52 protein-coding genes (1 of these 52 cut by a window edge) are annotated in these 55,573 nt (G+C 74.4%); 29 read left to right on the top strand and 23 right to left on the bottom strand.

Features of this window, described 5'->3' with window-relative positions; translation table 11 throughout:
* Nucleotides 1-160: 160 nt before the first annotated feature.
* The 4 genes from ACFPZN_RS36635 to ACFPZN_RS36650 are packed head-to-tail and all read right to left on the bottom strand — an operon-like array spanning nt 161 to nt 5,317.
* Nucleotides 161-1,156, bottom strand: coding sequence for a glycosyltransferase (locus tag ACFPZN_RS36635; RefSeq protein ID WP_378287050.1), 996 nt, complete (start codon nt 1,154-1,156; stop codon nt 161-163).
* Entirely contained in the window at nt 1,153-2,151 is a 999-nt protein-coding gene (locus ACFPZN_RS36640; protein WP_378287051.1) for a glycosyltransferase family 9 protein, read from the bottom strand. The genes ACFPZN_RS36635 and ACFPZN_RS36640 overlap by 4 nt, the downstream gene beginning before the upstream one ends.
* Complete coding sequence (locus tag ACFPZN_RS36645) at nt 2,148-3,677, bottom strand: HAD-IIIA family hydrolase (RefSeq protein WP_378287052.1); 1,530 nt, start codon at nt 3,675-3,677, stop codon at nt 2,148-2,150. The genes ACFPZN_RS36640 and ACFPZN_RS36645 overlap by 4 nt, the downstream gene beginning before the upstream one ends.
* Nucleotides 3,674-5,317 (bottom strand): carbamoyltransferase family protein, encoded by a 1,644-nt coding sequence (locus tag ACFPZN_RS36650; RefSeq protein ID WP_378287053.1) that lies wholly within the window; start codon nt 5,315-5,317, stop codon nt 3,674-3,676. The genes ACFPZN_RS36645 and ACFPZN_RS36650 overlap by 4 nt, the downstream gene beginning before the upstream one ends.
* Before the next feature lie 340 nt (nt 5,318-5,657).
* On the opposite strand from ACFPZN_RS36650, the gene ACFPZN_RS36655 reads away from it, so the two are divergent.
* Both ACFPZN_RS36655 and ACFPZN_RS36660 read left to right on the top strand, forming a co-directional pair.
* Nucleotides 5,658-6,545: a glycosyltransferase family 2 protein gene (locus tag ACFPZN_RS36655; protein ID WP_378287054.1), complete on the top strand. Its 888-nt coding sequence runs from the start codon at nt 5,658-5,660 to the stop codon at nt 6,543-6,545.
* A 23-nt stretch (nt 6,546-6,568) separates the two neighbouring features.
* Nucleotides 6,569-7,396, top strand: a complete 828-nt coding sequence (locus ACFPZN_RS36660) for a glycosyltransferase family 2 protein (protein ID WP_378287055.1) — start codon at nt 6,569-6,571, stop codon at nt 7,394-7,396.
* Here ACFPZN_RS36660 and ACFPZN_RS36665 read toward each other — a convergent pair whose 3' ends face one another.
* From ACFPZN_RS36665 to ACFPZN_RS36680, 4 genes are all read right to left on the bottom strand, one after another.
* The gene (locus tag ACFPZN_RS36665; protein ID WP_378287056.1) at nt 7,397-7,915 is read right to left on the bottom strand and encodes an NUDIX hydrolase; all 519 of its coding nucleotides are present in this window, start codon (nt 7,913-7,915) and stop codon (nt 7,397-7,399) included. It lies immediately after the preceding gene.
* Nucleotides 7,912-8,352 carry an SRPBCC family protein gene (locus ACFPZN_RS36670; protein ID WP_378287057.1) on the bottom strand — a complete coding sequence of 147 codons (441 nt, stop codon included), beginning with the start codon at nt 8,350-8,352 and terminating at the stop codon, nt 7,912-7,914. The genes ACFPZN_RS36665 and ACFPZN_RS36670 overlap by 4 nt, the downstream gene beginning before the upstream one ends.
* 24 nt (nt 8,353-8,376) lie before the next feature.
* Nucleotides 8,377-9,327, bottom strand: a complete 951-nt coding sequence (locus tag ACFPZN_RS36675; RefSeq protein ID WP_378287058.1) for an FkbM family methyltransferase — start codon at nt 9,325-9,327, stop codon at nt 8,377-8,379.
* 211 nt (nt 9,328-9,538) lie between these two features.
* Nucleotides 9,539-12,157, bottom strand: a complete 2,619-nt coding sequence (locus ACFPZN_RS36680) for a M14 family zinc carboxypeptidase (protein ID WP_378287059.1) — start codon at nt 12,155-12,157, stop codon at nt 9,539-9,541.
* A 220-nt stretch (nt 12,158-12,377) separates the two neighbouring features.
* On the opposite strand from ACFPZN_RS36680, the gene ACFPZN_RS36685 reads away from it, so the two are divergent.
* Nucleotides 12,378-12,539: a DUF6766 family protein gene (locus tag ACFPZN_RS36685; protein WP_378287060.1), complete on the top strand. Its 162-nt coding sequence runs from the start codon at nt 12,378-12,380 to the stop codon at nt 12,537-12,539.
* Between the two features lie 110 nt (nt 12,540-12,649).
* The gene (locus tag ACFPZN_RS36690; protein WP_378287061.1) at nt 12,650-13,456 is read left to right on the top strand and encodes an SAM-dependent methyltransferase; all 807 of its coding nucleotides are present in this window, start codon (nt 12,650-12,652) and stop codon (nt 13,454-13,456) included.
* A gap of 10 nt (nt 13,457-13,466) precedes the next feature.
* On the opposite strand, the gene ACFPZN_RS36695 is transcribed toward ACFPZN_RS36690, so the two are convergent.
* From ACFPZN_RS36695 to pdxR, 3 genes are all read right to left on the bottom strand, one after another.
* Nucleotides 13,467-13,604, bottom strand: coding sequence for a hypothetical protein (locus ACFPZN_RS36695; protein WP_378287062.1), 138 nt, complete (start codon nt 13,602-13,604; stop codon nt 13,467-13,469).
* Nucleotides 13,605-13,791: 187 nt separating this feature from the next.
* Nucleotides 13,792-14,913: a biotin synthase BioB gene (gene bioB / locus ACFPZN_RS36700; protein WP_378287064.1), complete on the bottom strand. Its 1,122-nt coding sequence runs from the start codon at nt 14,911-14,913 to the stop codon at nt 13,792-13,794.
* A 96-nt stretch (nt 14,914-15,009) separates the two neighbouring features.
* Nucleotides 15,010-16,449, bottom strand: a complete 1,440-nt coding sequence (gene pdxR / locus ACFPZN_RS36705; protein ID WP_378287065.1) for a MocR-like pyridoxine biosynthesis transcription factor PdxR — start codon at nt 16,447-16,449, stop codon at nt 15,010-15,012.
* Between the two features lie 98 nt (nt 16,450-16,547).
* On the opposite strand from pdxR, the gene ACFPZN_RS36710 reads away from it, so the two are divergent.
* Both ACFPZN_RS36710 and ACFPZN_RS36715 read left to right on the top strand, forming a co-directional pair.
* Nucleotides 16,548-17,312 (top strand): metallophosphoesterase, encoded by a 765-nt coding sequence (locus tag ACFPZN_RS36710; RefSeq protein WP_378287067.1) that lies wholly within the window; start codon nt 16,548-16,550, stop codon nt 17,310-17,312.
* Nucleotides 17,313-17,367: 55 nt separating this feature from the next.
* Nucleotides 17,368-17,859, top strand: coding sequence for a VOC family protein (locus tag ACFPZN_RS36715; protein WP_378287069.1), 492 nt, complete (start codon nt 17,368-17,370; stop codon nt 17,857-17,859).
* A gap of 28 nt (nt 17,860-17,887) precedes the next feature.
* On the opposite strand, the gene ACFPZN_RS36720 is transcribed toward ACFPZN_RS36715, so the two are convergent.
* Nucleotides 17,888-18,475 (bottom strand): TetR/AcrR family transcriptional regulator, encoded by a 588-nt coding sequence (locus ACFPZN_RS36720; protein ID WP_378287071.1) that lies wholly within the window; start codon nt 18,473-18,475, stop codon nt 17,888-17,890.
* Nucleotides 18,476-18,563: 88 nt separating this feature from the next.
* Here ACFPZN_RS36720 and ACFPZN_RS36725 point away from each other — a divergent pair, with 88 nt between their 5' ends.
* On the top strand, nt 18,564-18,992 hold the full coding sequence (locus tag ACFPZN_RS36725) for a DUF3291 domain-containing protein (RefSeq protein ID WP_378287073.1): 429 nt from the start codon (nt 18,564-18,566) through the stop codon (nt 18,990-18,992).
* 85 nt (nt 18,993-19,077) lie between these two features.
* Here the strand turns inward: ACFPZN_RS36725 and ACFPZN_RS36730 are convergent, their stop codons facing one another.
* The gene (locus tag ACFPZN_RS36730) at nt 19,078-19,494 is read right to left on the bottom strand and encodes a hypothetical protein (RefSeq protein WP_378287075.1); all 417 of its coding nucleotides are present in this window, start codon (nt 19,492-19,494) and stop codon (nt 19,078-19,080) included.
* Between the two features lie 240 nt (nt 19,495-19,734).
* On the opposite strand from ACFPZN_RS36730, the gene fusA reads away from it, so the two are divergent.
* Together fusA and ACFPZN_RS36740 are read left to right on the top strand one after the other, a co-directional pair.
* On the top strand, nt 19,735-21,858 hold the full coding sequence (gene fusA / locus ACFPZN_RS36735) for an elongation factor G (protein ID WP_378287077.1): 2,124 nt from the start codon (nt 19,735-19,737) through the stop codon (nt 21,856-21,858).
* 161 nt (nt 21,859-22,019) lie between these two features.
* Nucleotides 22,020-24,572, top strand: a complete 2,553-nt coding sequence (locus ACFPZN_RS36740; protein ID WP_378287079.1) for a SpoIIE family protein phosphatase — start codon at nt 22,020-22,022, stop codon at nt 24,570-24,572.
* Between the two features lie 17 nt (nt 24,573-24,589).
* On the opposite strand, the gene ACFPZN_RS36745 is transcribed toward ACFPZN_RS36740, so the two are convergent.
* Nucleotides 24,590-25,465, bottom strand: a complete 876-nt coding sequence (locus ACFPZN_RS36745) for a helix-turn-helix domain-containing protein (RefSeq protein WP_378287081.1) — start codon at nt 25,463-25,465, stop codon at nt 24,590-24,592.
* 207 nt (nt 25,466-25,672) lie between these two features.
* Nucleotides 25,673-25,924 carry a DUF397 domain-containing protein gene (locus tag ACFPZN_RS36750; protein ID WP_378287082.1) on the bottom strand — a complete coding sequence of 84 codons (252 nt, stop codon included), beginning with the start codon at nt 25,922-25,924 and terminating at the stop codon, nt 25,673-25,675.
* Nucleotides 25,925-26,214: 290 nt separating this feature from the next.
* Here ACFPZN_RS36750 and ACFPZN_RS36755 point away from each other — a divergent pair, with 290 nt between their 5' ends.
* Nucleotides 26,215-26,823, top strand: coding sequence for an ATP-binding protein (locus ACFPZN_RS36755; RefSeq protein ID WP_378287084.1), 609 nt, complete (start codon nt 26,215-26,217; stop codon nt 26,821-26,823).
* Between the two features lie 60 nt (nt 26,824-26,883).
* Nucleotides 26,884-27,288, top strand: a complete 405-nt coding sequence (locus ACFPZN_RS36760; RefSeq protein WP_378287085.1) for a hypothetical protein — start codon at nt 26,884-26,886, stop codon at nt 27,286-27,288.
* Nucleotides 27,289-27,297: 9 nt separating this feature from the next.
* Here ACFPZN_RS36760 and ACFPZN_RS36765 read toward each other — a convergent pair whose 3' ends face one another.
* Nucleotides 27,298-28,392: an esterase-like activity of phytase family protein gene (locus ACFPZN_RS36765; protein ID WP_378287087.1), complete on the bottom strand. Its 1,095-nt coding sequence runs from the start codon at nt 28,390-28,392 to the stop codon at nt 27,298-27,300.
* A gap of 168 nt (nt 28,393-28,560) precedes the next feature.
* Between ACFPZN_RS36765 and ACFPZN_RS36770 the strand changes: the two genes are divergently transcribed.
* Together ACFPZN_RS36770 and ACFPZN_RS36775 are read left to right on the top strand one after the other, a co-directional pair.
* Nucleotides 28,561-28,857: a helix-turn-helix transcriptional regulator gene (locus ACFPZN_RS36770; RefSeq protein ID WP_378287089.1), complete on the top strand. Its 297-nt coding sequence runs from the start codon at nt 28,561-28,563 to the stop codon at nt 28,855-28,857.
* The gene (locus tag ACFPZN_RS36775) at nt 28,854-29,447 is read left to right on the top strand and encodes a hypothetical protein (protein ID WP_378287091.1); all 594 of its coding nucleotides are present in this window, start codon (nt 28,854-28,856) and stop codon (nt 29,445-29,447) included. Before ACFPZN_RS36770 ends, ACFPZN_RS36775 begins: the two co-directional genes overlap by 4 nt.
* Before the next feature lie 83 nt (nt 29,448-29,530).
* Here ACFPZN_RS36775 and ACFPZN_RS36780 read toward each other — a convergent pair whose 3' ends face one another.
* The 5 genes from ACFPZN_RS36780 to ACFPZN_RS36800 form a co-directional block, all read right to left on the bottom strand.
* Nucleotides 29,531-30,322 (bottom strand): ABC transporter permease, encoded by a 792-nt coding sequence (locus ACFPZN_RS36780; protein WP_378287092.1) that lies wholly within the window; start codon nt 30,320-30,322, stop codon nt 29,531-29,533.
* Nucleotides 30,319-31,281: an ATP-binding cassette domain-containing protein gene (locus tag ACFPZN_RS36785; RefSeq protein ID WP_378287093.1), complete on the bottom strand. Its 963-nt coding sequence runs from the start codon at nt 31,279-31,281 to the stop codon at nt 30,319-30,321. Before ACFPZN_RS36785 ends, ACFPZN_RS36780 begins: the two co-directional genes overlap by 4 nt.
* Before the next feature lie 65 nt (nt 31,282-31,346).
* Complete coding sequence (locus tag ACFPZN_RS36790; protein ID WP_378287095.1) at nt 31,347-32,189, bottom strand: DUF4097 family beta strand repeat-containing protein; 843 nt, start codon at nt 32,187-32,189, stop codon at nt 31,347-31,349.
* A gap of 62 nt (nt 32,190-32,251) precedes the next feature.
* Nucleotides 32,252-32,800: a hypothetical protein gene (locus ACFPZN_RS36795; protein WP_378287097.1), complete on the bottom strand. Its 549-nt coding sequence runs from the start codon at nt 32,798-32,800 to the stop codon at nt 32,252-32,254.
* A gap of 152 nt (nt 32,801-32,952) precedes the next feature.
* Nucleotides 32,953-34,911 (bottom strand): hypothetical protein, encoded by a 1,959-nt coding sequence (locus ACFPZN_RS36800; protein ID WP_378287099.1) that lies wholly within the window; start codon nt 34,909-34,911, stop codon nt 32,953-32,955.
* A 92-nt stretch (nt 34,912-35,003) separates the two neighbouring features.
* Here ACFPZN_RS36800 and ACFPZN_RS36805 point away from each other — a divergent pair, with 92 nt between their 5' ends.
* The 10 genes from ACFPZN_RS36805 to ACFPZN_RS36850 all read left to right on the top strand — a co-directional run bounded on the left by ACFPZN_RS36805 (nt 35,004) and on the right by ACFPZN_RS36850 (nt 47,879).
* Nucleotides 35,004-35,843 (top strand): transporter substrate-binding domain-containing protein, encoded by an 840-nt coding sequence (locus ACFPZN_RS36805; protein ID WP_378287101.1) that lies wholly within the window; start codon nt 35,004-35,006, stop codon nt 35,841-35,843.
* A 111-nt stretch (nt 35,844-35,954) separates the two neighbouring features.
* A complete protein-coding gene (locus ACFPZN_RS36810; RefSeq protein WP_378287102.1) occupies nt 35,955-37,082 on the top strand; it encodes a hypothetical protein in 1,128 nt (375 codons plus the stop codon).
* Between the two features lie 191 nt (nt 37,083-37,273).
* Nucleotides 37,274-38,266, top strand: a complete 993-nt coding sequence (locus tag ACFPZN_RS36815) for a DNA polymerase domain-containing protein (protein ID WP_378287103.1) — start codon at nt 37,274-37,276, stop codon at nt 38,264-38,266.
* Nucleotides 38,267-38,417: 151 nt separating this feature from the next.
* Nucleotides 38,418-39,179, top strand: coding sequence for a DeoR/GlpR family DNA-binding transcription regulator (locus ACFPZN_RS36820; RefSeq protein WP_378287104.1), 762 nt, complete (start codon nt 38,418-38,420; stop codon nt 39,177-39,179).
* Complete coding sequence (locus tag ACFPZN_RS36825; protein ID WP_378287105.1) at nt 39,176-40,543, top strand: 6-phospho-beta-glucosidase; 1,368 nt, start codon at nt 39,176-39,178, stop codon at nt 40,541-40,543. The genes ACFPZN_RS36820 and ACFPZN_RS36825 overlap by 4 nt, the downstream gene beginning before the upstream one ends.
* 173 nt (nt 40,544-40,716) lie before the next feature.
* A complete protein-coding gene (locus ACFPZN_RS36830; protein ID WP_378287106.1) occupies nt 40,717-41,940 on the top strand; it encodes a carbohydrate kinase family protein in 1,224 nt (407 codons plus the stop codon).
* Between the two features lie 30 nt (nt 41,941-41,970).
* Complete coding sequence (locus ACFPZN_RS36835; protein ID WP_378287107.1) at nt 41,971-43,329, top strand: extracellular solute-binding protein; 1,359 nt, start codon at nt 41,971-41,973, stop codon at nt 43,327-43,329.
* A gap of 41 nt (nt 43,330-43,370) precedes the next feature.
* The gene (locus ACFPZN_RS36840) at nt 43,371-44,342 is read left to right on the top strand and encodes a carbohydrate ABC transporter permease (RefSeq protein ID WP_378287108.1); all 972 of its coding nucleotides are present in this window, start codon (nt 43,371-43,373) and stop codon (nt 44,340-44,342) included.
* Nucleotides 44,339-45,130, top strand: a complete 792-nt coding sequence (locus ACFPZN_RS36845; protein WP_378287110.1) for a carbohydrate ABC transporter permease — start codon at nt 44,339-44,341, stop codon at nt 45,128-45,130. The genes ACFPZN_RS36840 and ACFPZN_RS36845 overlap by 4 nt, the downstream gene beginning before the upstream one ends.
* 64 nt (nt 45,131-45,194) lie before the next feature.
* A complete protein-coding gene (locus ACFPZN_RS36850) occupies nt 45,195-47,879 on the top strand; it encodes a sugar-binding protein (protein WP_378287112.1) in 2,685 nt (894 codons plus the stop codon).
* 57 nt (nt 47,880-47,936) lie between these two features.
* Here ACFPZN_RS36850 and ACFPZN_RS36855 read toward each other — a convergent pair whose 3' ends face one another.
* Nucleotides 47,937-48,617 carry a GntR family transcriptional regulator gene (locus ACFPZN_RS36855; RefSeq protein ID WP_378287124.1) on the bottom strand — a complete coding sequence of 227 codons (681 nt, stop codon included), beginning with the start codon at nt 48,615-48,617 and terminating at the stop codon, nt 47,937-47,939.
* A 253-nt stretch (nt 48,618-48,870) separates the two neighbouring features.
* Here ACFPZN_RS36855 and ACFPZN_RS36860 point away from each other — a divergent pair, with 253 nt between their 5' ends.
* From ACFPZN_RS36860 to iolD, 6 genes are read left to right on the top strand one after another with little or no spacing between them, the layout of a single operon-like run.
* The gene (locus ACFPZN_RS36860; protein ID WP_378287113.1) at nt 48,871-49,869 is read left to right on the top strand and encodes a Gfo/Idh/MocA family protein; all 999 of its coding nucleotides are present in this window, start codon (nt 48,871-48,873) and stop codon (nt 49,867-49,869) included.
* On the top strand, nt 49,866-50,747 hold the full coding sequence (locus tag ACFPZN_RS36865) for a TIM barrel protein (RefSeq protein WP_378287115.1): 882 nt from the start codon (nt 49,866-49,868) through the stop codon (nt 50,745-50,747). The genes ACFPZN_RS36860 and ACFPZN_RS36865 overlap by 4 nt, the downstream gene beginning before the upstream one ends.
* Before the next feature lie 17 nt (nt 50,748-50,764).
* Nucleotides 50,765-51,691 (top strand): 5-dehydro-2-deoxygluconokinase, encoded by a 927-nt coding sequence (gene iolC, locus ACFPZN_RS36870; protein ID WP_378287125.1) that lies wholly within the window; start codon nt 50,765-50,767, stop codon nt 51,689-51,691.
* Complete coding sequence (locus ACFPZN_RS36875) at nt 51,688-52,596, top strand: Cgl0159 family (beta/alpha)8-fold protein (protein WP_378287116.1); 909 nt, start codon at nt 51,688-51,690, stop codon at nt 52,594-52,596. The genes iolC and ACFPZN_RS36875 overlap by 4 nt, the downstream gene beginning before the upstream one ends.
* Before the next feature lie 2 nt (nt 52,597-52,598).
* Complete coding sequence (iolB, locus tag ACFPZN_RS36880; protein WP_378287117.1) at nt 52,599-53,465, top strand: 5-deoxy-glucuronate isomerase; 867 nt, start codon at nt 52,599-52,601, stop codon at nt 53,463-53,465.
* Nucleotides 53,462-55,291, top strand: coding sequence for a 3D-(3,5/4)-trihydroxycyclohexane-1,2-dione acylhydrolase (decyclizing) (iolD, locus tag ACFPZN_RS36885; protein ID WP_378287118.1), 1,830 nt, complete (start codon nt 53,462-53,464; stop codon nt 55,289-55,291). The genes iolB and iolD overlap by 4 nt, the downstream gene beginning before the upstream one ends.
* 74 nt (nt 55,292-55,365) lie before the next feature.
* On the opposite strand, the gene ACFPZN_RS36890 is transcribed toward iolD, so the two are convergent.
* Nucleotides 55,366-55,573: the 3' end of a PQQ-dependent sugar dehydrogenase gene (locus ACFPZN_RS36890; RefSeq protein ID WP_378287119.1), read on the bottom strand. 2,867 nt of this gene lie beyond the right edge of the window; the window shows 208 of its 3,075 coding nt (coding positions 2,868-3,075); its start codon lies beyond the right edge, outside the window; the stop codon is at nt 55,366-55,368.

Genomic DNA, 55,573 nt, shown 5'->3' on the forward strand with positions numbered 1-55,573 from the left:
GATCGCGCGCGAGCTCGGGCTCGTGTGCACGGCGGCCGGACCGGCCGTCGCTGCGCGGGGACGCTCCGGGTTGCCGGGGCGGACGAACCGCGAACCTCAACCTGTTCTCCTCTCCTGAGGCCATGGGTTGGAATCCCTCTCGTTTACGAGGGGGAGGAGGTCAACCGGTCACCTCCGTGAGCAGGTGCCGCCAGTCCCGCAGGAAGCGCGGCAGCCCGTAGCGGTCGACGGCGAAGGCCCGCGCCGCCTTGCCCATCTGGCGGGCGTGCGGGGCGTCCGCGGTGAGGGCCCGCGCCGCCTCGGCGAGCGTGTCGACGCGGGTCGACAGCACCCCCGCTTCGGGCGGCACGGCCTCGACGGCCTCGGTCGTGGCCAGGGCCACCACGGGCAGGCCGAGCATCATCGCCTCGATCAGTGCGAGACCGAGGGACGTCCAGCGGTAGGGGTGGAGGTAGACGCGGCGGCGGGCGAGCTCGCCGTGCATCCGCGCCTGGGGCAGGTCCTCGTAGGTCCACAGCGACTCGGGCGGGATGCGGAGCCGGCGCGGCACGTCCCGCACGTTCATCCCGAACAGGTCGAGCGGGACGGCGCGGGCCAGCCGGGGGAGCAGGTCGGTGCCGGCCAGCCGGCCGCGGCGCAGTGGGTCGTTGATGACGACCGCGGCGCGCGGCCAGTCGCCGCGGAACCGGTGGCCGGGGTCGACCACGCCGTGCTCGATCACGGTGGTGGGCGCGCGGCCGCAGTTCCAGAAGAGCCGGTTGAAATGGGTGACGTGGACGACGGGGATGTCGGAGCGGTCGTGCAGGAAGTGCCTGCTGTCGGGGACGACCTCCTCCGGCAGGCTCGCGTCGGACGGGGTGCGGCGGGGCGTGTCGTGCTCGACGTAGACGGCGGGCAGGTCGCGGCCGGGGCTGCGGCCGAGCCAGCGCTCGCACAGCTCGATCTCGCGCGGCCGCTGCAGCACGACCACGTCCACGCGCTCGTCGCGGAGGCGGTCGCAGGGGACCTCGACGGCCCGGTCCGGCCAGGCGAAGGTGGCGGGGCGCCCCCGGCCGTCGGGCCCGCGGCCGGGCGTGACGGGGACGAGCGTGGTGTGCGGCCCGTGCACGAACGAGGTGGCCCAGGATCCGTGGACGTGCCAGAGCAGAACCCTCATCCCGCGATCACCTCCTCGACGGCCTCGACGACGCGTTCCGCGGCGACCGAGGCCAGGCAGGGGTGGCCGGGCACGGGGCACACGCGGGCGCGGGTGCCCTTGCACGGCGCGTCCTGGTCGCCCAGCAGCACGGTGCGGACGCCGTACGGCGCCCACCGCGCGGCGGGCACGGTCGGCGCGAACAGCGACACGACCGGGGTGCCGACGGCGGCGGCCAGGTGCGCGGGGCCGGTGTTGCCCGCCACGACCGCGCGGGCCTCGGCGAGCACCCCGGCCAGCTCGGCGAGGGAGGTCCGCCCGCCCAGGTCGAGGCCGGCGTCCCCGGCGACGCGCGCGGTCAGCTCCTTCTCGTCGCGGTGCCCGGTGACCACGACGCGGTGCCCGGCGGCGTGCAGCAGCCGCACCGCCTCGGCGCAGCGCTCCGGCGGCCAGGCGCGGGCGGGCACGGAGGTGCCGGGGTGCACGACGACGTGCCCGGGGCCGCCGGTGAACGGCCACGCCTCGGGCAGCGGCCGGCGGACCCGCGGCCGGGTGCCGTCGGCGGCCGGGAAGCCCGCGCCGGCGGCCAGCGCCAGCATCCGCTCGGCCTCGGGCACGTCGGTGTCGGGACGGTGCCGCAGGTCCAGCAGCGAGCCCGGGTAGTCCTCGCTGATCCCGCCGATCCACGGGATCCCCGCCAGCCGGAACTGGAGCGCCAGCGGCAGCGGCGACTGGTGGAAGGAGGTGAAGATCAGCGCGAGGTCGAACCGGCCCGCGCGGACGGTCCGCACCAGGGCGCCGAGCGCGGCGCCGTCCACCGGGCCGGGCTCGGGGTCGATCCACGGCGCGCACCACTCCAGCACGCGGTCCACGCCGGGCAGCAGGTCGGCGGCGGCGCGGCCGCGCGGCCCGCACAGCAGGACGACCTCGTCGGCCCGCGCCGCGACCGCGCGGATCGCCGGGCCGGCCAGCAGGACGTCCCCCAGGTTGTCGAGCCGGGCGACCAGCGCCCTCACCGCCGGCCCTCCTCGCCGAGGACCAGGTCGACGGCGCTGCCGAGGTCGGGGGCCACCTCCCGGGCCCGGACGAGCTCCTCCAGCCGGGTCCGCGCGGTCGGGACGAGGATGCCGCGGGCCCCCGCCGCCGCGGCCGCCTCGATGTCCCCGCCGATGTCGCCGATGACGACGCAGTCGGAGGGGCGGGCGCCCAGCCGCCGCGCGGCGCGCTCCACCAGCCCCGGCCGGGGCTTGCGGCAGGAGCAGCCGTCGGACCGGTCGTGCGGGCAGATCTCCCACACGTCGATGCGGCCGAGCAGTTCCTCCACGCGCGCGTTGACGCGCAGCACGTCCTGCGCGGTGATGCGGCCCTTGCCCACGCCCGACTGGTTGGAGACCACGCCGATGCGCACGCCGCGGCGGCGCAGCCGGGCCAGCGCGCCCGCCGCGCCCGGCATCGGCTCGACGAACTCGGGGTCGCCGTTGTACGGCACGTCGTGGATGAGCGTGTCGTCGCGGTCGAACAGCACCACGCGGCGGCGCGGCCAGGACCCGGCGCCGCGGTGCCGCAGCAGCCCGCGCATGCGGTGCCGGACGGCGGCCGGCGGGATGACCGGGCTGGTCACGAGCATCGTCGCGACCTCGCGGGGCGTGTGCGGACCGGGCCGGATGCGGGCGGCGGCGAACTCGGCGGTCAGCGCGGCCCAGACGGCGCCGGAGAGGGCGGCCGTCCGGCCTGCCCCGGCGGCGAGCGCGGCGAGGGCGAGCAGGCCCGAGCCGGTGGTCAGCGCGTGCAGGCGGAGGCGTCCCCGCCCCTCGCCGGCGCCGACGCGCCAGTCGCGGCCGTGCACGCGGCGCATGAGCACGTCGTCGGCGTTGCCCGCCTGGGCCCGTACGGAGGCCCAGAAGCCGGCGGGGCGCACCGGGTGCGTCACCCGCCGCCGGCCGCGCACCAGCCGGTGCCCGGCCTCCCTGACCCGCAGGGCCAGGTCGGCGTCCTCGCGGTAGGCGCGGCGGTAGCGTTCGTCGAAGCCGCCGCGGTCGGCCAGGACCGAGTGGCGGTAGGCCATGTCGGCGGTGATCCAGGACGCGGTCTCCAGCCCCGCGGTGGTGCGCTCCCAGTCGGTCGGGCGGCGTCCCTCCGGGAGCGGCACCTGCACGCGGCCCTGGCAGCCGCCGACCTCGGACGGCGCCGCCGCCAGGTCGGCGGCGAGGTCGGAGCCCCAGCCGGGGGAGGGGACGACGTCGTCGTCCAGGAAGACCACCCATTCGGTGGCGGCGGTGCGCCAGCCCGCGTTCCGCGCTCCGGCGGGGCCGCGCCCGCCGGAGCGGATCACCCGTACGGTCTCCCCGGCGGAGGCGGGGAGCGAGAGCGGGGCGCCCGGCTCGGGCCGGTCGTCCACGATGACGATCGCCTCAGGCAGGTGGTCGGCGGTCGCGCCGATCAGCGCGTCGAGGAGCGTCCGGAGGCTGGGCCGCCCCAAGGTCGGGACGACGACCGTGTAGGACGGCGCCGGCGGCTTCACACCGCGCGCGCCGCCGGTCACGCGAACACCTCGGAACGGCGCACGAGGCAGGGGCCGATCGCCAGCAGGTCGACCGGCGCGGACCCGAAGCACTCCAGCGCGTCGCGCGGGTCGTCGACCATCGGCCGGCCGGCGGTGTTGAGGCTGGTGTTGATCAGCACCGGCAGCCCGGTGCGGGCCTGGAACGCCTCCAGCAGCGCGGCGGCCAGCGGTTCGTCTTCGGGCGCCACGGTCTGGATCCGCGCGGTGCCGTCCACGTGCACGGCGGCCGGTATGCGCTCGCGCCACCCCGGCTTCACCCGGTGCACGAACAGCATGTACGGGCTGGGCAGCGGCCCCTCGAAGATCTCGGCGGCGTGCCGGAGCGCGACCATCGGCGCGATCGGCCGGAACTGCTCGCGGCCCTTGACCGCGTTCAGCCGCTCCAGGTTGCCGGGGTTGCCCGGGTGGGCGAGCAGGGACCGGTGCCCGAGCGCGCGCGGGCCGAACTCGCTGCGGCCCTGGAACCAGGCGACGATCTGGTCGCGGGCCAGCGCGTCGGCGACGGCCCCGGCGAGGTCGGCGGGCCGCTCGTAGGGCACCCGGGCGGTGTCCAGCCGCGCGGCCAGCTCCTCGTCGGACCAGCCGCGGCCCAGGTCGGCGCCGGGCATCGGCTCGATCCGCTCACCGGCCTCCCGGGCCAGGTGCAGCGCGGCGCCCAGCGCGGTGCCCGCGTCGCCCGCCGCGGGCTGCACCCAGATCTCCTCGTACGGGCCGTCCTCCGCGAGCCGCGAGTTGGCCACGCAGTTGAGCGCCACCCCGCCGGCCAGCGTCAGCCGCGTGGAGCCGCCGCGGCGGTGCGTCCAGAACGCCAGCTCCAGCAGGACCTCCTCCAGCCGCGCCTGCACGCTCGCGGCCAGGTCGGCCTGCTCGGCCGTCCAGCGCTCGCCGTCGGCGGCGGAGCGGGCCTTGGCCAGCGCGCCCCAGTCGATCGGCGCGACCGCGAACCCGCCGTCGCCGGTGGCGCGCACCCGGTCGCGCAGCTCGTCGAGGAAGCGCGGCTCGCCGTAGGAGGCCAGCGCCATGACCTTGTACTCGTCGCTGGACCGCAGGAAGCCCAGGTGCTCGGTCAGCTCCTCGTACATCAGGCCGAGCGAGTGGGGCAGCCGCTGGGCGGCGAAGGCGGTGAAGGCTCCGCCCTCGTACGTCCCGGCCAGGTGGGAGTGGGCCTCGCCGCGGCCGTCCAGGACCAGCACGTCGCCGCGGCCGGGCTCCGGCGCGGCCAGCGCGGCCGACGCGGCGTGCGCCAGATGGTGCGGGACGAACCGCACGATCCCGGGGTCGAGCCCCGGCAGCGCGGTCGCCAGGAAGTGCGGGGCGCGCCGCGCGTAGCGGGTGCGCAGGTCCTCCCAGCCCGCGTCGTGGCCCTCCAGCCCCGGCTCGGCGAGCCGCGGATCGTAGGAGTAGGCGACGGCGTCCAGGTCGCCCGGCTCCAGCCCGGCCTCCTCCAGGCACCACCGCGCGGCCAGCTCGGGCGCTTCCCAGGCGGCGAAGGGGACGGGGCGCTTGCCGTGCTTGCGCCGGCTGAACCGCTCCTCTTCGGCGGCGGCGACCACCCGCCCGTCCACCACCAGCGCGGCGGAGGGGTCGTGGAAGATCGCGTTGATCCCGAGAAGGCGCATGGGCTGGCTCCGTTCCGGCATGAGGTCATGCGTGGGAAGGGGCACGGCGGCTGGTCAGCCGCAATGGCTTTTGCGCTGGCGCCGTGCCCGCCGCGGGCGCGCCCGCGGCGGAGAGAGATGCAACGGATACCCCCGGCGAAAAGGGCATCGGATTCGCGTGGTGTTGTCGCCTGACGGTGATGACGGGCGTTTGGCAGGAGCGCCTGATCACCTATGCGTCATTCACTTCTCCCCTCACCTGGGAGAAGCGCTGCAAACGAGAGACGCGAGAGAAGTGTTGTGATCTGAGTCACAGCACGGGTCGGGTGGGGGCGGCCGGGCCCACGGGTAGGGCGCGGCTATGCGCAGCACCTTCGTAGTGATCACCCGCGACCGGCGCCGCACGCTGCTGCGCACCCTGGCCCGGCTGCTCGACCTGCCCGGACCGCCGCCGGTCATCGTGGTCGACAACGCCTCGCGGGACGGCACCGCCGCCGCCGTGGCCGCCCGCCACCCGCAGGTCACCCTGCTCCGCGCCGACACCAACCTGGGCGCGGTCGGCCGCAACCTCGCCGTCGACCACGTCCGCACCCCCTACGTGGGCTTCTGCGACGACGACACCTGGTGGGACCCCGGCGCGCCCGGCCGCGCGGCCGACCTGCTCGACGCCCACCCCCGCCTGGCCGCCGTGACCGGCCGGATCCTGGTCGAGCCGGGCGGCCGCGAGGACCCGATCGTCCCCGAGCTGCGCGACTCGCCCCTGCCGCGCCCCGCGGGGCTGCCCGGACCCGCCCTCGGCTCCTTCCTCGCCGGCGCCTCCATGCTCCGCGCCGAGGCGTTCCGGGAGGCCGGCGGCTTCTCCGCCAGGCTCCGGCTCGGCGGCGAGGAGGAACTGCTCGCCGCCGACCTGCTGACCCTCGGCTGGCAGCTGTGCTACGCCGACGACGTGATCGTCCACCACGAGCCGTCCAGGATCCGCGACCCGCACCGGCGCCGCCGCGACGGCATCCGCAACACGCTGTGGACCACCTGGCTGCGCCGGCCGCTGCCCAGCGCGCTGCGCCGCACCGGCGCCCTGCTGCGCGACCTGCCCCGCGACCGGGTCACCGCGTCAGCGCTCGCGCGCGCCGCCGCGGGCATCCCGTGGGTGGTCCGCGAGCGCCGCCCCGTGCCGCCCGGCGTCGAGGCGCGGCTGCGGACCCTGGACGGCCCGCAGCGGCGCTCCCGCGCCCGCCGGTACGTCAGCTGAGAGGACCGCCGAAGGGACCCGCAATGAGCGATGTCACGATCGTCGTCGCGACCCGCGACCGGGCCGCCGAGCTGCGCCGCAGCCTGGCCCGGCACACCGCCCCGGTGATCGTGGTCGACAACGCCTCCGCCGACGGGACCGCCGAGGTCGCCCGCCGCGCCGGGGCCCGCGTCCTCCGGCTGCCCGACAACCGCGGCGCCGCCGCCCGCAACCTGGGCGTGCGGGAGGCCCCCACCCGGTACGTCGCCTTCGCCGACGACGACTCCTGGTGGGCGCCCGGCGCCCTGGAGCACGCCGCCGCCGTCCTGGACGCCCACCCCGGCACCGCGCTGGTGGCCGCGCGGGTCCTGGTCGGCGAGCGCGAGCACCTCGAACCCGTCTCCGAGCACATGGCCCGCTCCCCGCTGGGCATGCCCGACGGCCTCCCCGGCCGGGCCATCCTCGGCTTCCTGGCCTGCTCGGCCGTCGTCCGCCGGGACGCCTTCCTGGGCGTCGGCGGCTTCTCCGGCACGCTGCACTTCGCCGGGGAGGAGGAACTGCTGGCGCTCGACCTGGCCGCCGCCGGATGGGGGCTGGCGTACCTGCCGGAGCTGGTCGTCCACCACCATCCCTCGCCCGACCGCCCCGGCGCGTCCCACCGGCGCCGCCGGGAGGCCCGCAACCGGCTGCTGACCGCCTGGCTCCGCCGCCCGCTCGCCACGTGCGCCCGGACGGCGCTGGCGTCGCTGGCCACCGCGGAGGGGCGCGGCGGACTGGCCGACGCCGCCCGGATGTGGCCGCAGGTCGCCCGCGCCCGCCGCCGTCTGCCACCCGACGTCGAACGCGCCCGCGCCTCCCTCGACCGCTACTAGCTAGTGGTGCCAGGGGAGGGTCACCGGTTCGGCCGGGACGTTCCCGGCCAGCAGCGCCTTGAGGAGCGGGGCCAGCTCCAGGGGGTAGACCACCTCATCGGTGGTCTCCAGCTCCTCCAGCGTCCACCAGCGGTGGGCGCTGACGTTGGCCCGCTCGACCGGCTGGAAACCGGCCGTGTCGATCTCGATCTCGGGCGCGGCGGCGCGGTACACGAAGAAGTCGTCGCGGAAGATCCCGCGCGCCCAGCCGAAGTCGGCGTAGCCGGAGGCGACCGCGACCGGGCCGGTGAAGTCGCCGGGCTCGGCGACCAGGCCCGTCTCCTCGCGCAGCTCGCGCGCGGCGGTCTCGGTGAGCGTCTCGCCGTCGTCCACGCCGCCGCCCGGGGTGATCCAGCAGTACCCCCGCTCGGGATGGTCGGCGGCGAGCGGCCACCGGAACATCAGGAACCGGTCGCGCCCGTCCAGGAGCAGGACGCGGGCCGTCCGCCGCCGGTAGCCGTCGCCGGAACGGCGCCTCACGCCCGTAGCTCGGCGTCGAGCTTGGCCAGCTGCTCGTCGTAGATCCGCTGGAGGCCGCGCGGCGCGAAGGCGCGCTCGAAGAACCCGCCGACGCCGCCCGCGCCGTTCCAGGTCGTCTCGACCCGCACCCTGGCGCCCGCCCCGGCCGGGGAGACCGTCCAGGTGGTGACCATGGAGGAGTTGGCGTCCCGTTCGACCAGCGTGTTCTCGCCGGGGACGGTGACCGACACCAGGCAGTCGCGCACCCGCTTGCTGGTCGCGGCCAGCTTCCAGTGCACCGTGGTGCCCTCGCCCTGGCCGCCCTCGCGGACCTCGTACTCGCTGAAGTGCCCGGTCAGCACCTTCGAGCGGGTGCCGGTGTAGTCGCCGAGCGCCGCGAACACCTTCTCCGCGTCCGCGCCGACGGTCTTCTCTGCGGTAGCCGTGACCTGACCCATGCGGACATCCTTCCAGAAAGCCCCTCAGCCGAGGGGCTCCCGCCCGGGCGGGAGCAGGATCACGTCGCGGGACCCGTACCGGGGGAGGGGCGCGTCGGCGTCCAGCTCCTCGTCGGTGATCGGGTGCAGCCCGCGCTCGCCGATCGCGTGCACCGTGTACCCGGCGTCGCGCAGCTCCCGGAGGATGCGACGCAGCCGGTGCGCCTCTTTGAGCACCTCCACGACGATGGTCGGGCGGGCCTCCAGCAGCCAGGGCCGCACCGATTCGAGGACGTTCGCCTCGTACCCCTCGATGTCGAGCTTGACCAGGTCGACGCCCTCCACCAGCGCGCTCATCGCCACCGTCGGGACGGTCACCGCCGCGGACGCGGGACGTCCGGCGATGCCCTCGGTGCCGGTGGCCAGGTACGCGCCGGTCGGGGCGGCGTAGCGCTCCTGGTCGGGCAGGGCCAGCTCCATCGTGGCGGGCGCGCCGTCGCCGACCACGGCGGCCTGGACGACGGTGACGCCGGCGAGGCCGTTCAGCTCGACGTTGCGGCCGACGATCTCCGCCGACTCCGGGTTGGCCTCCACGGCCGTGTACGGCACGCCCGGGGCCGCCCGCGCGCCCTGGACGGTGTAGTAGCCGATGTTCGCGCCGACCTCCAGGATCCGGGTGGCCCGCCCGCACAGCACGCGCCACCAGTGGGTCTCGGCGCCCTCGTAGCCGCCCTCGCCGTACCAGAACAGCAGCTGCACCAGCCGGGAGCGGGCCGCCGCCAGCCGCACCTCGCGGTTGTCGGGCAGCGGGAACTCGGTGAGCGGCGACAGCGGGCGGTGCCGCAGGATTCCGGCGAGGGATTTCCAGAAACGGTGACCGGACGCCGCGTTGCGGTCGCGGACGGCGACGGCGACGCGCATGGGGACGGCGGTTAACAGGCGGGCGAGCGCGATTCTCGCCCATACCCGCAGCCGCACCGAGAGTGGCAGTGCCATGAAATGGTCCTCGCGTCGAAGATTTGATGTGGGACCTTCACAGTTTTTGCGCTGGTTGGCAAATGACGGCAGGCCGGATTATCGTCCGTTGCCATTCTCGGGTGCGGTGATTGTGGCGCGTTGATAAAAGGAGCGTTCCCGCCGTGGAAAGGACGGCGCCCCGGGCCGCCGGAGAGGACGGCGGCCCGGGGCGCCTCGCGGGACGGTCCGGTCAGCCCCGCCGGGACGGCTCGGACGGCCCCTGGTAGATGGAGTTGACCACGATCGGCCAGGTGGCCCTCGGCCAGGAGCGGAAGGTGATCTCGCTGCCCGCGAGGGTGGCGCTCCCCTCGCCCACCTCGAAGCTCACGACGTTGGCCAGGCCGCCGAGCGCCTCGGTGCCGCGCCCGTACCCGCTGGCGAGCAGGTCGCCCTCGGGGTAGGCGGAGGCCACCTCCGCGTCCCCCGTGACCCGGTACGCCGCGTCGCGGTTGAACCAGACCGGCCACTCCTTGGGCATCCCCCACGCCGCCGGGACGTCCGGCTTGTACGAGGCGCGCAGCAGCGCCCCCGGCACGTTGAACTTCGCCGTGTCGGTGGGCGTGGCGTTCTCGACCGGCAGGTCCAGCAGCTGCCGCGCCGTCTCCGACCCGCTGCCGACCGCCACCAGGTTGCCGCCGCCCTTGACGAAGTCGCCCAGGGCCTTCCAGCCCTCCTCGCCGACGCCGCGCGCCCACGCGAACTGCGGCGGGTTCTTCGCCGGGTCGAGGCCCTTGACGATGGTGTCCTTGGACACCCCGTCGGCCAGCACGACGGTGTCGTAGCGGCCGTCCAGGTCGGCGTAGTCGTCGGCGCCCACGACCTTGTAGTCGATCCCGTACTGGTCGAGCATCCACGTCATCCAGCCGCCGGGCATGTTGTTCGCGCCGCGGATCAGGCCGACGCGGGTGCCGGGCTTGAGCGTGAAGCCGTCCACCTTCGGCATCGCGTCGGCGCCGTGCACCGGGAGGCCGGTGGCGGCGGAGACGTCCTGGAGGGTCTGGCGGGCGGCGGGGGTCGGCGGGACGACCACCGTGCCGGGCGCGAACGTCCGGCCCGCCGCCTCGAACTCCTCGCCCGCGCGGAAGACGGGCACGTTCGCCTTCTGCAGCCGCGACAGCACGTGCGCGACGCCGTACGACTCGGGCGCCACCAGGTAGGCGCCGCGCGGCGCGGCCGGCATCCGCGCCGGCTGCGGCACGACCCGCTGCACCCGCTGCAGCGGCGCGGAGAACGCCTTCTCCACCGGGACGGCGTCCACGCCCAGCAGCAGCGCCGCGTTGTCGGTCGTCTCGCTGTACGGCATGATCAGCGGGCAGTCCGCGCACTTGCGGGCCGCCTGCTCCGGGTACACGTCCTTCTGCAGCAGCTGGTGGATCCAGCGGCCCAGCGGCTGCCGGGTCCGCAGCACGTACGACCCCGCCGGATGGTTCTTGCCGCCCGCCGTGAACGCCGTCCGGGCCTGGTCGATCTCCACCCGGCCGAACTCCAGCAGCTTCATCAGCTCGTACACCGCGAACGGGTCGCGCTGCCCGGCCGGGACGACGTACGCCTCCGGGGTGCCCGGCTCGACGTCCGGGAGCGCCGCGTTGTTGCGGGTGACCTGGTAGAGGTTGTTGTACAGCCAGGACTCGGGGTTCTTGGCGACGTTCTCGATGCCCGCGTACGCGGCGGTCTTGGCGTAGGCGACGATCTGCTCCAGCGTCCAGGTGTTCTGGTCGTAGGGCTGCAGCATCCGGATCGTCTTGTTGCGCGGGCCCAGCGGCTTTCCGTCGGCGCTGGTGAACGGGTACGCCAGGTCGCGGGCGGAGGCGATCTCGGTGAGGAACAGCGAGGTGCCCAGGAACGTCGAGTAGCCCATCACGTCGGCGTTCCAGAAGATGCCGTAGGCGTCGTCGGAGCCGACGCCCTTCTTGTTCTCGGCGGTCAGCGCGCGCGCCGCCACCTGGCCCTGGGTGTTGGCCGACTGGATGGTGATGGGGTCGACGCCGTTGCCGAGCGGCTCGTCGTACGGCGGCGTCCACAGCCGCGGCCCGCCGGTCCCGGCCTGGTGCATGTAGTGCCCGGCGACGGGCCGGTAGGTCTGCTCCAGCCGTACCCGCGTACGGGTCTCACGCTGGGAGAACATGAACCAGTCGCGGTTGTTGTCGTGCCCGACGTACTTGTGGTACAGGTCCGGGTACACGCGGTTGTACGCGGTGCCCGCCGTCTTGTTGAAGTGGTCGACGACCAGGTGCTGGCCGTCGGGGTTCCCCGACGGGATCACCATCAGCACGGCGTTCTTCAGCACGGTGTCGGTGTAGTCCGACTTCTCCGTCGCGAACCGGTGCACGATGTCCACCAGCGCCTGCGTGTTGCCGACCTCGGTCGAGTGCAGGGTGCCCTCGATCAAATAGACGGGCTTGCTGCGCTCGGAGAGCCGCCGCGCCTCCTGCTCGGAGACGCCCGGGTCGGCCAGCCGCCGGTTGTCGCGGACGATGCGGTCGAGGTCGCGCAGGTTCTCCGGCGCGCTGACGAAGATGACGGGGTACTCGTTGCCGAGCGTGGTCGTGTCCGCGATCGAGTACTCGACCCGGTCGGACCGGTCGGCCACCAGGCGGAAGTACTGCTTGATCCTGTCGAACCCGGCGAGCCTGCCGGTGGTTCCCATGGCGAAGCCGAAGTAGTCCTTCGGCGCTGGAATGGTCTTGCCTTGCGCGGTGAGCGTGACCGCGCTGCCTGTACCGAGCGCGTCGGAGCGCAGGGGCGCTGCGACGAGGGCGGCGGAGGTCAGCACGGCGGCCAGCACGCGGGCGGTTCGCCGCGGCAGCATCCGGTCTCCAGTCGGTGCGGGGGTTTCAGGGGGGTTCAGGGGATGAAGGGGGAGTCTTGGACGTGAGGGGACGGGGACCGCCGGCCGGTCGGCTGAGCCCAGGGTGAATCGTGTTCAACGATCAGTCAATGTCTTGATCGTTTACGGTTCCCCTGGTAAGGGCCGCGCTCCCGGGCATGTCCCCGCCGCCATCGCGCGGGTAGAGCGGCCGCATGGCGCCTTGGAGGGCGCGGTCGCCGGGGCCGCGTGCGACCGGCAGATCCTGCGGCTCGGCCTGGCGGTCGCGTCGATGGCGGCGTTCTCGATCTACCTCCGGCAGCGGGGATCGCCGCAGTCCAAACCGGTCGGAACGGCCCACGGCGCGACCGGCGTCGAGGGCTGAACCGGTCCCGCGCGGGACCGTTCCCGGGTGTGCCGCGCGTTCCGAGTTGTGGCGGAACCGTTAAGGTCGTCTGACGATCGCGTGACACGCGGCGAGTACGGAGGTGCGCCATGGCCACGGGGGAGTGGTCGCCGACGGGCGTCGATCTGACGACGCCGAACACGGCCCGTATCTACGACTACCTGCTGGGCGGCAAGGACAACTACGACGCCGACCGGCGGGTGGGCGACGAGCTCATCGAGATCATCCCGGAGGCCCGGGCGGCGGCCCGGCAGAACCACCTGTTCATCGGGCGGGCGGTGCGGTACCTGGTCAAGGAGGGCGTCCGCCAGTTCGTCGACATCGGCACCAAGCTGCCGGCCGCCGGCAACGTGCACGAGGTCGCGGCCGCGATCGCCCCGGACGCCCGGGTGGTGTTCGCCGACGACGACCCCGTCACGCTGACGCACGCGCGGGCGCTGCTGACCGGGACCGGCAGCACGCTGGTCGCCCGCACCGACCCGCGCCGCCCCGACGCCGTGATCGACGACCCGGAGGTGCGGCGGCTGATCGACTTCGACCGGCCGGTCGCCGTCGTCCTGGACCGCGTCCTGCACTTCATCGAGGACGTCGAGGAGGCCGTGGCGGTCGTCGCCCGGCTGCACGCCGCGCTGCCGTCCGGCAGCCACCTGGTCTTCACCGTCATCACCGACGAGCCCGCGCCCGAGGCGAGCGACGACGTCAGCCGGGTGTTCCGGCCGACCAGCGGGTTCTTCTGGAGCCGGCGGCGCGCCGAGGTCGAGCGCATGGTCGCGCCGTTCGCCCTGGTGGACCCGGGGCTGACCTACACCCCGCTGTGGCGTCCCGACCCGGCCGAGGACGAGGTCGCCGTCCCCGAGCACACCTACACGCTGGCGGGCGTCGGCCGCCGCGACTGACCGGACGCCTCTAGGGGCCGCAGTACGACGTCGCGCACGAGGGCGCGTGCACGGCCTGCGACACCCTGGCGTTGGCCGCGCCGACGATCCCGGCGCCGATGGTGAGCATGATGACGGTCGCGAGCAACAGCAGTCCCTTGTGAGACACGTTCTCCTCCTGAGGGTCGCTCAGGCTGGGGGGAGCACGGCCACGTCGCCGTCCGTCGGGAGATCACAGGCTCCGCCCGCGCGCGGCCGGTGTCAATTCGCGCGGCGTCCGGGCGCGGGCCGCGGTCGTCTGACCAGCGCCGCCCGCCGCGCCCGGAATCCGGGTCGGGTGATGTCGCCGATGCCGCTCAGGTGTTGGGCGGCAGGTCGGTCCCGGCTCCGCGGCGGCGGAGCGCGACCGACGCGGCTGGCGCGGCCGGGACGGGCTGCGGCTCCGCCGGTGCCTGCGGGGCCGCGCCGGGCTCGCGGCGGTGCGGGGGGAGGGTGGGGACGTCGGGCGCCTCCACCTCGAAGCCCGCGTCGGCGATCATGTCCAGGTCGGCCTTGCCCGGCTGCCCCTCGCTGGTGAGGTAGTCGCCCAGGAAGATGGCGTTGACGATGTGCAGCGCCAAGGGCTGCAGCGTGCGCAGATGGATCTCCCGCCCGCCGGCGAGCCGGACCTCGACGTCGGGGCAGACGAACCGGACCATCGCCAGGATCCGCAGGCAGCGCTGCGGGGTCAGCGCCCACCGCTCGCCGAGCGGGGTGCCCTCGAAGGGGATCAGGAAGTTCACCGGGACCGACTCCACGTCCAGCTCGCGCAGCGCGAACGCGACGTCCACCAGGTCCTCGTCGCTCTCGCCCATGCCCGCGATCAGCCCGGAGCAGGCCGACAGTCCCGCGTCCCGCGACCTGCGCACGGTGTCGGCCCGGTCGTCGAAGCCGTGGGTGGTGCAGATGTCGCCGTACTTCGACTCGGAGGTGTTGAGGTTGTGGTTGTAGGCGTGCGCCCCGGCCTCGCGCAGCCGCTCGCCCTGCCCGTCGCGCAGGAAGCCCAGGCACGCGCAGATCTCGACGTCGGCGCCGCGCTCCCGGATGGCGGCGATCGTGCCGGCGACCCGCTCGACGTCGCCGTCGGTGGGACCGCGCCCGCTGGCGACCAGGCACACCCGCTTGGCCCCGGCGGCGACGCCGGCCACCGCGGCGTCGGCGGCGGCGTCCGGCTTCAGCCAGGTGTAGGTCAGGATCTCCGCCTTGGACCCGAGCCGCTGCGAGCAGTACGAGCAGTCCTCCGGGCACAGGCCCGACTTCAGGTTGACGAGGTAGTTCAGCTTGACGCGGCGGCCGAACCAGGCGCGCCGCACCCGTCCGGCGGCGGCCACCACGTCGAGCAGTTCGTCGTCGGAGGTCGCCAGCACGGCCAGCGCCTCGTCCCGCGTCGGAAGCTCGCACCGCAGGCCCTTGCCCGCGAGGGTCTCCAGGAGGTTCATGGTCCGATCCTCGCCGCGCGCGTTCCCGCCCGCCAAGGACCACGCCCCACAAAGCCGGGCGAGCGCGCTTTGTACGGCACCGTCCGCGCGGGCGACTCAGGGGCGGCGGGGCGCGAGGGCCTCGCACAGCGCGTCGACGGCGGCCGGATAGGCCGACTCCGGAGGGGTGCTGTAACCGACGATGAGGCCCTGCGGATTCGGGCCGGGACGCTGCCAGAACTCCGCGAGCGGCTGGACGGCAAGCCCGAGGGCCCGCGCGCGGCGCAGCACCTCGGCCTCGTCCGGGCCCGTCTCCGGAAGGGTCACCAGGGCGTGCAGGCCGGCGGCGACGCCGTGGACGCGGACGTGCGGGGCCCGCTCGCGCAGCCGTTCCACCAGCAGGTCCCGGCGGCGCCGGTAGCGCAGCCGCCCGGCGCGCACGTGCCGGTCGTAGGCATGGCTCTCGATCATGTCGGCGAGGACGAGCTGCGCCAGCGACTGGGTGTGCGCGTCGGCCAGGTACTTGGCCTCGGTGAACGGCTCGACCAGCCGCTCGGGCAGGACCGCCCAGCCCAGCCGCAGCCCCGGCCCCAGCGTCTTGGACGCGGTCCCGACGTAGACGACCTGCTCGGGGGCGGTGCCCTGGGCGGCCCCGACCGGGCGGCGGTCGTAGCGGAACTCGCCGTCGTAGTCGTCCTCGACGACCGTGCCCCCGGTGGCGCGGGCCCACGCGGTGGCGGCGTGGCGGCGGCTCGGGTGCAGGGTGGCTCCGGCCGGGTACTGGTGCGCCGGGGTGAGGACGACCGCGCCCGCGTGCGCGTAGGCGTCGCCGGTGAGGAGCTGCGTGCGGGCGCCCAGGTCGTCGGCGGGCAGCGGCACGATCTCCAGCCCCGCGCGGCGGACCAGTGCCCGGTGGTAAGGGTGGCCCGGGTCCTCCATCGCGAACGCGGTCGTCCCCGCGTCGGCGAGCACCCGGGCGAGCAGGCCGAGCGCCTGGGTGTACCCGGAGGTGACCACGATCCGCTCCGGGGCGGCGTCCACGCCCCGGGCCCGTCCCAGGTACCCGGCGAGCGCGGCGCGCAGCTCGGGCCGCCCGCGCGGGTCGGCCAGCGCGTGCGCGTCGGGCGGCGCGGTGGTCAGGACCCGCCGGGTGGAACGCAGCCAGGCCGCGGCCGGGAAGGCGGTGAGGTCCGGCCGGCCGGGACGCAGGTCGTGACGGGGGGCGTCCGGCCCATCGAGGGCGGGTGGGACGGCCAGGGCGGCGGAGCCGGGCCGCCCGGCGGCGGGCCGCCGGATCTGGGCGACCCGCGTGCGCGCTCCCGGGCGGCTGGTCAGGTAGCCCTCGGCCGCGAGCTGGTCGTAGGCGGCGCTGACGGTTCCGCGGGCCACCCCGAGCTGGACCGCCAGCGCCCGCGTCGATGGCAGCGCGGCGCCGGGAGCGAGCCGTCCGGACCGGATCGCCGAGCGCAGGGCGCGCTCCAGCCCGGCCCGGCGGCCCGCCGAGACGTCGAGGTCGAGATGGAGGTCCACGCCCGAACCGGCCCACTCTTTCGGCATGGAACCGGATCTTAATTCCGGTCCGGTTCCTCCCTAGCGTGCGAAGGGACGGGCCGGCGCCGCCCGCGCCCCCGCCGAGACGCCCAGGGAGTCCCCCGATGTTCATCTTCGCCCAGATCAGCGACCTGCACCTCGACGGCGGCGAGCACCGCGCCGAACGTGCCGAGCGCGCCGAGCGCGTCATGTCCCATCTCAACGCCCTCCCGGTCGCCCTGGACGCGATCCTGGTCACCGGCGACATCGCCGACCACGGCACGGAGGAGGAGTACGAGCAGGCCCGTAAAGTGCTGTCCTCCCCGTACCCGCTGCTCACCTGCCCCGGCAACCACGACGCGCGCGGCCCGTACACGCGGATCCTGCTCGGCGACGGGACGGAGGGGCCGGGCGCCGCCGACCCCCCGCCGGTCAACCGGGTGCACCGGGCCGCGGGTGCCGTCTTCGCGCTGTGCGACTCGACGATCCCCGGGCACGACCACGGGTTCCTCACCGACGAGACGCTCGCCTGGCTGGACGGGGAACTGGCCGCCGAGCCCGACGTCCCGGCTTTCGTGTGCTTTCACCACGCTCCGGTGCCGCTGCACGCGCCGTACGTCGACGGGATCCGCCAGTTCGGCGAGGAGCGCCTGGCCGCCGTCCTGGCCAGGCATCCGCAGGTGGCGGCGGTGCTGTGCGGGCACGCGCACACCGCGGCGGCCGCCACCTTCGCGGGGCGGCCGCTGCTGGTCGCGCCGGGCGTCGCCTCCCGCCTGGTCTTCCCGTGGCGGCACGGCGACCTCGTCGACCACGGGGCGCCGCCGTCGGTGGCGCTCCACGTCCTCGGCGAGGACCGGCGGCTGGTCACGCACTACCGCGCCGTCGTCTGACCGCCCGGACCTTGTGCGGATATCGTTGGGAATTCAACCATATGGGGGTGGCATCATGATCGATCTCGCCGCCGTCGAGGCGGAGCGCGAGCGGCTCAGGCGCGCGTACCTGGCCGCGCGGGACGACCGGCCGGCCAGCTCGGCCCGCGGCCTGCACCACCTGGCCCTGCTGTCCTCGGACGTGGAGCGGACGATCCGGTTCTACCAAGGGGTGCTGGAGTTCCCGCTGACCGAGATCTTCGAGAACCGCGACTACCGGGGCTCCAACCACTTCTTCTTCGACATCGGCAACGGCAACCTGCTGGCGTTCTTCGACCTCCCCGGGCTGGACCTCGGGCCGTACGCGGAGGTGCTCGGCGGGCTGCACCACGTGGCGATCTCGGTGGAGCCCGCCCGGTGGGAGCGGCTGCGCGGCAGGCTGGACGAGGCGGGCGTCCCGTACCAGGTCGAGAGCGAGGTCTCGCTGTATTTCCGCGACCCCGACGGCGCCCGGCTGGAACTGCTGGCCGACCCGCTCGGGGAGATGTACGGCGAGCACGTCGGCTGAACCGGTCCGGGGCCGCCGCCCGGCGGGGTCAGCGGTCGAAGAGCGCGTGGAGCACCTCGCGGGCGGCGGCCTCGGGGGAGTCGCCGAGCGACTTCCGCAGGTTGCCGCTCAGCCACAGCGCCGCGAAACCGTGCACGACCGACCACGCGCCGATCGAGGTGGCCTCGTCCCGGGACGGGCCGGCGGACAGCGTGCGCGCCCCGCGGTCCAGGATCCCGGAGGCGACCGCCCGTGCCGCCTCGACCTCCGGGTCGTCCGCGCGGTACAGCTCGGGCCGGAACATCACCTCGAAATAGCCCGGATGCCCGGTGGCGAACCGCACGTAGCGCACCCCGACCTCCAGGAAGTCGTCGCCGGCCCCTGAGAGGGCCTCGGCGAACCGCGCGTACCCCTCGGCGGCGATCGCGGTCAGCAGCCCGGCCTTGTCGCCGAAGTGGTGCGCGGGCGCGGCGTGCGACACCCCGGCGCGCCGGGCCAGCTCGCGCAGGCTCCAGGCGTCGGTGCCGGACTCGGCGATGGCCTCGACGGCCGCGTCGATGATGACGCGCCGCAGGTTGCCGTGGTGGTAGCTGCGCGAACCGATCGTCCTCCCCCTTCGTCCGCCGTGCGACGCCACCGTACCGGCGGACCCAATCTTTCCATTGACAAGTTTCGCCTCCGCGGGGCAGTCTTGTCAATGACAAGATTCTCGAGAGGGGAGCCCCATGCCGACCCTGCCCTGGTCCGAACCGCGGACACCGCCGCCCGAGACCGCGACGCTGGTCATGGCGTCCCGGCTGGAGGTGCGCTCGCTGCGCCACGTCCCGGGCTTCCTCGCCGCCTCGCTGGTGCTGTGGCGCCAGGCCCGCGGCGCGCCCGGCGCCGTCGGCGTCGGGCTCCGCGCCTGGCCGCTGCGGCGCACCTTCTGGACGGTCTCCGCCTGGGAGGACGAGGCCGCGATCCGCGCGTACGCGGGCACCGAGCCGCACAGGTCGACCATGCGCCGCAAGCGCGCCGTGATGCGCGAGTCCGACTTCGTGTTCTGGAACGTCCCGGCCGGCGACCTGCCCGTCTCCTGGGAGGAGGTCGAACGCCGCATCGCCGCGCACCGCGAGCAGGGCGGCACCTCTGCCCGGAGCGACGCCGCGGCGTGACCGGCACGGCCGTCCATGACGAGCGTGAAGCCCTCCCCGCGCACGCGGGGAGGGCTTCACGAGGCGCCCGAAGGGCCGGACCGGCTCAGGAGCGGCGCTGGGCGGTGTACTGCACCGCCGCGAAACCCGCCACCGCCACGGCCTGCAGGATCGCCCACACCGAACCGGCCGTGCTCAGCGACAGCCAGCCCGTCACCACCGCCACCACGCTCAGCACCGTCCACAGCAGGTTCGTCTCGACCACCGCGGACACCGCCACGCGGTTCGGCACGCGGGGCATGGACACCGTCCACACGGCCGCCGCGTAGAGCAGCAGGAACACGCCCAGCGTCCGCCCCGTCCCGGCCCCGAGGCCGAGCAGGTCCTCCAGCGGGCCCGCCAGCGCGAGGTAGACCAGGCCGTTGACGCCGGTCACCACGGCGTCCAGCCGCAGCGCGAGCCGCAGCAGCCGGCGGCCGTCGGCCAGGATCCCGGTGCCGTTCAGGGAACGCGTCGTGGTCATCAGAGCCTCCTCATCGGGGGTCGACACTCCGTCGATGACCCCGACGCTAGAGGGCGCGGCGCACGCCGACGATTACCCCGGAGGTAGCCGCGGACGGCGAAAACCCGTCGCGTTCGCACGGTCCGTCCGATTACTGTCCTGATCATCGCGAGAAGTACGCCGATCGCGCGCCCGCCGCGGGCGGGCGCCGGTCACACCTGCCGGCGGCAGCCATCGATCCAGCCGAGAAGGGACAGCACGATGGTGACCACCACGCTCGACCTCGCCCGGGTCCGCAACATCGGGATCATGGCCCACATCGACGCCGGCAAGACCACCACGACCGAGCGGATCCTGTTCTACACCGGCGTCTCGCACCGCATCGGCGAGGTCCACGACGGCGCCACCCAGATGGACTACCTCAAGCAGGAGCGCGACCGCGGCATCACCATCACCTCCGCGGCCACGACCTGCCACTGGGCGCTGGACGGCGCCGGCCACACCGTCAACATCATCGACACCCCCGGGCACGTCGACTTCACCGTCGAGGTGGAGCGCTGCCTGCGGGTGCTCGACGGCGCCGTGACGGTGTTCGACGGCGTCGCCGGGGTGGAGCCGCAGTCGGAGACGGTGTGGCGCCAGGCCGACCGCTACGGCGTGCCGCGGATCTGCTTCGTCAACAAGCTCGACCGCGCGGGCGCCGACTTCCACCGCTGCGTCGAGATGATCGTCGAGCGGCTGGGCGCGGTCCCGCTGGTGACGCAGCTGCCGATCGGCGCCGAGTCCGCCTTCACCGGCGTGGTCGACCTGGTCGCCATGAAGGCCCTGCTCTGGTCCGCCGAGGCGGAACTGGGCGAGGCCTACGACGTGGCGGCGATACCGGACGACCTCGCCGCGGATGCCCGGCGATGGCGGAGCACGCTCATCGACACGCTGGCCGAGCACGACGACGAGATCATGGAGCTGTACCTGGAGGGCGCCGAGCCCTCCCCGGAACGGCTGCACGCCGCGATCCGCCGTCTCACGCTCTCCTCCGGCGCGTCCGGCGGCACCACGATCACCCCCGTGCTGTGCGGCACCGCGTTCAAGAACAAGGGCGTGCAGCCCCTGCTGGACGCGGTGGTGCGCTACCTGCCGTCCCCGCTCGACGTCGAGGCCGTCGAGGGCCTGGCCGCCGACGGGACGGGCGCGGCGGTGCGCCGCCGGCCCTCCGACGGTGAGCCGCTGTCCGCGCTGGCGTTCAAGATCATGAGCGATCCGCACCTGGGCCGGCTCACCTACGTCCGGATCTACTCCGGACGGCTGGAGTCGGGCGCCTCCGCGCTCAACCCGGTCAAGGGCGGCAAGGAGCGGATCGGCAAGATCTACCGCGTGCACGCGAACAAGCGGGAGGAGATCCCCTCGGCGGGCGCCGGCGACATCGTCGCGGTCATGGGCCTGAAACGGACCACGACCGGCGAGACGCTGTGCGACCCCGCCGCGCCCGTCGTCCTGGAGTCGATGGACTTCCCGGAGCCGGTCATCGAGGTCGCCATCGAGCCCAGGACCCGGGGGGACCAGGAGAAGCTGGGCGTGGCGATCCAGCGCCTGGCCGAGGAGGACCCCTCGTTCCGGGTGCGCGCGGACGCCGAGACCGGCCAGACCGTCATCGGCGGCATGGGCGAGCTCCATCTCGAGGTGCTCATCGACCGGATGAAGGAGGACCACAAGGTCGAGGCGAGCGTGGGCCGTCCCCGGGTCGCCTACCGGGAGACGATCCGGCGGGCCGTGGAGAAGGTCGACTTCCTGTACCGCAAGCAGCACGGCGGCAAGGGCCACTACGCGAAGGTCCGGATCTCGGTCGAGCCGATCGAGGCCGGCGGCCCCGCGTACGAGTTCGTCAACCGGGTCACCGGCGGCCGCGTCCCGAAGGACTACATCCCCTCCGTGGACGCGGGCTGCCAGGAGGCCATGCAGGCCGGCGTGCTGGCCGGGTACGAGATGACGGGCGTGCGGGTCGTCCTGCTGGACGGCGACTTCCACGTCGTCGACTCCTCGGAGTTCGCGTTCCGGATCGCCGGGGCGATGGCGTTCAAGGAGGCCGTGCGGCAGGCGTCGCCCGTGCTGCTGGAGCCGGTGATGGCGGTCGAGGTCACCACGCCGGAGGAGTACATGGGCGAGGTCATCGGGGACGTCAACGCCCGCCGCGGCCACGTCCGGGCCATGCGCGAGCGGTCCGGCGCGCGGGTCGTCGAGGCGCTGGTGCCGCTGTCGGAGATGTTCGGCTACGTCGGGGACCTGCGCGGCGCGACCAAGGGCCGCGCCGCGTACTCGATGCAGTTCGACTCCTACGGCGAGGTGCCGCGCGCCGTCGCCGAGAAGGTCATCGGGTCCGAGCGCCCGTGATCTGACACCGCCGGGCGCCGGCCGCCGCCCACGCGGCGGGGGCCGGGGCTCCGCCGCGCAATTCCGCCAATCCGCTTCGTGATCATTTGATTACTGGTAGACACTAGGCGACGAAAAGGCGGCCTTGGCTGAGGCCTGTGGCGGGTACCGGCGGAGGCGACATGGCCCACGGGGGTGCAGGCGGTCCGGGTTCGCGGCCGTGGGCGGGGTCGCCCGCGCTGCTCGCACGCGCCGAGCGCTTCCTGGTCAGCCGGCTGGGATGCGGGCCGGAGGAGGCCCGGCAGTACCTGCGCGGCCTCGTCGGCTCCGGCCCGCCCGCGGAGGCCGGCCGCGGCACCGGGCCGCACGACCCGGTGGCGCCGGAGGAGGGGCCGGGAGACGGGCAGGGAGACCCGGAGGGGCAGGCCGGGCCCGGAGCGGGCGGCGGGGCGGGCCCCGCCGGTGCGGCGGGACGGCCCGGCACGACCGCGGAGGGGCGTCCCATCGTCTCCGCGCGACGGCCCGGCGACGTCAGCGTGATGCTCGCCGCGATGACCGACGGCGCGGCGGGCACCGGCGTGCCGGGCGACTCCGGCGCCGCGGGCGGGCCCGTGGACCCAAGACGCCATGCCGAGGCGGACGTCACCGCAAGCCCCGGCGCGTCCCAGTCCCCTCCCCCCACGCCTCCGCCGGCCGGGCCCGGATCGCCTCCGCCCGCGCCGGGCCGGCCCGCGCCGGTCTCCCAGCGCGGCCTGGGCGACTCCGACTACCTGCGCCTCTCCGAGGAGCTGAGCGCCGCCCGCACGCCGGGGGAGCTGGCCCGCCTGCTGCAGCGAAGGCTCCGGCCGTTCGGCGCCCGCGCGATCCTGCTGGCGGTGCTCGACGGCGACGGCCTGCTCCGCATGAGCGGGGTCGCGGGCGAGGGCGGCGAGCCCGTCGACGACTGGGCGCGCGCCCCGCTGCGCTACGCGCTCCCGCTGATCCGGATGTGCCCCTCCGACCGGCTGCTGTGGCTCGACGACGAGACCGGCGACCGGATGCTCATCTGGGCCTCCACCGTCGGCGGCCTGCGGCCCGGCGCGGCCTGCGACGGGCGCGCGTGCGTCGTCTGCGTCGTCTGGCCCGGTACGGGCCCGCCCGCCGGGGATCCCGGCCGGGCCCGCGCCGAGGCGCTCACCGTGTGCGGGGGGCGGCGGCTGCGCGACCTGGCCGCGCTGAGCGCGCCCGTCGACGACCTCAGCGGCCCCTGGCTCGACTCCATCCTCGACGCGATCCCGATCCCCGCGGCGCTGCTGTTCCCCATCCGCGACCGCGACGGCCGCGTCGCCGAGTTCTACGTCGACCGCTGCAACTCCCACGCCACCGGGCTGATGGGCCGCACGCCCGAGCAGATCACCGGCGGCAGGCTGCTGGAGGCCTTCCCCGGGCTGGCCCTGTCCGGCATGTTCGACGCCTACGTCCGGGTCCTGGAGACCGGCGTCCCGCTGTCGCAGGAGCCGTTCACCTACGAGGAGCCCTTCCACGGCGTGCTGTACCCGGCGGTGCTGAGCCTGCGCGCGCAGCGGGTGGGCGGCGGCCTGCTGGTCAGCTGGCAGTTCCACGACGAGCAGGCGCGGATCGCGGCCCGGATGGGCGACGCCGAGCGGCTGATGAACCTGGGCTGGGCCGAGTGGAACCTGGTCACCGGGGAGATCGCGTGGTCCCGGCGGATCTACGACATCTTCGACCTCGACCCGCGGCGCGGCCCGCTCGCCCTCGACCGGATGGCCGCGCACGTGTACGAGGACGACCTGCCCGCGGTCGTGCGCGCGGTGGCGGCGCTGTCGGAGCGGCGGGCGGCGGCCACGTTCGAGTTCCGCACCCGCCGGGCCGCCGGCGCCCCCCGCCACGTGAACGTGACGGCCGAGCCGGTGGTGGACGCCCTCGGCCACCTGATCGCCCTGCGCGGCGTGGTGCAGGACGTCACCGCCCGCCGCCGGATCGAGGCGGCGCTGAAGACCTCGCGCGGCGAGCTGGAACGGCACCGCCGCCGGGTCGCCGAGGAGTTGCAGCGCGAGCTGCTGCCCGAGTGGAGCCCCGACCTGCCCGGCCTGCGCGTCGCCGTCCGCTACCAGCCCGCCGAGGACAGCGCCCAGGTCGGCGGCGACTGGTACGAGGCGACGACGCTGCCCGACGGCCGGGTGCTGATCGCGATCGGCGACGCCAGCGGGCACGGCCTGCAGGCGGCGGCGCGGATGGCGCAGCTGCGCAACGCGCTGCTGGGCATGGCCTTCACCGGCGCCGATCCGGCCCGCATGCTGGAATGCCTCAACCTGGTGGCCCTGCACGGGCGGGACGAGTACGCGATCGCCACCGCGATCGTCGCCCACTTCGACCCCGGGGAGCGCACGCTGACCTGGGCCCGGGCGGGCCATCCGGCGCCGATCCTGGCCGGCGAGGCGGGGGCGCGGCAGCTCGACAACGCCCATGGCGCCGCGCTGGGCGTGACCCCGGAGGCCGGCTACCGGTCCACCACCACGCGGCTGCGGCCCGGCGACAGCGTCGTCCTCTACACCGACGGGCTGGTCGAGCGGCACACCGAACGGGGCGACGACCGGTTCCGGCTGCTGCTGGACGTGGCCGGGCAGTGCGCCGGCGCCGATCCCGACCACCAGCTGCGGTCCCTGCTGTCGGCGCTCGACACCGACCCCCAGGACGACACCTGCGTCATCGTCCTGCACGCGAAAGGCGGATGACCCGCGCGGGGGGACGGTCAGGTGTCGGCGAGGATGCCCGCGAGGATGTCGCGGGTGGCGTCGCGCGGCGCGGCCTGCACGCTGAGCTCGTTCATGATCTGCGTGTAGTTCTCGACGTCGGGCCGCTTGTCGAGGTAGAGGGCGCTGCTGACCTGCTCGATGTAGACCAGGTCGGCGATCTCGGGCTGGGCGAAGCGCAGCAGGGTGAAGGCGCCCCCGGCGGCCGGATGGCCCCCGGCCTGGAACGGCACGACCTGCAGCGTGAGGTTGGGCAGGTCGCTGAGCGCGATGAGGTGCTCCAGCTGGGCGCGCATCACCCGGCGGCCGCCCAGCGGGCGGCGCAGCGCCGCCTCGTCGATCACCGACCACAGCCGCGGGCTCTCCCGCTGGAGGAGCTGCTGCCGCCGCATCCGCAGCGCCACCCGCCGCTCGATCTGCTCCTGCTCCTTGGCGGAGTGGCGCAGCCCGACGACCGCGCGGGCGTAGTCCTCGGTCTGCATCAGCCCGTGCACGAACTGCACCTCGTAGGTGCGCAGGACCGACGCGGCCTCCTCCAGGCCGATGTAGAGCTCCAGCCAGGGCGGGATGACGTCGTGGTACTGCTGCCACCAGCCGGGCGCGCTGGCGCGGCGGGCCAGCGACAGCAGGCTCTCGCGGTCCTCGTCGGCGGAGATGCCGAACAGCGTCAGCAGGTCGGCCACGTCGCGCTGCTTGAATCCGCTGCGGCCCAGCTCCAGGCGGCTGATCTTGGACTCGGTGGCGCGGATCGCGCGGGCGGCGTCACCGCGGCTGACCCCGCCCTGCTCGCGCAGCCGGCGCAGTTGCGCGCCGAGCAGGATCCGCAGTGCGGTCGGGCCGCCGAGCTCGGTCTTCGACGCCGCCAGTCCGTTCATGCCAGCACCCAGCCTCACCGATGATCGCCGCGAGATCCGGGCGTTCCCGCCCTGGACGCACCGCGGGGACGGCACCGGTCACCGGCGCGTCCCGACGATAGGTCTCCAGTAAAGCCGTGTCGACGGCGACTGTACACGCATCCCGCGCCAATAAAACGATGTGTTCCTTGACGGCGGGGCACAGCGCAGAGCCGCCGGAGCGGTCCATCAGCGCGCCGGGCGATCGAGCAGGTAGTCGAACTCGCCGTCCTTGACGCCGAGCAGGAACGCCCGCACCTCGGCGGGCGTGTAGACCAGGGCGGGGCCGTCCGGGAAGCGCGAGTTCCGGACGGCGACGGCGCCGCTTTCCAGGACCGCCACCTCCATGCAGCTGCCGTCGGGGTTGCTGTGCCGGCTCTTGCGCCAGCCGTCCGCGGGGAGCGCGGAGGCGCTCATGCCGTTGTGGATCTGGGAGGCCATCGCCACCCCTTCCGGCGAACCGTGCGCAGGGTCCATCCGAATTTCGGTCCGCGCATATGTCCCGTTCAGTCCTGTCTTCAAGTCCTCGGTCGTTACGTGATCATAACCCTTCGCACGTGCCGATGACCGTTCTGATCGATTTTCATCCGTTTGAATTCCCATCTGCTCTTGCAGACGCACGTGCATCAAGCCACCATGGCGTTGACAGAAGGCAGGTCCGCCGTCCCCCCGAGGAGATGCCCATGCCCCTGGAACCGCCGTACGCAGGGACGGGCCGCGGGGTGAGCTGAGTGGCCGGAGCCCACGGAACCCCGGCCTGGCCCGTCCTGCCGGACGGGAAAGCGGCGGCTTGCCCGCAGGAACCGCACCGTGCCGCGCCGCCGGAGCACTGGAGCGTCGGCGGTCTGCGGCTCTCCGGCGCGCGGCCCGCGTGCTGGCCGGAACCCGGGCCGGGACGGGACCGGGTCACGCGGCTGGACCTGGCCGCCGAGCCCGGCTCCCTGCAGGCCGCGCGCGGGCTGGCCCGGCGCCGCACGGCCGAATGGGACATGCCCGGCCTGGAGTGGGACGCCACCACCGTCGTCTCGGAGCTGCTCACCAACGCGATCACGCACGCGCCGGCGCAGGGACCGCCGGCGGGCGCCGCGCTGTGCGTGCTGCTCATCGGCGGGCAGGGCAGGATGGCGATCGTGGTGAGCGATCCGGGGCTCGGGGCGCCGGTGCGGCGCGCCGCACCGGCCGTCGCCGGGTTCCCCGGCGAGGCGGGGGACTGCGGATCGCTCCTGGCCGAGGGCGGTCGCGGGCTGTACATCGTGGACGGACTGAGCCGGGCCTGGGGATGGGCCCCGCTGGCCACGGGGGGAAAGGCCGTCTGGGCCGTACTCGATCACGCGGGCTAGCCGCGCGGACGACGGGCGCGGGCACCGACCGCGCTGAGGGCTCCAGGCAGGTGAGGGCGGATGAACGGATTGTGGTACGGCCCGGACGGACGGGCGATCGCCGCGCAGGACGCGGAGCGGCTGCTGAGCGACTGGCCCGGCCGCGTGATCGCGGAGGACGTGATCCCCGCCGGCCCCCTCGTGGTCCTGGTGGTGACCTCGTTCACCGTCATCGCGGCCGCGCAGCGCCCGCCCGGCCACCAGGAGGCGCGCTTCCAGGATCCGCGCCTCCTCCAGGAGCAGCCGCCGATCCTCTGGGAGACCATGGTCACCGTGGAGCACAGCGGCGCGCTGATCGGCCGCTACCGCTCGCGCGGGGAGGCCGAGACCGGGCACGCGCAGATCGTCGCCCACGTGTACCGCCTGCTGGAGACGATGCACCCCGGCCAGGCGCTGGCCGCCCTCCAGCAGGCGCGGATGTGGTGAACGCGCCGGCTAGAGCCTGACGGCCAGCGCGTAGACGCGGGTGGTCTGGACGCTGCTGCCGTTGTCGTCCGAGACCAGGTACAGCACGCGCCGCCCGCCGCCGGTGCGCGGGCCGAGCGCCATCCCCTCGATGTTGTCCAGCAGCGCGTTGGGCTGCGGCTGCTTGGCGGTGGCGCCGGAGGGCGGGCAGGTCACCAGGTCGACCAGCGGGCTCTTGCGCAGCGCGGCGCCGGGCGCGGAGGTGAGCGAGGGGACGTCCGACACGTCCCGGGCGCCCCTGGTGGACGCCCGGTAGATCCGGACGGTGTTGCCGACCCCGGCGGTGAACCCCCGTTCCAGGGCGAGCAGGTCGCCGTCCTGCAACGCCACCAGTTCGACCAGGCCGAGTGAGGGGTCGGTCTGGTAGGCGTACTGGGCGGAGGGCGTGTAGCCGCCGCCGGGCCGCCCCTGGTAGCGGATGATGCGCCGCGGGCCGGGGGAGTCGGCGGCCAGCGGGCCCTCCATGCCCGCGTACAGCGTCCTGCCGTCGGGCGTGGCGGCCAGCGACTCGAACGTCTGGTTGGCGGCGGCCTCACCGGCCGGGGCGACCCGGAACCGCGCGGGGACGGGGAGTTCGGCCACCTGGCGCCCGTCGGAGCGGCGGAAGCGGCGGATGGACGGCTCGGTCTCCGAACCGGCGAGCACGGTCCGGCCGCCGCGCTCGACCACCAGGCTCTCGCCGTCGAAGTCGGCGCCGGTGTAGGCGGTCCCGTCCGGGCGCTTGAGCGTCGTGACGCCCTTCGCCGCCACCTGGGGCCCGCCGCGGCCGAGCCGCAGGGAGAGGTCGTAGAGGCGGGCCGGGGTGGTGCCGATGTTGTCGACGAGCGCGAGCGCCCGCCCGGGGCCGGTCAGGCCGAGCGCCGAGAGCCCGGCGACGGCGGTTCCGTCCAGGTGCGTCTTGTCGAGCGCGTCGGAGAACCCCAGGAGTGAGACCGAGGGCGAGCACGTCCCGGCGTGGTGGCGCGGGGCCGCGCCCGGAGGCGGGGACGCCTGGGCCGCGGGCGCGAGGCCCGTTCCGATGACCGCGAGCCCGAGCACGGGCGTGAGCAGCTTGCGTGACCACATGGGGACCTCCCGGGGACGGCTTCGCCAGCGTAGAGGCGGGCGGAGCCTCCGGAGCCGGTGTCACCGGAGCGGCCGCCGAACAGCGGGTGAACGCCCGGTGCCCCGCGCGCGGGGGAATGGCCTGTTGTAGCGCTTGCCAAAGCATTATGAAAACGCAATGATGAGCGTGTGACGGGCAAGGGCAAGCGAGGAGAGCGCAAGAAGACGGCCGTGCACAACCGGCTGGCGGTGCTCCGGGCGGAACGGGGAGTGTCCCGGGCCGAGCTGGCCGCCGAGGTGGGGGTGAACCCGCAGACCATCGGCTTCCTCGAGCGCGGCGACTACGGGCCGTCCGCGGAGCTGGGGCTGAAGATCTGCGAGTTCTTCGGCCTCCCGTTCGAGGCCGTGTTCTCGCTGCGGCCCTTCGCCCCGATGTCCAGCCAGCTGTACCGGTCCGCGGACCAGGATCCAGGAGGACAGCCATGACCGAGCCGACCGCCGGCGGGCTCAGGGGCCGGGTGCGGCACCACCGCGAGGTGCTCTCCGCCGCCAAGGACGCCACCCCGGAGCAGCGCCGGGCACTCCTGGACGACGTCCAGGACGACAAGGAGGACCGGCGTCGCGCCCAGCGCGCCCGGCCCGTGCCGAGATGGCTCGCACGCCCCGGCGCCCGCCGCGCCCTGGCCGCGATCGCCGTGGTGCCGTTCGCCTGCGGGATGGTGACCGCCTACCTGGCGCCCGAGTCGCTCCCCGCGGTCGCGGCGCAGCTGGCGGGCGCGGCCGGGCTGGTGGCGGGCCTGGTGCTGCTGCGGCGGGCGACCCGGCTGCTGACCGAGGTCCCCGACGGCGACCTCGACGAGCGGGAGCTGGGCGAACGCGACCAGGCCCTCGGCACCGCCTACGCGGTCCTCGCCTGCTGCGTGGGCGTCGTCGCCCTCGCCGCCATCGCCGACGGGCCGCTGCTGGACGCGCGCGCCTGGGAGCCGATGGTCATCGGCACCCTGTTCACGGCGCTGCTGCTGCCCTCGGCCGCCGCGGCCTGGCGCTGGCGCGAGCTCGACGACGCCGACCTCTGAGCATCGGGTACCCCATGGCAGCGCCCCTGCTGCGCCCCGGGTGGCGGGCCGCCGGCGGGGCGGGGGCGGGCGTCGCGGCAGGTCTAAGCCTTGGGGTCGCGGTTGTAGAGCCGCATCGCCCACAGGAAGGACGCCAGCGTGATCCCCGCGCACCAGGCGATCGCGATGACCGCGCCGTTCCCGATCGGCGAGCCCAGCAGCAGCCCGCGCAGCGTCTCGATGGTGGGCGTGAACGGCTGGTACTCGGCGAACCAGCGCAGGCCGGCCGGCATCGAGTCGGTCGGGACGAACCCGCTGCCCAGCAGCGGCAGCAGCATCAGGGGCATCGGGGTGTTGCTGGCGGTCTCCACGCTGTCGGCGACCAGGCCGAGCGCGACCGTCAGCCAGGTCAGCGCCAGCGCGAACAGCATGAGGAGCCCGGCGGCCGCCAGCCACTCGACGGCGCCCGCGTTCGGCCGGAACCCGATCAGCAGGGCGACGCCCAGGACGACCGCCATGCTCAGCGCCGCCTGGATCAGGCTGCCGACCACGTGCCCGGTCAGCACCGCGGAGCGGGCGATCGCCATGGTGCGGAAGCGGGCCACGATGCCCTCGGTCATGTCCATGGCCACCGACACCGCCGTCCCCTGGGCGGAGGCCGCGATGGTCATGAGGATGATGCCGGGGGTGACGTAGGCGGCGTACTCGGCCCGGCCGCCCGACGCGCCGCCGAGCCCCGCGCCCAGCGCGCCGCCGAAGACGTACACGAACAGCAGCAGGAAGATCACCGGCATGCCGACGAGCATCAGCGTCATCGACGGGTAGCGCAGCATGTGCCGCAGGTTGCGGCGCAGCATCGTCGCCGAGTCGGTCGCGGTGAGGCCGAGCGCGGTCATCGGAGGGATCCCTTCACTGCTTCTTCGGGGCGGCCGGTGAGGGCCAGGAACACGTCGTCGAGGTCGGGGGTGTGGACCGACAGCTCGTCGACCTCGACGGCGCGCTCGTCCAGCCGGGCCAGCAGCTCCCGCAGCGACCGGACGCCGCCGTCGCTGGGGATCCGCAGGGTGAGCTCGTCGCCGTCGAGCGCGGCGCCGCCCAGGGCGTCGAGGGCCGCCGCGAGCCGGTCGGCGTCGGCGAACCGCAGCCGGATGTGCCCGCCCGGGATGAGCCGCTTGAGCTCGTCGGCGGTGCCCTGGGCGATCAGCGTGCCGTGGTCGAGGAAGGCGATCCGGTCGGCGAGCTCGTCGGCCTCCTCCAGGTACTGCGTGGTCAGGAAGATCGTGACGCCGCCGGCCACCAGGTCCCGGATGATCCGCCACATGGTGCGGCGGCTGCGCGGGTCGAGGCCGGTGGTGGGCTCGTCCAGGAAGATGAGGCTCGGGTCGCCGACCAGCGTCATCGCCAGGTCCAGCCGGCGCCGCATCCCGCCGGAGTAGGTGCCGGCCATCTTCCCGCCCGCCTCGACCAGGTCGAAGCGTTCGAGCAGGTCGGCGGCGCGGCGCCGGCCCTCGCGCCGGCCGAGGTGGTGCAGGTCGGCCATCAGGACGAGGTTCTCCTCGCCGGTGAGGAGCCGGTCCACCGCCGAGTACTGGCCGGTGACGCCGATCGCCGCGCGGACCGCGTCGGGATCGCGGACGGGGTCGTGCCCGGCGACGCGGATCTCGCCCGCGTCGCAGCCGATCAGCGTGGACAGGATCTGCACCATGGTCGTCTTGCCGGCGCCGTTGGGGCCGAGCAGGGAGAAGATCGTGCCCTCGGCGACGTCCAGGTCGAGGCCGTCGAGCACCACCTTGTCGCCGTACGACTTGCGCAGCCCCCGGACCGCGATCGCGGTGCGGGGCGGAGGGTTGGTCATGCCGGTTTCCTTCGTGATCGTGGACGGGGGGACGGGAAAGCGGGTACGCGGACCGGCGCGCTCGGTCAGGGGCGGTGGACGAGGATGTCGCCGTAGCCGGTGCGGGCGCGCACCTCGACGGTCTCGCCGCCCTCCGGCGGGGCGCCGGAGGTCTCCAGCTCGCTGCGCACGCTGCCGAAACGGGACCTGACGTCCAGCCAGGCGGCGGTGCCCTCGGGGATGCCGATCTCCAGCTCGCCGAAGCCGGTCTCGAGCGTGACCGCGCCGCGCACGGCCTCGCCGATGCGGACGCTCCCGAACGCGGTCGTGGCGCCGACGGCGGCCAGCGCGCGGTCGACGGTGATGTCGCCGTTGGCGGTCTTGAGGCGGAGCTCGCCGGCGGCCTCGCCGACCGTGATGTCGCCGTTGGAGGTCCGGGCGACCGCGGTGCCCTCGACCGCGCCGAGCCAGATCTTGCCGGTCGAGGTGAGGACGTCGGCGTGCCCGCCCGACCGGTCGACCCGCACGTCGCCGGCGGCCGAGCGCAGCTTCAGCCGGCCGGCCCGGTCGAGGCGGATCGACCCGGCGGCGGTGTCGAACGAGCAGTCGCCGAGGCGGCCCTCGCCGCGGAAGTTCCCGGTGCCCTTGGCGTCCACCCGGGAACCGGCCGGCAGCTCCACCGTCACCTCGATCGACGGCGTCCGGCCGAAGAGCGAGCGGAGCGTGTTCCTGGGCGACCGCACGTGCAGCCGGCCGGCGTCGTAGTCGACGCGGGTCTGCTCGGCGAGCCGGACGTCGCCGTCGGCGGACTCGTCGGCCGGGCGGACCTCGACGACGGTGTCGGCGCGGTCGCTCGCGCGGATCCAGACGTGCCCGCACACCGCTTCGATGGTCGCGCTGATCGGGTCGGGCGTCTCGAAAACGGGCATGGCGGAGCCCTCCTCGGGCGTGGCGAAGTCGTGGGGGACGGGAGCGGAGACCGGGACGGGCGTCAGCGGACCCAGCCGGTGCGGTGGTGCCCGAAGGGGGTCGCCGGACCCTGGCCGCCGGGCCGCGGCGGCGCCGAGCCGGCGAGGGCGGCGGACACGGCGCGGACGAGCCAGGCGTTGACCGACAGGCCCGTCAGGGCCGCGGCCTCCTCCAGCCGCGGCTTGAGGTGCTCGGGCAGGCGCAGCGTCACCCGCGAGGTGCGGCCGCCCTCGTCGGGCTCCGGCGCTACCGGCGGCACGGGCGGCTTCGGCGTCGTCGGCGCCCCGTGTGACGGCATAGGTGACGGCTCTTCTGACGGCTCGTGCCAGTATGGTGGCGTCACAATGAAGTCAGGGTCGAGACCGCGCACGCGCACCTCGACCGAGCCCGGCGCCAGATCGCGGGTGATCTCGTCGGCCGCCGCCGAGAGCGCCTCGAGCAGCGCGATCCTGGTGGCGGACTCCAGCGGTGCGGTGAGTCGTTCGGCGAGCGCCCGGGCGTCGTCGCCGGCGGTCCCGGCGGCGGCCGCGAGCTCCCGCCGGATCCTGTCGACAAAGGGCGTGACATCCATGACGCCACTATGACATCAGCATGACGTCAACGCAAGCGCCACTGATAGGCGGATGACGTCATGCCTGATGGAGGGCCGGAAAACGCCGAAGGGGCGGCATCGGCCGTTCGGGCCGGTGCCGCCCCTGGGTGCGCTCGGGCGGGGTGTGACGTCTAGGCGATCCGGCGCGGGCCGTCGCCGTCCTCGACCCGCTGCCAGGCTTGGGCGAACAGGTCGGGCAGGGTGAGGGGCAGGTCCACGGTGTCGGTCTCCACCTTGCTCCGGTCGTCGGACAGCTTCACGCCGAGCAGGTCGGCCTTCCACGTCTCCAAGGGCTTCGCCTTCTTGGCCGCCGCCCAGCCGCCAGGGAGGAAGACGGTCCGTCCCGCGCGCGGCCGGTGGCCCCGGACGACCAGGGACGCGTCCACGAGGTCGGTCTCGGCCTGCTCGTGCCGCGGCGCCTTCCAGGCGTTCCACTTGCGGACGTCGCCGTCGGTGGGGGCGGGCAGGGCGAGCAGCTGGAGGTAGAGGCGGGCCGCGTCCTCGGTCAGGCCGTGCCGCTCCGCGACACGTGCCACCAGGTCCGGGACGACGGCGAGCGGGTCGGGCTCGTAGCGGCCGTCCGGAAGCCCGCCCGAGCCGATCCGCTCGACGATGCGGTCGCACAAGCCGTCCCGCAGCCACTCGAAGGCGCGGAGGCTCTGGTCGGTGAAAAGGGGCTCGGCCGACAGCAGGCGCGCCCGCTGGTCGGTGCCGTCGTAGAGGGCGGGACGGAAGAAGACGTGGGGGATCAGCCCCCGCTTGGCCGGTGCGGCGATGCTCAGCCCGTCGTCCGCCGTCGGGTAGCCGGGGAGCAGCGGGTAGGGGACGGTGCCGAACTTCTGCTGCAACGCCGCGATCGTGTTGCCTATGGAGCTGAGCGCGCCCGCGTCCAGGATCAGCCCCGGATGGGACAGGCGCTCGCGCACCAGCGCGACCGCCTCCGGCACGCCCCCGCGCACCGGATCGCCGGCGGGCAGCTCCGCGTACGCCCACCTGACCAGGCGCGGCAGGGCGTTCAGAACTTCGACGAACCGCCGCTGCCCCTCGCCGCCGGCCCAGAGCCCGTAGTCGGTCTCCTCCAGTGAGGTGTCCACGTCGCGGGTGAGCCGCGCCTCCGACCGCGGATCGGCGAACACCGCGCAGATGTCGGCCGCCGACAGCGACGACCCCGACACCTTCATCGCGGCGTTCAGGGTCTTCTCCGGCACCGACGGGCGGCGTCCGTACCGCCGCCGCCACGCCTCGGCGATCCGCTCGGCCAGCGCGAGGGCGCCGCCGGGCTCCCACAGCTCGGCGGGATCGGCGGGCAGGACGTTCGCGAGCAGGTCGAGCCGCCCCAGCGTCCCCAGGCCCCCCAGCTCGGTCAGGACGTCGGCGGCCTCCGCGGTCTTGATCTTCAGGACCGAGCGCTCGCCGGCGTCCAGGAAGGGCTTGGAGTAGCTGTTCGTGCCCGGGATGCCCGCCAGCGTCAGGGCCGCCGCCGCGCGGCTCATGCCCGTCCCGCCGGCCAGCGCCTTCACCGCGGCGGGGTCCCACGGCATCGGCCCGCGCTCGCGCACCAGCCCGACCAGCGCGCGGAGTTGCCCGGGGCCGCCCCACCCGCGCGGGACGTCCTCGATCTCGGAGATCGGTCCCAGCGCCGGCGGGGTCCCCTCGCCGCGGCGCAGGTCGACGAACCGGCGGCGGGACCAGTTCCCGAAGTCCCAGTAGACGGCGACGGCGGTGCCGTGCTCGTCGCGCGCCGTCCAGTGCTCGGTCTCCGCCACGCCGAGCCGCAGCGGCGCCTCCGGGTCGGCGAACGGCGTCGCGGCCCAGGTCTCCAGGAACGCCAGCAGTCGCTCGCGGCGCTCCTCGCGGGTGGACGGCGCGGCGGCGCGCAGCGCGACGGCCCCGATCCGCCCGATGAACTGGGTCCAGGTGCCGCCGCCGGCGGTGGGGAGGTCCTCGCCGTCGGGGGGCTCGAGGTCCCCGGTGAGGAGGCCGCCGGTCATCGCGATCGTCTGAAGGGTCCCGGCCCTCCACAGGCCCATCGCGTCGATCAGCCCGTAGAGCGCGTAGGGAAGCCGGTCGTCGTCCACTGTGGTGGTCATCGGTCGCGATCATGCCAGAGCCGCGCGGCGGCCGGGGTCCGGATGCGGTCAGAGTGTGGCCGTCTTGATCAATTCCCTGGAGGGTTGGTGGGGTGGGCGTCCGGGTGCGCGTGGCGGGCTGCCGCCGGGCCGTCGCGGCCGTCGCGGCGCTGGCGGCGGGCTGTGCGACCCTCGCGGGTTGCGCGGGCGGCGAGGAGTCCTCGCTGCTGGCCAAGGAGACGCTGGTGGCGGGGGTGCGGCCGGACCTGCCGGGGCTGGGTCTCCGGCGGCCGGACGGCGGATTCGAGGGCCTGGACGTGGACGTCGCCCGGTACGTGGCCGGGCGCATGGGAAAGACCGTGCGGTTCAGGCCGGCGCTGGCGGGCGACCGGGAGCGGCTGCTGCGCGAGGGCCGGGTGGACCTGGTGCCGACGTTCTGGGTGGAGCCCGAATGGAAGCTCAGGCTGGCGTTCGCGGGGCCCTACTACCTGTCGTACCAGGACATCCTCGTCCGGTCGGACGAGCGCGGCGTGCGCGCGGTGCGCGATCTGCGGGGCCGCAGGCTGTGCGCCGTCGAAGGGTCCGGTGCGGCCGAGCAGGTGATCGAGGAGCGGCAGGTGGCGGCCGTGCCGGTGCCGGCGCGCAGCTACGACGAGTGCGCGGCCATGCTCGCGGCCGGCCGGGTCGACGCGATCACCACCAACGACACGATCCTCGCCGGGCTGCAGAAGCGGCAGGGCCGGGGCTTCCGGCTGGTGAACGCCAGGTTCGGGGAGCGGCGCACCGGGATCGGGATGCGGCGCGACGACCCCGCCGGATGCGAGGCGGTCAACAAGGCGATCACCGAGATGTACCAGGACGGCACCGCGGCCAGGCTGCTGGCCAAGTGGTTCGGCGGCTCGGGCATGGACCTGTCGGTCGTGGAGGTGCCGCAGTTCGAGGGCTGCGAGTGAGCCGTCCCCGGTGGACGCGCCCCGCACCCGGCGGTAAGTGAGTTGCCCACGCGACGGCTATAACGATCCGCGTTCGCATCGCTACACACTGTGGGTGAAAGGGGTGATGGCGTGCGTTTCTGGTTCGGACGCCCAGCGGTGGCCGCCGCGGACGCCGCGAACGTGCCGGGGCTGGCGCCCCTGGGCTCGTTCGCCGGCTCGTCCTGGGACGCCAAGTTCAAGGCGGCCCTGTCCTACGCGGGCGCGCAGACCTACCGCCCGGTGATCGTGCTGCCGAACGACAAGATCGAGCTGTCCGGCGGCCCCTACCCCTTCCTGGACGGGCTGCGGCTCTCCGGCCCCCCGGGCGGGGCGGAGCGCGAGTTCGGGTCGCGGGGCCCGCAGACGATCGTCACCGCCAAGGGCAAGCCGCTGTTCTCGATGCCCAAGGACGGCGTCCGGTCGATGTGGATGCGCGGGATCCAGTTCCGCGCCTCGGGGACGGTCGACTGGATGGTCCGCGAGACCGACTTCGCCGGCGGCCCCATCATGAGCGACGCCACCTTCCTGGACGTCGGCTGGGTCGGATTCCGCTCGGTCATGCACGCCCGGCACCTGCGCGTGACGATCGACCGCGCCTACATCAACAACGGCACCGACGTGCAGCTGAAACTCGGCGGCAGCGACAACTACTACTTCACCGCCGGCCCGTCGTACATGTCCGGGTCGCTGAAGCCCACCGCCGCCGCGTACGTCCACTTCACCAGCATGTCCCGCACCCGCGTCGGCCCGCTCTACATCACCCCGCAGCAGGCCACGGCGTTCCGGATCGAGAGCGGTTTCGGCGGCCTGTCGTTCGAGGGCACGATCATCGACTGCACGGGACGGGACAAGGAGACCGCCTGCCAGGGTGCGGCGATCTACGTGCTCTCCGGCGAGGGGCACCTCTTCTCCAACCTCTGGTTCTTCAACTGCGCGACCGATCCCGGCTCCACCGGGCGGGTGGGCGAGAAGGGGCAGGTCTACATCGGCAAGGCCGCCAAGGAGATCGCGTTCGTCGGCTGCCAGTGGTCGGGCGGGGCCAAGCAGCGCGTCTTCACGCCCGCGGGCACGCCCGCGATCTACTGCGCGTCCGGGGCGTCGGGCGTCCGGGTGCGGGCGCCGCTGGCGCCCAACGGCGGCGAGAAACGCCTCCAGCAGGCCACCGCCGGCGCGCTGACCTGCGACGACCCCGGCTGGAAGATCGTCACCTCAAGCTGAGGGGGGCGCGGGCCGGGCGGCGCCACCGGGGGCGCCGCCCGGTGACCCGCGCCGGTTCAGATCCGGGCACGCCATGGTCGTCGGTCCCGCGACCGTCCTCGTGCCCGGCCCTCCACTGTCACGATCCGGTCTCGGCGGACCGCTCGCCGCCCGAGGGTTGACCTGCGGCTCTGACATGGCAGAGTGACACGATGGGCGCCGATGACGCGAGGGGCGAGGCCAAGGGCGAGGTGCGGGACGGGGTCGCGCTGACCAACCTCGACCAGCCGCTGTTCGCGGGGGCGGAGGCGAGCAAGCGCGACCTGGTCGACTACCTCGACGCCGTCGCCGACCGGCTCGTGCCGCAGCTGGCGGGGCGCCCGCTGTCGGTGGTCCGCGTGCTGCGGGGCCAGAAGCCGTTCATGCAGAAGAATGTCCCCAAGTACACGCCGCCCTGGGTGCGGACGGTGACGCTGTGGGCCGAGAGCTCCCGGCGGGAGGTGTCCTACGCCCTGTGCGACGACCGCCGCACGCTGCTGTGGTTCGCCAACCAGCGCGCGGTGGAGTACCACCCGACGCTGGTCCGGGCCGACGCCCTCGGCGAGCCCACCCACCTGGTGATCGACATCGACCCGCCGGAGGGCGAGGCCTTCGCCTCGGCCGTGGCCGCCGCTCTCCTGGTGCGCCGGGCGCTGGCCGACGCGGGGCTGGAGGGCGCGGTGAAGACCAGCGGCGCCAAGGGCGTGCACGTGTTCGCGCCCGTCGAGCCCGCCTCGGCGGTCGACGTGGCCGCGGCCACCCGCGCCGTCGCCGCCCGCGCCGAGCGCCTCGACCCGCGGCTCGCCACGACCGCGTTCATCCGGGAAGACCGCGCGGGCAAGGTGTTCCTCGACTCCACCCGCGCCGGCGGCGCCACCGTGGCCGCCGCCTACAGCCCGCGGATCCGGCCCGGCGTGCCGGTGTCGTTCCCGGTGCCGTGGGACGAGCTCGACCGCGTGCGGCCGGGCGACTTCACCCTCCGCACCGCGGCCCGCCGCATCGCCGAGGACGACCCGTGGGCCGCCCTGATGCCCGTGCCGCGGCCGCTGGACGCCGATCTGGTCGCCGAGGGGCACACCATCCCGATCGCCCGCGTCCAGGCCATGCACGAGGGCAAGCGGCGGGCCCGCGCCCGCCGGGACGCCGGGTCCGGCGACGGAGCGTAGCCGGGCGGTGGAAGGCGCGTCCTGACAGACGCGCCTGACTCCGCGGAGATCGTGCGCGAGTGTGTGCACGTCAGGCGGCCGATTGACGGACTTCGCGCAAACTCGCGGTGACTAGTGACCGAAGTCGCGCATGGGTGCTAGCTTCCCGTGCGTGACATCGAGCATGCGGCGCGCGCGGATCGTGTCGTCCCTGCGTACGAAGGGGGCGGCCTCCGTCCGGGAGCTGGCCCAGACCCTCCAGGTGAGCGAGTCCACGATCCGCCGCGATCTCGACGTGCTGGACCGCAACGGCGAACTGGTCCGGACCTACGGCGGGGCGGCGCTGTCACCGCAGGCGGCGGTGCCGGAGATCTCCTTCGCCGCGTCCGCCGAGCGCGACAGCGCGGGCAAGCTGGCGGTGGCCGAGCGCGCCGCCGCGCTGGTCGAGGACGACATGGTGGTGGTGCTCGACATCGGCACCAGCACCCGGCTGATCGCACGGCGGCTGCGCGGCCGGCCCGTCACCGTCATCACCGCCAACCTGGCCGTCTTCGACGAGCTGCGCGACGACGAGGCGGTGCGGCTGTGCCTGCTGGGCGGGGTGGTGCGGCGCAACTACCTCTCGCTGGTCGGCTCGCTCACCGAGGCCGCGTTCCGCCAGGTCAGCGCCGACCTGGTGTTCCTCAGCTGCACGGGGGTGCGGCCCAACGGCCATGTCGTGGACGACATGGAGGTCGAGACGCTGAACAAGCAGGCGATGATCGAGGCCGCGGACCGGGTGGTGCTGGTCGCGTCCGAGACCAAGTTCCCCGGCACCGGATCGCTGCGCGTGTGCTCGCTGGCGCGGATCGACACGCTCGTCACCACCTCCGGTGCCGATCCCCAGACTCTCGAGCTCTGCCGCGAGGCGGGCGGGAAGGTGATCATCGCATGAAGCTGGCCATTCTCGGGGGCGGCGGGTTCCGGGTGCCGTACGTGTACCAGGCCCTGCTGCGCGACCAGGGCTCCCCGCGGATCGGGGAGGTCTGGCTGCAGGACTCCGACGCCGGCCGCCTGGAGGTCATGGCGGCGGTCCTGGCGCGGATCGCCGAGGGTGCCCCGGGCGCGCCGAAGGTCGTCACGACCACGGACCTGGACCGGGCGCTGGAGGGGTCGGACTTCGTGTTCGCCGCCATCCGGGTCGGCGGCCTGGCCGGGCGGGTGTGCGACGAGCGGGTCGCGCTCGACCTGAACGTGCTCGGCCAGGAGACCACCGGTCCGGGCGGGCTGGCGTACGGGCTGCGCACCATCCCGGTGATGGTGGACATCGCGCGGCGGGTGAAGGCGCTGGCCCCGGACGCGTACGTCATCAACTTCACCAACCCGGCCGGGATGATCACCGAGGCGATGCAGGGGGTGCTGGGGGACCGGGTGCTGGGCATCTGCGACACCCCGTCCGGGCTGGGCACCCGCGTGGCCGCGGCCCTGGGCCTGGACCCCGCGCGGCTGCGCCTCGACTACGTCGGTCTCAACCACCTCGGCTGGATGCGCCGCATCCTGCACGACGGGGTGGACGTGCTGCCCGGCCTGCTCGCCGACGACGACCTGCTCGGCGGGCTGGAGGAGGGGGTGGTGTTCGGCCGCGAGTGGCTGCGCGACCTCGGCGTCATCCCCAACGAGTACCTGTACTACTACTACTTCAACCGCGAGGCGGTGCGGGCCACGCTGGACGCCCCCCAGACCCGCGGCGAGTTCCTCCTCAAGCAGCAGGAGGCGTTCTACGAGCGGGTCGCGCGGGCGTCCGGCGGCGCGGCCATGGAGCTGTGGCGGGAGACCGTCGCCTCCCGCAGCGCGAGCTACATGGCCGAGATGAAGGGCGCCGAGACCGGTCAGGAACTGGCGGACCACGCCGGGGTCGACCCGGTGGACGAGGGCTACGCCGGGGTCGCGCTGAGCGTGATGGCCGCGATCAGCCGCGACGAGCCCGCCACCATGATCCTGAACGTGCGGAACGGCCCGACCGTCGCCGCGCTCCCCCCGGACGCGGTCGTCGAGGTGCCGGTCACCGTCGACGCCGCCGGCGTCCACCCGCTCGCCGCCGACCCGCCCGACCTGGCCCAGACCGGGCTGATGCAGCAGGTCAAGGCGGTGGAGCGGCTCACGATCAGCGCCGCGCTCACCGGCTCGCGGGCCGACGCCGCCAAGGCGTTCGCGCTGCATCCGCTGGTCGACTCGGTCTCGGTCGGGCGCCGGCTGCTCGACGGCTACATCGACCGCGTCCCCGAGGTGGCGGCCGTCTTCGCGGGCGGCCGGCCATGATCCGCTCCGGCCGCTGACCGCGGCCGCCCCCGTGCCGCCCCGACCCGGGCCGCCCTCTCCCCGTCCCCGTCTCCCCGTCCCCGATCCGACCATCACCTCTCGATCCGAAATCGTCCTGACACGCGGTCGAACAGACCGCTGAGGATCACGACGGCCCTCGAAGAGGAGGCGCCTTGACCGAGACCCTGAACGAGGCCCCGGCCGCGGGACCCGCGGCGGCGGGCCCCGCGGACACGACCGGCCGCCCGGAGACCGCCGGGCACCCGCCCGAGCCCTCGCTGGCCGATCCGTGCGCCGAGCGCGGCCAGGCCGGCGAGCGGCTGCGCCGCGCGGGCGATCCCCGCGACGAGGCAGCCCTGCCCGACCTGGACGTGTTCCTGAGCGGCCAGGTCTTCATGGACATGATCTTCACCGGGCTGCCCGGGCTGCCGCCGCCCGGGACCGAGCTGTTCACCGAGGGGCTCGGCTCGGCGCCCGGCGGGGTGGCCAACATCGCGGTGGCGATGAGCCGCCTCGGGCTGCGCGTCGGCCTCGCCGCCCCGTTCGGCGACGACCTGTTCGGCGCGTACCTGTGGCGCACCCTCGCCGAGCAGGAGGGCATCGACCTGGCCAGGTCCCGCCGGGTGCGGTCCTGGCCCACGCCCGTCACGGTGTCCCTGGCCTACGACTCCGACCGCAGCATGGTCACCTACGCCAAGCCGATGCCGGACGGGGCGGGGGAGGGGGCGGCCGGAGGGCCGTTCGCCTCGCCGCCGTCGGCGCGGGCCTGCTTCGTGGACATCGAGCGCCCCGTCCCCGACTGGACGAGGGAGATGCGGCGCCGGGGCACCACGGTGTTCGCCGACCTCGGCTGGGACGCCACCGAGACCTGGTCGCGGGAGGTCCTGGACCGGCTGGAGCACGTGGACGTGTTCCTGCCGAACGCGGTGGAGGCGATGGCCTACACCCGTACCGGCTCGCCCGAGGAGGCCGCCCGCGCGCTCGCCGGCCGGGTCCCCGTCGTGGTGGTCAAGCGCGGCGGCGACGGCGCGATCGCGATCGACGCCGCGACCGGCGAGGTCGCCGAGACCGAGGCGCTGCCGGTGGAGGCGCTCGACGCGACCGGCGCGGGCGACGTGTTCGCCGCCGGGTTCGTCTTCGGCACGCTGGCGGGCCTGCCGCTGGCCGAGCGGCTCCGCTTCGCCAACCTGTGCGCGGGACTGTCGGTGCGGCACCGCAGCGGCTCCCTGGGGGCGCCCTGCTGGGGGGAGATCGCCGCGTTCGGCGAGTCCGCCGAGGTCCCCGAGGCCGTGCTGGAGGACTACGCCTTCGTCGTCCCCTACATCCCCGATTCGGCCACCGACACGGTCGTGCGGGCCGAGCCCACGCTGCGGGCCGACCTCCCGCAGCCCTCCTGACCCCGCCGCCCCCCGAAAGGAGTCGCAGGAATGCCGACACTCATGAGGCGAGGGACGCTCGCACTCGCGGCGGCCCTGGTGACCGCGCTCGCCGCCGCCTGCGCCCCGGGCTCGTCCAACGACGAGCCCGAGGCCAAGGCGCCCTCGGCGATCAGCACCGACGTCGCCAAGGCCGGGAACGTGACGCTGACCGTCTGGGACCAGGAGGTCCAGGGCGGCCAGAAGAAGCAGATCGAGGAGCTCAACAAGCGGTTCCAGGCCAAGTACCCGAACGTCAAGATCAACCGGGTGTCGCGGTCGTTCACCGACCTGCAGAAGACGCTGCGGCTGGCGCTGTCGGGCGACGAGCCGCCGGACGTGGTCGAGGCCAACCAGGGGTACGCGGCGATGGCGCAGTTCGTCAAGGCGGGCATGCTGCTGCCGCTGGACTCCTACGACGCCGCCTACGGCTGGAAGAAGCGCTACCCCAAGGGCCTGATCGAGCTCAACAGCGTCACCAAGGACGGCAAGCTCATCGGCTCGGGCAGCCTGTACGGCGTCTCCCTCAACGGTGAGATCGTCGGCCTCTACTACAACAAGGAGAAGCTCTCCAAGCTCGGCATCCAGCCGCCCAGGACGTGGGCCGAGTTCGACCAGGCGCTCGCCACCGCCAAGGGCAAGGGCGAGACGCCGATCGCGTTCGGCAACGTGGAGAAGCTCCCGGCGATGCAGCTGTACGGCATCGTCCAGGACGGCCTGGTGCCCAAGGAGAACGTCCGCAAGCTGGTGTTCGGCAGCGGCGGCGCCTGGACCGACGCGCCGAACGTGCAGGCCGCGCAGAAGCTGGCCGACTGGGGCAGGCAGGGCTACTTCACCAAGGACGCCAACGCGGTGAAGTGGGACGACACCCCGGTGAACTTCGCCAAGGGCGAGGGCGTGTTCATGTTCGGCGGCACCTGGTGGGCGCCCGATCTGAACGACAGCATGAAGGACAAGGTCGGCTTCATGCTGCCGCCGCCGGCGCAGGCGGGCGCGCCCACGGCGACGATGGGCGGCGAGAGCCTGCCGTGGGCGATCACCTCCAAGTCCAAGCACCCGGACGTGGCGGCGGCCTACATCAACTTCATCACCTCGCCGGAGGCCATGGACGTCTCGGTCGAGACCGGGAACCTGCCGGTCCTGCAGGCGCCGTCCAAGCAGCCGTCGGCGGCGCTGATGAAGGAGGTGTCGGCGGCCTGGGCGACGCTCAGCAAGGACGACGGCACCACGCCGTACATCGACTACGCCACGCCGACCTTCACCGACGCGTTCGGCGGCCCGCTGCAGAAGCTGGTGGCCGGGCAGGCGACGGCGCAGGAGGTCATGAAGGCGGCCCAGGACGACTACGCGGCCTTCCAGCAGAAGAAGTAACGAGCAGTAAGCCGTAACGAGCAGCCCGAGGGAGCGCGCACATGACGACCGTCGCGCGGCACAAGAGGCCCGGTTCCCGGCGCGGCGCGCCCGGACCGCGGGACGCCGGGACCGGTGCCGGGGCCCGGTCCCGGCCGGCCGGGGAGCCCGGCCGCATCGGCTGGCTCTACATCCTGCCGGCGCTGCTGGTGTACGGGGCGTTCCTGCTGTGGCCGCTGGTGCGCGGGGCGCAGTTCTCCCTGTACGAGTGGGACGGTCTCGGCCCCGCGACCTGGGCCGGGATCTCCAACTACACCGCGACCTGGTCCGATCCGGTCCTGCGGGGCGCGTTCGGGCATCTGCTGGTGCTGGTGGTGTTCTACGCGGTGCTGCCGTGCTGCATCGCGTTCGTGCTGGTGGCGGCGATGTCCCGGACGAAGATCCGCGGGCTGACGTTCTTCCGCACGGTGCTGTTCCTGCCGCAGGTCGTCGCGATGGTGGCGGTGGCGGTGGCCTGGCGCTGGGTGTACTCGGCGGACGGGCCGGTCAACACGGTGCTGGGGTGGCTGCACGCGCTGGGGCTGCCCGACTGGTCCCGCGGCTGGCTGGGCGACTTCACCTTCGCCCTGCCGGCCGTGGGGGTGATCGGCACCTGGGTCGGGATCGGGCTGGCGCTGGTGCTGTTCCTGGCCGGGGTGCAGAAGATCCCGACGGAGCTGTACGAGGCGGCGCGGATCGACGGCGCCGGGCCGGTGCGGGAGTTCTTCGCGGTCACGCTGCCGGGGCTGCGGCGCGAGCTGGCGGTGGCGCTGACGCTGACCACCATCATGGCGATCCGCAACTTCGACCTGATCTACAACGCGACCGGGGGCGGGCCCGGCGACGCGACCAAGGTGCCGGCCTACGAGGTCTACAACCGCACGTTCAACACCGGCGAGGTCGGCCTGGGCTGCGCCATAGGCGTCACGCTGGCCGTGCTGGCGTTCGCGGTCACCGCCGGCATCGGCCGCCTGGTCGAGGGGAGGGCCCGATGAGCACCCGCACCGAGCGGCTGGTCAACCACGCGATCCTGGTGGTGTTCGCGGTCATCGCGGTGTTCCCGATGATCGGCGTGGTGGTGCAGGCGCTGCAGCTGCCCGACCCGGACTTCGGCACGTTCGCGGAGGCGTGGCGGGAGGGCCGCTTCGGCACGTACATGCGCAACAGCGTGATCGTCACGGTGGTCACCGTGTCCGTGGCGTCGGTCCTGTCGATCATGGCCGGGTACGCGCTGGGCACCATGCGGTTCCGCGGCGCCTCCGTGCTGTTCCTGCTGTTCCTGGCGGGGCTGACCATCCCGACCGAGGCGATCGTGGTGCCGCTGTACTTCGACCTGCGCACGGTGGGGCTGGACAACACCTACGCCGGGCTGATCCTGCCGCAGATCGCGATGTCGGTGGCGTTCGGCACGTTCTGGATGCGGGCCTACTTCCGCAGTGTGCCGCGCTCGCTGGTGGAGGCGTCCCGGCTGGACGGCGCGTCGAGCTGGACGACGCTGTGGCGGGTGCTGGTGCCGATGGGCCGCCCGGCGATCCTCACCATGGTCGTGCTGACCAGCATGTGGACGTGGAACGAGTTCCTGCTGCCGCTGGTGATCGTCAACTCCGACGAGGGGCTGCGCACCGCCCCGCTGGGGCTGTCGTTCTTCCAGGGGACGCACAAGACCGACTACTCGCTGCTCATGGCGGGCGCGCTGATCATCGCGGCGCCCATCGTGTGCGTCTATGTCTTCCTGCAGCGCCAGTTCATCGCAGGAATGCTCTCGGGGGCCGTCAAGGAGTGAAGGAGTCGGGGGCGTGCCACCCCACCGACCCCTCGCGGGCCGGACAACCGAACAGGAGAGTTCATTGCGAAGACTCGCGCTACCCGCCGTCCTCTCGGCCGTGCTGGCGGCCTCGGCGCTCGCGCTGGCCGGAGCCCCGGCGCGGGCCCAGGCGGCGCCGCCGCCCGACCCGGGCGGGCTGGACGTCCTGTTCGTCGGGGCGCATCCCGACGACGAGGCGGGCGCCCTGTCGACCTTCGGGCAGTGGAACGAGTTCGACGGCGCCAGGGTCGGGGTGCTGACCGTCACCCGCGGCGAGGGCGGCGGCAACGCGGTGGGCACCGAGGAGGGCCCGCCGCTGGGCCTGCTCCGGGAGAACGAGGAGCGCCGCGCGGTCGGGAAGGCCGGGGTCGGCGACGTCCACTACCTGGACAAGGTCGACTTCTACTACACCGTGAGCGCGCCGCTGACCGACGAGGCGTGGGGGCACGACGAGAGCCTCGCCAAGGTGGTGCGGCTGGTCCGCGCGACCCGGCCCAAGCTGATCGTGACCATGGAGCCGGCGCCGCTGCCGGGCCAGCACGGCCACCATCAGCAGGCGGCGCGGCTGGCGACGGAGGCGTACTTCGCCGCGGCCGACTCCAAGAAGTTCCCCGAGCAGCTCGGGAAGGAGAGGCTGCGGCCGTGGTCGGCCGGGCGGCTGTTCCTGGCCGGCGGGGCGTCCGGGGCCACCGGGTCGGCGTGCGCCCGGGACTTCACCCCCGCCACCCCGGCGGCGCTCGCGTACGGCGTCTGGAACGGCCGTGCGTCGGCCCGCAACGGCGGCAAGACGTGGGCGCAGGTCGAGCGGGACGCGGCGCGGACCTACGTCAGCCAGGGCTGGGGCGGCTTCCCCGACGTCCCGGTCGATCCGGAGAAGAACGGCTGCGACTACTTCACGCAGATCCACAGCCGGGTGCCGTTCACGCTCGGCAACACCGACCCGACGGGCATGCTCGAGGGCGCGCTGAAGCCGTCCAAGGGCGGGCTCCCGCTGGGCACCGAGTTCTCCCTGACGACGGAGTCGTTCGGGGTGACGGCGGGGAAGGCGTTCACGGTCACGGCGCACGCCCGCTCGCCACGGGCGCTGCCGGGCGGCAAGGTCGCGCTGTCGGTCCCCTCCGGCTGGACGGTGACGGGCTCGGGCGATCTCGGCACGGTCGGCTCCAGGGAGCGCACCGCGCGGTTCACCGTCACGCCCCCGGCGGGCGCCGCCAACGGGCGCGCACGGCTCGCGGCGAACCTGACCACCGGGCAGGGCTCCGGGCAGACGGCCGTCCCGGTGGAGGTCCGGCCAGCCGTCACGGGCGTCCAGGAACCGCTGCCGCGCGTGGCCGACTTCGACGCCTGGGCCGAGAAGACCGGCGTGCCCGCGCTGAGCGGCCGGATGAAGCGCGTGCTCACGCTGGCGTCCGGCAAGTCGCGCACGGTCCGCGTCGACCTGGCCAACAGCGCCGGCTCCGCCCAGCAGGGGACGGTCAAGCTCGGCCTGCCCGAGGGCTTCGCGGCGGACGCGGCGTCCAAGCCGTACGAGCTGGCGGCCGGGGCCAAGGGATCGGTGACCTTCACCGTCACCAACACCGACGCCTCGCTGCCCACCTCCAACCAGGGCGGCACCGGCGGGGACTACGACTTCACCGTCACCACCGCCTCCGCGTCCGGCGGCACCGACGTGCAGCGGGGCGGCCTGGAGCTGGTTCCCACCGCCGAGCTGCCCAAGGCGCAGAACGCGCCGGCCGTCGACGGCAAGGAGGGGCCCGGCGAGTACCCCGGGCCCGAGCTCGACCTGTCCCGGCTCTGGGAGGGAACGGCCTGCGAGTCGGCCGCCGACTGCTCGGCCACCGGCAAGGTGACCTGGACCGACGAGGCCCTCAACGTCCTGGTCAAGGTCCGCGACGAGGCGCGCGGCACGGTGCTGGGCGCCGACGACTGCAAGCGGCACTGGCGCACCGACTCCGTCGAGATCGCCGTCGACCCGCGCGGCGACTCCGAGAACACCTCCACCACGTTCAAGACCGGCGTCTTCCCGGGGATGGCGGACGGGAAGCCGTGCTTCGAGCGCGACGCCGACCACCACCAGGGGCCCGGTGGGGAGACCGCCCCCGGCATGAAGGTCGCGGCCACCGTCAACGAGCCCTACGACGGCTACGTGATCGAGACGAGCATCCCGTTCACGGCGCTGCCCTCGGCCGTCGACCCGGCGCGGATGGGCCTGAACATCTTCGTGTACGACTCCGACACCCGGGACAAGGTCGGCCAGACCCGGATCGGCTGGTCCACCTGGGGCGGCGTGCAGGGCGACCCGTACCGCTGGGGCCTGGTGTCGCTGCCGGGCCACACCCCGCCGTCCGGGGTGCCGGGCACGCCGGAGCCGCCGGTGATGCCGACGGACGCGGCGGTCTCGGTGGACTCGCCCGAGTCGATCGTCCAGGCGGCCCGTACGGGTGTGCCGCTCGCGGGCGGTCCGGCCGCGCCGCCGTGGCGCACGGCGCGCATCGAAGGGAAGCCTGCGGTGTCCGGCGGCTCGGTCACCTTCAGGCTGGCGGCGACCGGGCCGGGCACGGCCCACGTCCACGTCTGGGACGGCAAGGTCCTCGGCACGAAGAAGGTCGCCGTCGACCGCGCCGGGACCCGGACGGTGACGGTGCCGGGCGCGAGCGGCGTCCTGGCCGTGGCCTTCGAGGCGAAGGGGGGAGGGACGGCGAGCAGCGCGGCCCCGATCTCCGGGTGACCCGCTGATCGCGCCGGCTCCGGCGCCCGGGTCCGCCGGGCGCCGGGGCCGGCCGGGCTACTTGCCGACGAGGGTGTGCGAGAACGAGTACCGGCCGGCGCGGTAGACGTGCGTCGCGTACTCGACGGCGGTGCCCTTGTCGTCGAAGGCGGTCCGGGTCATGGTGAGCAGCGGCGTGCCGCGCCGCTCGTCGAGCAGCCGGGCCTCGGCCGCGGTGGCGGCGCGCGCCCCGATCGTCTGGTGGGCGATCCGCAGGTTGACCCCCGCGGCGCGGAACGTCTCGTACAGGCCGTGCTCCTCCAGTTCGGCGGCGGTGACCTGGAGCAGCCCGGCGGGCAGGTGGTTGGTCATCAGCGCGAGGGGCTCGGCGCCGGTGAGGCGGAGCCGGTGCACCCGGACGACCGGGGTACCGGGCGCGACGCCGAGCCCGGCGGCGATCTCGGCCTCGGCCGGGACGGTGTCCAGTTCCAGCACGCGGGTGCGCGGCTCGCGCCCGGCGGCCTTGAGGTCGTCGTAGAGGCTGGACAGTTCGAGGGGGCGCTGCACCTGGGACTGGACGACCTGGGTGCCGACCCCGCGGCGGCGGACCAGCAGGCCCTTGTCGACCAGGTGCTGGATGGCCTGCCGCACGGTGGGCCGCGACAGCCGGTGGCGGGCGGCCAGCTCCAGTTCGTTCTCCAGCCGGCTGCCCGGGGAGAGCTCGCCCGCCAGGATCGCCGCTTCGAGCTGCTGGGCCATCTGGAAGTAGAGCGGGACGGGGCTGCCGCGGTCCAGGGTGAGGACGGGCGTCGGGGCGGGGCCGGGTGCGGTGCGTGCCACGGGGGCGGCTCCCTAAGGTCGGTCCTCCTGAGAATACCGGACTGTCCGAAAGCAAGTCGTAAAGTCCATATGTCCAGACATTCTCTTGACATGTATTGGAGCGTTCCATGAGACTCGCTCACATGGGCGCCGTACCGGGGAGCCGAGGACGCCTCCCCACGAGGAGGGCTGCATGAGGGTCGGACTCGCAGGAGCAGGGCGGATCGGCGCGGGGCACGCGGAGACGCTGCGCGGCCTCGCCGAGGTCGAGGAGGTCGTCGTCGCCGACGCCGACCCGGGGCGGGCCCGGGAGGTGGCCGGCAAGCTCGGCCTGCGGGCCGTGGACGGCGTCGACGCGCTGTTCGCGGCCGGCCCGGACGCGCTGGTCATCGCCACCCCGACCGCCGCCCATGCCGAGCTGCTGGTCAGGGCGGTCGAGGCGGGCCTGCCCGCGTTCGTGGAGAAGCCCGTCGCCGCCGGCCTGGACGAGACGATCAAGGTGCTGGCCGCGATCCGCGGCGCGGAGTCCCCCGTCCAGGTCGGGTTCCAGCGCCGCTTCGACCCCGGCCACGTCGCCGCCCGGGACGCGGTCCGCTCGGGCCGGCTCGGCTGGGTGCACACGGTCCGCTCGACCACCTTCGACCCCGCGCCGCCGCCGGACGCCTACATCCCCACCTCGGGCGGGCTGTTCCGGGACTGCTCGGTGCACGACTTCGACGGCGTCCGGTTCGTCACCGGGCGGGAGGTCGCCGAGGTGACCGCGGCCGGCGCCAACCGGGGCGCGCCGGTCTTCACCGAGCACGGCGACGTCGACACCGGCTCGGCCCTGCTCACCCTGGACGACGGCACCCTCGCCGCCGTCTCCGCCACCCGCTACAACGGCGCCGGGTACGACGTGCGGCTGGAGGTGTTCGGCTCCCGCGACAGCGTGGTGGCCGGGCTCGACGACCGCACGCCGCTGTCCCCGGCCGGCGAGGGCTTCCACCCCGCCGGCCTGCCGCACGCGGGCTTCCTGCAGCGGTTCGCCGAGGCCTACACCGCCGAGCTGCGCGCCTTCGTGGACGTGGCCGCCGGGCGCGCGCCGAGCCCGTGCCCGCCCGAGGAGAGCCTGGAGGCGTTCTACGTCGCCGAGGCGTGCGAGATCTCCCGGAGGGAACGGCGCGCCGTGACGGTCGAGGAGGTCCGCCGATGATCCCCGCGCGGCGCGTGGCCGCGGCGCCGATCTCGTGGGGCGTGTGCGAGGTGCCCGGCTGGGGCCACCAGCTCTCCGCCGGACGGGTGCTCGCCGAGATGCGCGAGCTGGGCGTGGCCGCCACCGAGTTCGGCCCCGAGGGGTTCCTGCCCGCCGACCCCGGCGAGCGGGCCCGGCTGCTGGGCTCCCACGGGCTGCGGCCGGTCGGGGGGTTCGTCCCGCTCGTCCTGCACGACCCGGACCGCGATCCGCTGCCGGAGGCGGCGCGCGTCCTCGACGCGTTCGGGGACGCGGGCGCGACCGTCGTGCTCGCCGCCGCCACCGGCCTGGACGGCTACGACGGCCGGCCCGCGCTCGACGACCGCGCCTGGACGACCCTGCTGCGCAACCTGGACCGCGTCACCGCCTGCGCCGCCGAGCGCGGCCACCGCGCCGCGCTCCACCCGCACGTCGGCACGGTCGTCGAGGACCGCGCCGACGTGGAACGCGTGCTGGACGGCTCGCAGGTGCCGCTCTGCCTGGACACCGGCCATCTCCTCATCGGCGGCACCGACCCCCTCGACCTGGCGCGGGAGGCGGGCGACCGGATCTCGCACGTCCACCTCAAGGACGTCGACGCCGCGCTCGCCGAGGCCGTCCAGACCGGGCGCACCCCCTACACGCAGGCCGTCAGGGACGGGATCTACCGGCCGCTCGGCCGCGGCGACATCGACGTCCGCGGCATCATCGGCGCCCTGGAGAAGACCGGGTACGACGGCTGGTACGTCCTGGAGCAGGACACTGTCCTGACCGGCGAGCCCGCCCCCGGCGCCGGGCCCCGGGACGACGTCCGCGCCTGCCTGGACTTCCTCGCGCCCCGGGAAGAGGAGGACGCGTGAGCCACGACCTGATCACCATGGGCCGGGTCAGCGTGGACGTCTACCCGCGCGACGTGGGCGTCCCGCTGGAGGAGGTCGAGACGTTCGGCAAGTACCTGGGCGGGAGCCCGACCAACGTGGCCGTCGCCGCCGCCCGCTACGGGCACCGGACCGCCGTCGTCACCCGCACCGGCGACGACCCCTTCGGCCGGTTCATCCACCGGGCGCTGCGCGAGTACGGGGTGGACGACCGGTTCGTCACGGCGGTGCCGGGCCTGCCGACCCCGCTCGCCTTCTGCGAGATCTTCCCGCCCGACGACTTCCCGCTCTACTTCTACCGCTACCCCAAGGCGCCCGACATGGAGATCCGCGCCGGGGAGCTGGACCTCGGCGCGATCGCCGCCGCGCGGATCTTCTGGGCGACGGTCACCGGGCTGTCGGCCGAGCCCAGCCGGGAGGCGACGCTGGCCGCGCTCGCCGCGCATCCCGGCACCACCATCCTGGACCTGGACTACCGGCCGATGTTCTGGGCGTCGCCGGAGGAGGCGCGGCGCCGTACCGCGCCCGCCCTGGAGCACGCCTCCGTCGCGATCGGGAACCTGGAGGAGTGCGAGGTAGCGGTGGGGGAGCGCGAGCCGCGCGCCGCCGCCCGCGCCCTGCTGGACCGCGGCGTGTCGGTCGCGATCGTCAAGCAGGGGCCCCGCGGGGTGCTGGCCGCGTCCGCGGACGAGGTCGTGGAGGTCCCGCCCACCCCGGTCGAGGTCGTCAACGGGCTCGGCGCGGGCGACGCGTTCGGGGGAGCGGTCTGCCACGGCCTGCTGGAAGGCTGGCCGCTGGACAGGATCCTGCGGTTCGCGGGCGCGGCCGGGGCGATCGTCGCCTCCCGGCTCGCCTGCGCGGACGCCATGCCGACCGCGGGCGAGGTGGAGCGGTTGATCGAACGGAACGCGGAGGCCACGCCATGAGCGGGAACGAGAGCATCGGCGCGGGCGCGTTCGCCGCGCGCTACGCCGAACTGGTGGAGGTCAGGGCGGCCCGGCCGCAGGCGATCGCCGAGGCCGCGGCGCGCCGCGTCCGCCCCCCGGCGCCGCCGGGCGCGGCCGGACCACTGATGATCATCGCGGCCGACCATCCGGCCCGCGGGGCGCTGGCCGCGGGCCCGGCCCCGCTGGCCATGGGCGACCGGCGCGACCTGCTGGAACGGGTCTGCGCCGCGCTGGCCCGGCCGGGCGTCAGCGGCGTGCTCGGCACCCCCGACGTCATCGAGGACCTGCTGCTGCTCGGCGCGCTGGACGGCAAGTTCGCCATCGGCTCGATGAACCGGGGCGGGCTGGCGGGCGCGGCGTTCGAGATCGACGACCGGTTCACCGCCTACACCGCCGCGGCGATCGCCGCCGCCGGGCTGGACGGCGGCAAGATGCTGCTGCGGCTGGACCTGTCCGATCCGGCGACCGCCCGTACGCTGGAGTCCTGCGCGCACGCCGTGACCGGGCTGGCCGGGCACGGGCTGATGGCCATGGTCGAGCCGTTCCTGTCGGCCCGGCGCGGCGACGGCAGGGTCGGCAACCTGCTCACCCCGGAGGCCATGATCAAGGCGATCGCGATCGCGTCCGGGCTGGGCGCCACCTCCGCCCGCACCTGGCTGAAGGTCCCCGTCGTCGACCGGATGGAGGAGGTCATGGCGGCCTCGACGCTGCCCGCGCTGCTGCTGGGCGGCGAGGTGACCGGCGACCCCGGCGCCGCGCTGGCCGGATGGAAGGCGGCGCTCGCGCTGCCGTCCGTCCGCGGCCTGGTCGTCGGGCGCACGCTGCTGTACCCGCCGGACGACGACGTCGCCGGCGCCGTCGACGCCGCCGTGGGGGTGCTGTGACCATGCCCGTCACCACCGAGATCACCCCCGAGGGCGCGGGCTGGACCTACTCCGGGCTGCGCGTGGTGACGCTCGCCCCCGGCGAGCAGGCCGCGGTCGAGACCGGGGACGCCGAGACGCTGGTGCTGCCGCTGTCAGGGGCGTGCGAGGCGGCGATCGAGGTCCCGGCGGACGAGGCCGCGGTCACCTTCCGCCTCGACGGCCGCCCCGACGTGTTCTCCCGGGTCACCGACTTCGCGTACGCGCCCCGCGACGCGACGGTCGTGCTGTCGTCCCGGGACGGCGGCCGGTTCGCGCTGCCGTCCGCGCGCTGCGAGCGCCGCCTGCCGCCCCGCTACGGCCCGGCCGAGCGGGTCCCGGTCGAGCTGCGCGGCGCCGGGACGATGAGCCGCCAGGTCAACAACTTCTGCACGCCCGAGGCGTTCGAGGCCGACCGCCTCATCGCGTGCGAGGTGCTGACGCCGGGCGGCAACTGGTCGTCCTACCCGCCGCACAAGCACGACGAGGAGACGCCGACCGAGGCGGTGCTGGAGGAGATCTACTACTTCGAGGTCGCCGCGGGACGGGAGGGCCGGGAGGGCATGGGCTACCAGCGCGTGTACGGGACCGCCGAGCGCCCCATCGACGTGCTGGAGGAGGTCCGCACCGGCGACACCGTCGTCATCCCGCACGGCTGGCACGGCCCGTCCATCGCCGCGCCCGGCTACGACCTGTACTACCTGAACGTGATGGCCGGGCCGGGCGCCGAGCGCGCGTGGCTGATCTGCGACGACCCGGCGCACGCCTGGATCCGCGACACCTGGCCGGGGCGGCCGGCCGACCCGAGGCTGCCGATGTGCTCGGCCGCCGGACCGGAGGGAGAGCGATGACGGGGACCGAGCGGCTGACCGTCGGGCAGGCGGTCGTGCGCTTCCTGGCGAACCAGTGGACCGAGCGCGACGGGACGCGGCGCCGCTTCTTCGCGGGCTGCTTCGGCATCTTCGGGCACGGCAACGTGGCGGGCCTGGGGCAGGCGCTGCTGGAGTACGGCGACCTGCTGCCGTACCGGGCCGCGCGCAACGAGCAGGCGATGGTGCACGCGGCGGCCGGGTACGCGCGGATGACCGACCGGCTGGAGGCGTGGGCGTGCACGACCTCCATCGGGCCCGGCGCGACGAACCTGGTGACGGGCGCGGCGCTGGCGACGATCAACCGGCTGCCGGTGCTGCTGCTGCCGGGCGACGTGTTCGCGACCCGTCCGGCCAATCCCGTGCTGCAGGAGTTGGAGGACGCGCGGTCCTACGACGTGTCGGTCAACGACTGCCTCCGGCCGGTGTCGAGGTTCTGGGACCGGATCAACCGTCCCGAGCAGCTCCCCTCGGCGCTGCTGGCGGCGATGCGGGTGCTGACCGATCCGGCGGAGACGGGCGCGGTGACGCTGGCGCTGCCCCAGGACGTCCAGGCCGAGGCGTACGACTGGCCGGCCGAGCTGTTCGCCGAGCGGGTCTGGCGGATCCGGCGGCCCGTGCCCGAGCCGGAGGCCGTCGCCGAGGCGGCCGCGGTGCTGACCGCCGCGGAGCGGCCGCTGATCGTGGCCGGGGGCGGGGTGATCTACTCGGGGGCGACCGCCGAGCTGGCCGCGTTCGCGGAGGCGACCGGGATCCCGGTGGCCGAGACGCAGGCGGGCAAGGGCTCGCTGCCCTGGGACCACGCCTGCTCGGTGGGCGCGGTCGGCGCGACCGGGACCACCGCCGCCAACGCCCTCGCCCGCGAGGCGGACGTGGTCCTCGGCATCGGGACCCGCTACAGCGACTTCACCACGGCCTCGCGCAGCCTGTTCGCCCGGCCCGGTGTCCGCTTCGTCAACCTCAACGTCGCGACGCCGGACGCCGTCAAGCACGCGGGCGTGCCGCTGGTCGCCGACGCCCGGACGGGCCTGGCCGCCCTGCGCGGCGCGGCCGGGGCGTACGCGGTGGCGCCCGCGTACCGGCGGGAGGCCGCGGACCTGGCCGCGCGCTGGAACGCCGAGGTCGACCGCGCCTACGCGCTGGGCCACGCACCGCTGCCCGCCCAGTCCGAGGTCATCGGCATCGTCAACGAGGTGAGCGGTCCCCGCGACGTGGTGGTGTGCGCGGCCGGTTCGATGCCCGGCGACCTGCACAAGCTCTGGAGGACCAGGGACCCCAAGGGGTACCACGTCGAGTACGGCTACTCCTGCATGGGCTACGAGATCGCCGGCGGGCTCGGGGTGAAGCTGGCCGCGCCCGACCGCGAGGTGTTCGTGCTCGTCGGCGACGGCTCGTACCTGATGATGGCGCAGGAGCTCGTCACCGCCGTCGCCGACGGGATCAAGCTCGTCGTCGTGCTGGTGCAGAACCACGGGTTCGCCTCGATCGGCAACCTGTCGGAGTCGGTCGGCGCCGAGCGCTTCGGCACCCGGTTCCGGCTGCCCGGCGACCTGGCCGCGAGCGCCGCCGCGATGGGCGCCGACGTGCTGCGCGCCGGCACCGCCGCGCAGTTCCGCGACGCGCTGCGGCAGGCCCGCGACTCCGCCCGCACGACGGTCGTGCACGTCGAGACCGACCCGCTGGTGCCCGCGCCCGACGGCGAGGCCTGGTGGGACGTCCCCGTCGCCGAGGTCTCCGGGCTGGAACCGGCGCGCCGGGCCCGCGCCGGATACGAGGAGGCCAAGAAGACCCAGCGCCCCTTGATCTAGGGGCGGCCCCACGCGTGCCGCGTCCCCGGGGGGCCGTGCCGGTACGGCCTCCCGGGGACGCGGTTCTCAGCGGGTCAGGAGCTCGCGACCACCTCGAACTTCACGGTCTTGGTGGTGGCGTGCCCGGCCCGGTCGGTGGTGGTGACGACCAGCTCGTGCGCGCCGGGACCGAGTTCCCTCAGCGGGATGGGCTTCCCGGAGGCGATCTTGTCGCCGTCGATCTCCGCCCTGAGGGTGCCGACGCCGGAGACGGCGTCGGCCGCGGAGAACACCGGGGTGATC

Source organism: Actinomadura rugatobispora, assembly GCF_042656285.1.
GTDB classification, from domain to species: domain Bacteria; phylum Actinomycetota; class Actinomycetes; order Streptosporangiales; family Streptosporangiaceae; genus Spirillospora; species Spirillospora rugatobispora.

Excerpts from the sequence above, each read along its gene's own strand:
- ACFPZN_RS36725 (WP_378287073.1), top strand. The coding sequence starts at position 18,564 with ATGCCGACCCTGCCCTGGTCCGAACCGCGGACACCGCCGCCCGAGACC.
- ACFPZN_RS36730 (WP_378287075.1), bottom strand. The coding sequence starts at position 19,494 with ATGACCACGACGCGTTCCCTGAACGGCACCGGGATCCTGGCCGACGGC.
- ACFPZN_RS36745 (WP_378287081.1), bottom strand. The coding sequence starts at position 25,465 with ATGAACGGACTGGCGGCGTCGAAGACCGAGCTCGGCGGCCCGACCGCA.
- ACFPZN_RS36875 (WP_378287116.1), top strand. The coding sequence starts at position 51,688 with ATGAGCGGGAACGAGAGCATCGGCGCGGGCGCGTTCGCCGCGCGCTAC.
- ACFPZN_RS36740 (WP_378287079.1), top strand. The coding sequence starts at position 22,020 with ATGGCCCACGGGGGTGCAGGCGGTCCGGGTTCGCGGCCGTGGGCGGGG.
- ACFPZN_RS36680 (WP_378287059.1), bottom strand. The coding sequence starts at position 12,157 with ATGCTGCCGCGGCGAACCGCCCGCGTGCTGGCCGCCGTGCTGACCTCC.
- ACFPZN_RS36825 (WP_378287105.1), top strand. The coding sequence starts at position 39,176 with ATGAAGCTGGCCATTCTCGGGGGCGGCGGGTTCCGGGTGCCGTACGTG.
- ACFPZN_RS36715 (WP_378287069.1), top strand. The coding sequence starts at position 17,368 with ATGATCGATCTCGCCGCCGTCGAGGCGGAGCGCGAGCGGCTCAGGCGC.
- ACFPZN_RS36815 (WP_378287103.1), top strand. The coding sequence starts at position 37,274 with ATGGGCGCCGATGACGCGAGGGGCGAGGCCAAGGGCGAGGTGCGGGAC.
- iolB (WP_378287117.1), top strand. The coding sequence starts at position 52,599 with ATGCCCGTCACCACCGAGATCACCCCCGAGGGCGCGGGCTGGACCTAC.
- ACFPZN_RS36635 (WP_378287050.1), bottom strand. The coding sequence starts at position 1,156 with ATGAGGGTTCTGCTCTGGCACGTCCACGGATCCTGGGCCACCTCGTTC.
- ACFPZN_RS36650 (WP_378287053.1), bottom strand. The coding sequence starts at position 5,317 with ATGCGCCTTCTCGGGATCAACGCGATCTTCCACGACCCCTCCGCCGCG.
- pdxR (WP_378287065.1), bottom strand. The coding sequence starts at position 16,449 with ATGCCGAAAGAGTGGGCCGGTTCGGGCGTGGACCTCCATCTCGACCTC.
- ACFPZN_RS36710 (WP_378287067.1), top strand. The coding sequence starts at position 16,548 with ATGTTCATCTTCGCCCAGATCAGCGACCTGCACCTCGACGGCGGCGAG.
- fusA (WP_378287077.1), top strand. The coding sequence starts at position 19,735 with ATGGTGACCACCACGCTCGACCTCGCCCGGGTCCGCAACATCGGGATC.
- ACFPZN_RS36835 (WP_378287107.1), top strand. The coding sequence starts at position 41,971 with ATGCCGACACTCATGAGGCGAGGGACGCTCGCACTCGCGGCGGCCCTG.
- ACFPZN_RS36860 (WP_378287113.1), top strand. The coding sequence starts at position 48,871 with ATGAGGGTCGGACTCGCAGGAGCAGGGCGGATCGGCGCGGGGCACGCG.
- iolD (WP_378287118.1), top strand. The coding sequence starts at position 53,462 with ATGACGGGGACCGAGCGGCTGACCGTCGGGCAGGCGGTCGTGCGCTTC.
- ACFPZN_RS36865 (WP_378287115.1), top strand. The coding sequence starts at position 49,866 with ATGATCCCCGCGCGGCGCGTGGCCGCGGCGCCGATCTCGTGGGGCGTG.
- ACFPZN_RS36760 (WP_378287085.1), top strand. The coding sequence starts at position 26,884 with ATGAACGGATTGTGGTACGGCCCGGACGGACGGGCGATCGCCGCGCAG.
- ACFPZN_RS36795 (WP_378287097.1), bottom strand. The coding sequence starts at position 32,800 with ATGGATGTCACGCCCTTTGTCGACAGGATCCGGCGGGAGCTCGCGGCC.
- ACFPZN_RS36655 (WP_378287054.1), top strand. The coding sequence starts at position 5,658 with ATGCGCAGCACCTTCGTAGTGATCACCCGCGACCGGCGCCGCACGCTG.
- ACFPZN_RS36800 (WP_378287099.1), bottom strand. The coding sequence starts at position 34,911 with ATGACCACCACAGTGGACGACGACCGGCTTCCCTACGCGCTCTACGGG.
- ACFPZN_RS36750 (WP_378287082.1), bottom strand. The coding sequence starts at position 25,924 with ATGGCCTCCCAGATCCACAACGGCATGAGCGCCTCCGCGCTCCCCGCG.
- ACFPZN_RS36855 (WP_378287124.1), bottom strand. The coding sequence starts at position 48,617 with ATGGCCCAGCAGCTCGAAGCGGCGATCCTGGCGGGCGAGCTCTCCCCG.
- ACFPZN_RS36670 (WP_378287057.1), bottom strand. The coding sequence starts at position 8,352 with ATGGGTCAGGTCACGGCTACCGCAGAGAAGACCGTCGGCGCGGACGCG.
- ACFPZN_RS36675 (WP_378287058.1), bottom strand. The coding sequence starts at position 9,327 with ATGGCACTGCCACTCTCGGTGCGGCTGCGGGTATGGGCGAGAATCGCG.
- ACFPZN_RS36780 (WP_378287092.1), bottom strand. The coding sequence starts at position 30,322 with ATGACCGCGCTCGGCCTCACCGCGACCGACTCGGCGACGATGCTGCGC.
- ACFPZN_RS36660 (WP_378287055.1), top strand. The coding sequence starts at position 6,569 with ATGAGCGATGTCACGATCGTCGTCGCGACCCGCGACCGGGCCGCCGAG.
- iolC (WP_378287125.1), top strand. The coding sequence starts at position 50,765 with ATGGGCCGGGTCAGCGTGGACGTCTACCCGCGCGACGTGGGCGTCCCG.
- ACFPZN_RS36690 (WP_378287061.1), top strand. The coding sequence starts at position 12,650 with ATGGCCACGGGGGAGTGGTCGCCGACGGGCGTCGATCTGACGACGCCG.
- bioB (WP_378287064.1), bottom strand. The coding sequence starts at position 14,913 with ATGAACCTCCTGGAGACCCTCGCGGGCAAGGGCCTGCGGTGCGAGCTT.
- ACFPZN_RS36845 (WP_378287110.1), top strand. The coding sequence starts at position 44,339 with ATGAGCACCCGCACCGAGCGGCTGGTCAACCACGCGATCCTGGTGGTG.
- ACFPZN_RS36775 (WP_378287091.1), top strand. The coding sequence starts at position 28,854 with ATGACCGAGCCGACCGCCGGCGGGCTCAGGGGCCGGGTGCGGCACCAC.
- ACFPZN_RS36790 (WP_378287095.1), bottom strand. The coding sequence starts at position 32,189 with ATGCCCGTTTTCGAGACGCCCGACCCGATCAGCGCGACCATCGAAGCG.
- ACFPZN_RS36840 (WP_378287108.1), top strand. The coding sequence starts at position 43,371 with ATGACGACCGTCGCGCGGCACAAGAGGCCCGGTTCCCGGCGCGGCGCG.
- ACFPZN_RS36785 (WP_378287093.1), bottom strand. The coding sequence starts at position 31,281 with ATGACCAACCCTCCGCCCCGCACCGCGATCGCGGTCCGGGGGCTGCGC.
- ACFPZN_RS36765 (WP_378287087.1), bottom strand. The coding sequence starts at position 28,392 with ATGTGGTCACGCAAGCTGCTCACGCCCGTGCTCGGGCTCGCGGTCATC.